This window comes from Actinomyces bowdenii (assembly GCF_017592395.1).
Lineage (GTDB): Bacteria > Actinomycetota > Actinomycetes > Actinomycetales > Actinomycetaceae > Actinomyces > Actinomyces bowdenii.
The window spans coordinates 1-42,672 of record NZ_JAGFOU010000031.1 but is presented as its reverse complement, the minus strand read 5'-3'; the positions used below and the strand labels follow the sequence as shown (position 1 = coordinate 42,672).

Genomic DNA, 42,672 nt, shown 5'->3' with positions numbered 1-42,672 from the left:
CGCCGCTACCTATCCCAGACCTCACTCCAGCAACTAACCCACACCCTGACCCACACCACCCCCGACAACCACCCCCTGATGACCATCACCACCTAACACAAAGAACACCACACCAAGAGACTTGACCGGAGGGCCAGGGGCCGGGAGAGTGGTGGGGCCGCAGGTTGAGCGTCGCTTCGCGACAAGGGCGTCACTTCGCGACTTAGACGGTACTTGTAGGTGTCGCTCTTTCCGCGAAGTGACGCCTCCGTCGCGAAGTGACGCCCAATCGAACCCATCCCACCGCCAGCCCTGGCCCACTGGCCCCGGCCCGCCATCCCGGGGCACGGCGCCTGCCTGGGCACAGGCGCCGCCCACCGGCACAGCCGGCCCAGCCGATCCGGCGCTCCAGGCCGGACCCGGCCCCGGTGAATCGGCCCGGCGCTCCAGGCCCGCACCACGAGCACCCCGTCCCACCGGTGGCGGTAGTCCAGCGCCACGTGCTGGACCGGATCCGAGGGCAGAGGGCCCGGACCACCGGGGGTGGGAGACTTCGTCCATGACTCCGATGCCCCCTGCCGCAGCAGACGCCCCCTCCCCCGCAGCCTTCCCTCCCTCCGGCGCCGTGCGCGCCGTGCTGCTGGATGCCGACGGCGTCCTCCAGCTCATCGGGACCCCCTGGCAGGAGGCCCTGGAGGCCGGGGGCGGTCCGGACTTCGCCGAGGCGCTGCTGTCCGGGGAGGCCGATGCGCTGGAGGGGCGCGAGGACCTGCGCGACCTGCTGGCCCGCCTCATCGAGCGCCTGGGGCTGGAGACCGGCGTCGAGGACCTGCTGGACCTGTGGTGGCGGGCCACACCCGACCCCGCCGCCTGGCAGGTGGTGCGCGACCTGCGCGCCAGCGGCTACCTCACGGTCCTGGCCACCAACCAGCAGCATGAGCGCCGGGACTGGATGCGCACCGTGCTGGGCTATGACGGCCTGTGCGATATCGACGCCTACTCCTGCGAGGTGGGCGCGGCCAAGCCCGATCCCGCCTACTTCCGCGCGGTCCTGGATCTGGCGGGGGTCGGCGCCGGGCAGGCCCTCTTCGTCGACGACAACGCCCAGAACATCGCCGCGGCCCGGGCCCTGGGCATCCGCACCATCCACCACCCGGCCGACTCCGGGGGCCAGGAGCTGCGCCGCGAGCTGGCTGAGGAGCTGGGCCGGGTCTGAGCTGGGCCGGGCCTGAGCCGGGCGGGCTGCCGTGCGCGGCGCGTTGAGGGGGCCCGTCCTCCCCAGGGAGGAGCCGGCGTCGCCGAACTCATCCTGAGGGAGACTTGCCACCGGGACCGGGCGGGAGGAAGACTCGCCCGCAGTGCCCGCCTCGCCCGCGTCGGGCGCCCCGCACCGCCCCTGGTGCCGCGATGGCCGAGGACGCGGGGATGACGCAGGCGGGGGCGGCTCAGGACAGTCCAGGGAACGGAGGCCATATGGCGACCACGACGCACACCGACCCGGTGCCGTTGGAGGGGCTGCGGGTGCAGAGCCAGCAGCCGGGCTCCCCGCGTCGTGCCCCCATGCGCTTCCAGGCCCTCATCCACGCCGTCCACCGCCGCCTGCCCGCAGTGCTGCGCCGCCGCGTGCCGGTGACCTTCATCGGCTACGCGATCATCAACGGCTCGGCCTTCCTGCTGGACATTGCCTTCCTGTGGTTCCTCTACGAGAAGCTGCACTGGTTCTACCCGCTGGCGGTCACCGTGGGCTATGCCATCGCCGGGCTCTACTCCCTGCTGCTCAACCGGTGGCTGAACTTCCAGGCCCATGGCCACCTGGTGGCCCAGGGCTCGCGCTACGTGGTGGGCCTGATCAGCCAGTACGTCATCTTCATCCTGGGGCTGTCCTCCCTGCTGCACTGGCTGGGGATGAACGCCGAGCTGGCGCGGTTCCTATCGGCCTGCTGCGAGGGCGTCTACCTGTACGTGCTCATGAGGCTGTGGGTCTTCCGCGGCGTGCCCGAGCCCGAGCGCGCCTGAGGCGCGGCCCCGTCATGGGCCCGGACGGCGACCGGCGGGATCCCGGCCCTCACCAGTAGGCGCGGGTGGTCAGGGTGGGGCCGTCGAGCTCGGTGTAGCCCGCATCGGTGACGCTGACGGGGCGGCTGGCAGCCTCCCACTGCTCGCGCGAGGGCAGCACGACGCGCACCCGGAACCCGTCGCGCTCCCAGGCCCGGCGCAGCCCCTCCCCCATGGCCGGGCTCTCCCAGGCCAGCTGGGCGGCGTGCGCGCACTGGGCGGCCAGCTTGCCCGAGCTCATCTCATGCCAGGGCGTGACCTCGATGGTCACCAGGGCGCCGACGGCGGCCGACTCCGCCCCCAGGGCGATAACCCCGGCCGCCTGCGCCGGGTCGGCGAGGCCGGCCGTGACGGCCGCGGGCGGGGGCGGCGGCTCCTCACCGCTGGGGAAGTGGGTGCCCTCCACCTGGGTCTTGGCCAGCGCCCCGGGCAGTGGCCGCACAGGGCCGGGCACGAAGGCCCGGGCGGCCGCCGTTCCCCACCCCCGGGGCCCCTCCTGGGCGACGGTGATCCCGGGCAGCTGCCCGATCTCCTCCCACCGCCTGCCGCGGGCGCGGCGCACGAGCTTGCGGATGCGCCCATCGCGCCAGTGGGCGACGTCGTCGTGCCAGGGGCCGCCGGGGGCGGACTCGGGAGCGGCCAGGAGCGAGACGACCGCCCGCGCGGCGGCCTCGGCCACGTCGATGCGGCGGGGCGGGTGGACCTTGTCGTAGCGCACGGCGATCTGCATCCCCCAGGGCACGGGGTGGTCGGCGCCCGGGGTCCCGGGGAGGGGGTCACCAGCCGCCGGGGCGCCGGGAGCAGGAGCCCCGGCGGAGGGCGCAGCGGGCGCGGTGGTGGGGCGCTCAGCCGTGGGGCGCTCGGGGTGCGGGGCGGGCGATGGCGTTGCTGGAGCGGGCACGGTCGCGAGCCTACGGCAGGCATGCCGAGCCCTCTGCGCGCCAGTGCGGGGCCCGGTCTGCGCCCGCACCGCCCCTGAGGGCCGCGGCACTGGCCCGTTGCACATCTTCAACCCGCCGCCACCACCACGCTCCTTGGTATTCCGCGCCTGCCGGAGGCCGGACCCTTCCGAACGCGGCCGAAGATGTGCAGCACGGCCCCCGTTGCACATCTTCACCCCACCGCCGCCACCACGCTCCTTGGTATTCCGCGCCTGCCGGAGGCCGGACCCTTCCGAACGCGGCCGAAGATGTGCAGCACGGCCCGGCTCGGCGGGCCCAGCCCCTGGAGCGACCTCCTCCTGCAGTCGGAGGAGGGGCGGGCGGGGCTCCTCCCCCAGCCGCAGGGCATGGCCGCCGCCGCGCACTAGATTCCCCCCATGACATTCACCCCGACACCGGCGCCCATGACCCCGGGCGCCACCCCGACTCCCGGCCCGTCCTCACCCGCCATCAAGCGGCCCACGCTGTTCAACGGTGCGACCACCCACGGCATGATGGGGATCCGCCAGCTGCGGCACCGCTGCGAGATCCCCCTGGTGATCGCGGACTCCATCGTGGCGGTGCTGCTCTACGCCGCCTGGATCGCGCTGATCGTCTGGCTCATCACCGTCCCCGAGCCGAGCGGAATGGCCGCCGAGGTGCGCGAGACCATCTTGTCGGGCGGGACCGGCTCCGAAGTGCTCCTGGCGCTGCCGGCCCTGCCCCTGATCATCTGGGTGGGTCGCGCCATGCTCTACGCCGGTCTGCGGGCGCATTCGGTGCAGATGAGCCCCACGCAGTTCCCGGAGGGCTACCGGATGGTGGTCGAGGCCGCCCGCGCCTACGGCCTGCGGCGGGTGCCCGACGCCTACGTCGTCCTGGGGCAGGGCCAGATCAACGCCTTCGCATCCGGGCACGGCTTCCGCCGCTTCGTGGCGGTCAACTCCGACCTGTTCGAGGTGGGCGGCAAGACCCGCGACCCCGAGGCACTGCGCTTCGTCATCGGGCACGAGGTGGGGCACCTGGCCGCTGGGCACACCTCCTTCGGGCGCACCCTGCTCATGGTGCTCATCGGCCAGATCCCGCTGCTGGGCCCGGCGCTCTCGCGGGCCCAGGAGTACACGGCGGACAACCACGGCTACTCCCAGGCGCCCCAGGGCGTGGCCGGGGCGATCGGCCTGCTGGGGGCGGGCAAGTACCTGGGCGCCCAGGTCAACCTGCACGCGGTGGCCGACCGCGCCACCCGCGAGAGGGGCTGGTGGCTGCACCTGGCCAACTGGTTGAGCTCCCACCCGGTGCTGACCTGGCGCGCCCACGCCCTGCGCGACCGCAGCCGCCACGGGCGGCTCATGATCCGGCCCCCGGAGTCGACAGCCTGGTTCCCGCCGGTGCGGCGCGCGGGCAGCGAGTTCTCCCACCACTGGCCCACGCCGTCCGAGGTCCTGGCCGAGCTGGACTCCACGGCGCCGCGCCTCCACGCCGAGGAGCAGTTCGGCCGCTACCCGGGCCTGACCTACGACCTCCCCCGTGACGCGCTGCGCCTGAGCGACCCCACGCCGGTGCCCCTCGCCGGGGCCGCGCAGCCGGCTGGTCCCGGGGTGGGCTCCGGGGCGCCCGACGGCGGGGCCGCGGGCGCGCCGACCGGCCCGGGCGCCGCGCCCGGCTCGGGGGCCTCCGCCGCGAGCCCGGCGGGCTACGGCATCACCCCTGCCGGGACGGCGGGCACGACCGGCCACGGCGCGGCGCCCACCGGGGTCGCGGGCTCCGACCGGGCCGGGCAGGCCCCCGACCCGGATCCCGGGCCGCCCTCGGGGCCGGGCTCCGATACGGGGCCTGAGTCCTGAGGCGTGCCCGAGATATGACTGTGGTGCTCCGAGGCCGTCGCAGCGGCCCCGGAGCACCACGGCGTCTCGGCGCAGGAACGGCGCGGAGCAGGCGGGGATCGGCGTCCAGCCGGCCTCTCAGCGCAGCCCGGGGGTGCCGGGGTGCCGGCCGCCCTCAGCTCTCAGTGCGGGGCGAGGGCGGCGGCCGCGGCGGTCAGCCGCTCCAGGTGCTCACGCATGTGGGAGGCGCCCGTGACCACCTCGACGGCGCCGCAGCGGGCGGCGGCCTCATCGAGCTCGGTCAGCCGCTGGCCGACGGACTCCACCACGCCCGAGGCGGCACCGGAGAGCTCGGCCGCAGGCCCGGGCAGGGCCGGGTCGCCGGCGGAGGGCGAGCCGGTCCACAGCATGAGCAGCTGGTGGGGGATGGTCATCATGCGGCTCGCCTCCCCGATGAAGGACTGGGCCTGGTCGGCCAGGGCGCGGTGCGCATGGGCCTGGCTCTCCATCTCGGCCAGCCCCTGGACCAGGGTCTCGATGAGATCGGGGATGGCCTCGGCCGAGTACTGGCGATCCCCGACGCCGTCGATGAGCTCGATGGTGAACAGGGCGGTGATGGTCGCGTGCAGGCGGGCCAGGGCGATGCGGAAGCGCGTGCGGGCGCTGTTGGCGTCGAGCTGGGCGAGCACATCGACCAGCCGGGCCACCAGGGGGCTGACGATCCCCTGCATCTGCCCCCACAGGTCCAGCAGCTCGGCCAGGGGCGCGACCCGCGGGTCGCCGCGGTCCAGGGCCGCGATCCGCTCCGCGCTCAGGCGGGGGTCCTGGAGGGTCTCGGTCAGGCCCCTGCCGGCGGCCTTGAGCGAGGCGGACAGGGCGGCCAGCTCCTCCTGCCTGGCCATCCAGGAGTCGAGCCCGCCGATGATGGCGGTGACGGCCTCCAGCATGGTGCGCAGCTCACCGGTGGCGCCGGGGCGCTGGGGCAGGCCCTCGGAGAGCTCCTCGCGGCGGGCCACCTCGGCGGGCAGCGCCGCATTCTGGAACTCCTCGTAGGAGGACAGCCCCGCTTGGGCGAGCATCTCGGCGATCCGGCCCAGCCCCTCCTGGGAGGCCTCGCGCCGGTTGCGCCCCTGGGCCAGCGCGGCGTCCTCCACGGCCCGGGCGTCGCGGTAGATGTCACATGCGGTGGAGAACAGGTCGGTGCACACCGGGCGGGTGCGCACCGAGAGGTAGCCGCCGTCGGCCAGCGGCGTGACGGTGGCGAAGACGTCGTACTCGCTGCCGTCGGCCGCGAGGTTGCGCACGTAGGCTGCGAAGGGGCTGCCCGTCCGCAGGGTGTCCCACATCGCCTTGAAGGCGCCCCCGGGCATCTCCGGGTGGCGGATGATGTTGTGGGGCGCCCCGGAGAGCTGGTCGCGCCGGTAGCGCGAGAGCTCGATGAAGACGTTGTTGGAGTGCCGGATGACGCCGCGCGCATCCGTGGTGGAGAAGAACAGCTGGTCGACTCCGACCTCGTGGGTGGCTCCGGTGACCTTCACAGCAGGCATGGGACAGAACTCCTTGAGGTGGCTCGTTGGTGGACAGGTGCGGCTGCCGGGATCCGGCCCGGGGCGATCGGGCATCCGACGATCGGGACGGGCCCGGGCGCCGGCTCCGCCGGCCCCACCCGGCAGCGGCGCAGGAGGGGATCGCGACCAGGGCCCGACCAGCACTGTCACGATGTCGGCCGCCTCGGCAGTCACGGAATCATAACGCCGTTGAAGTGGGGACTTCTTCCTGTGTCACCGAAGGCACTCCCCGCGCGGCCCCGGGCCCCGACCGGCGGCACCATTCGTCCCGCCGTGCGCCCGGCCACAGCCTGGGAGAAACTTCCCAGACTGTTCTCAGGCCCAGTGAAGTGCTTCTACAGCAGAGGGGGGTTACATAGTTGTTGCCGCCGGACGGAACCGGTCGAGAGGGTTGGGGAGCCCGATGACCGATCGGCCTCCGAGACACGGAGCGGGTCTATTGGGAGCCCGCACCGTTCGCTCTGGCGAAGGAGGAAGGCCTCCCCGGACTAAGGGAATCCGGGTTGAGGGCCTCCTCAACGACAACGGCCCGCGGGGCCGGGCGAGAGCCCGGACCCGCGGGCCATGTCCTGTCCTGCGGCTACCTGATGAGCCGGGGCAGCACCCGGGTGCAGACCACCATGACCACCAGCTCCACCAGCGTCTGGGCCACCACGGCGATCGCCGCCGGCTCCATGCCCGGGGGCAGGGCCAGGGCCAGGGGCAGGACCACCAGCGAGTTGCGGGTCGTGCCGGAGAAGGCCAGGGCCAGGCGCGAGGCCGCATCCTGCCCCAGGAGCCGGCCGACCCCCTCCCCCACCGCCGGCATGATGAGGGCGTAGAGCAGGTAGATGGGCACCAGGCGCGCCAGCAGCCCCGGGCGGGCGCTGACCGCATCGGTCTGGGAGGCCACCACGGTGGCCAGGGTGGCCATCATGAGCGGCACCATGAGCGCCGTCGCCCCCTCCTGGAGCCGGGCGGCCCGGCGCCAGCGCTCAGAGGCCCACTGGGTGAGGGCGGAGAGCCCCAGCGGGGTGAGGATCATGAGCACGAAGGCCCAGGCGAAGGGCCGCCAGCTGATCGTGGTGCCGCCCGCCAGGGCCGTGAGCCACAGCGGCAGCATGATGATCTGGAGGAGCATGAGGGCCGGCGAGGCGGCCAGGATCCGGCTCCACGCGCCCCCGGCCAGGCGGGTGAAGACCATGACGTAGTCCACGCAGGGCGCCAGCAGCACCAGCAGGGCCCCGACCAGGAGTGCGGGCGCATCGGCCAGTGGGCGCGAGAGGATCAGGACCACCAGTGGGGCGATGAGGAAGTTGACGGCCAGGATCGCGGCCATGAAGCGCCCATCGGCGAAGGCCTCGCGCAGGCGGGCCATGGGCACCCCCAGGAAGGTGGCGTAGAGCAGGGACACGAGCACGGGATTGACCGCGGCCTCGAAGGCCCCGGCGCACTGGGGCAGCGCCAGTCCCACGACGGCGCCCAGGGCCAGGGCCGCCAGGTAGAGGGCCGCCTGGTGGTGCTCCGCCCACAGCACCCACCCCGCCATGGGGAGCCGGGTCCGCTCCTGTGCTCCTGGTGCCGCCGCGCTCACGGGTGAACCGTAGCCCCTCGCCCACCAGATCCGGGCCCGTGCCACCGGGGCGGGCGGGGCGCCTGGGCGCCGGCAGCGCTCCGGCCCGGCCCGGACGCCCCGTCGTGCGGGCCCGGCCCCGGTCGCCTCCTGGCGCGGGCGCCCGGAGCCGGGCGAGCGCCCGGCTACTCGACGGGCTCGCCGGTGACGGGCCCCTGCGTGTTGGGCCGCCAGCCCAGGGCCGGGGCGACGTGCTCGGCGAAGGCCTGGAGGATGTGGAGGTTGAGGTCGACGCCCAGCTGGCTGGGGATGGTGAGCATGAGGGTGTCGGCGGACCGGATGGCCTCGTCCTGGGAGAGCTCCTCGATGAGGACGTCGGGCTCGGCGGCGTAGACGCGCCCGAAGGTCGAGTGCAGGCCGTCGATCATGCCGTAGTGGTCGCGCTCATCCCCCATGCGCAGGCCGAAGAGCTTCCGGTCGGTCTCGGAGACGATGGGGAAGATCGAGCGCGAGACGCTCACCCGCGGGGACCAGTCGTGGCCGGCCTGGCGCCAGGCCTCCCGGTAGCGCTGGATCTGCTCGGCCTGGAGGTCGGAGAAGCTCTTGCCGGTGACCTCGGACAGCAGGGTCGAGCTCATGAGGTTGAGGCCCTGGCGGGCCGTCCACTCAGCGGTCTCGCGGGTGGTCGCGCCCCACCACAGGCGCCGGTCGACCCCGGGCGAGTGCGGCTCGACGCGCAGCCGCAGCGGCTCGCCGGGGATGACGCCGTTGCGCGGGTCGAGCTCGGCCTGGGGGACGCCGCGCACGGCGTCGAGGAACTGGGCGGCGTGGGCCCGGGCGATGTCGGCGCCGCGCGGGTCGGTGCTGCCGGTGTAGCCGAAGGCCTCCCAGCCGCGCTTGGCCTGCTCCGGGGAGCCCCGGGAGATGCCGACGGCGATGCGCTGGTCGGTGAGCAGGTCGAGGGCGGCGACCTCCTCGGCCATGTACAGGGGGTTCTCGTAGCGCATGTCTGAGTTATGGCGTTGGACGGAACACCTATTGCTTGCGGGCACGCGCAGCCCGCAGTCCGTTGGCGATGACGACGACTTCGGCGACCTCGTGCACGAGGACGACCGCTGCCAGGCCGAGCACGCCGGTGATCGCCAGCGGCAGCAGCACAGTGATGATCGCCAAGGACAGCACGATGTTCTGGTTGATGATCCTGCCGCCGCGGCGGGCGTGGCGCAGAGCCTGCGGGATGAGGCCGAGGTCGTGGCCGGTGAAGGCGACGTCGGCGGACTCGATCGCGGCGTCGGAGCCGGTCGCGCCCATCGCGATGCCCACGGTCGCCCCGGCCAGGGCGGGCGCGTCGTTGATGCCGTCGCCGATCATCGCGGTCGGCGACGTCTCCGAGAACCCGGCGACGATGCGAGCCTTGTCCTCGGGACGCAGCTCGGCGTGCACGTCGCCGATCCCGGCCAGCTTCGCCAGCGCAGCAGCGGTGCGGGAGTTGTCGCCAGTGAGCATGCTCACCTCGACGCCCTGGTCGCGCAGGGTCCGCACGACCTCGGGGACCTCGGGGCGCAGCTCGTCGCGGACGCCGATCGCCCCGGCCAGGAAGCCGTCGACGGTGACGAGCACGCAGGTCTGCCCCTCGGCCTCCAGGTCCTCGACCCGGGCCTTGAGCGGACCGGCGTCGATCCAGCGCGGACTGCCCACCGCCACCCTGCGGCCGTCGACCAGGCCACCGATGCCGTGCCCGGCCTCCTCGGCCACGTCCTGCGCGGCGGGGGTTCCCCGGCCCGCGGCGGCGATGGCGGCGGCGAGTGGGTGCGTCGAGTGCTGCTCCACGGCGGCAGCCCAAGCAAGCACCTGCGCATCGTCGAACCCATGGGCGGCGACGATGGCGGTTACCTCGGGCCGGTTGCGGGTCAGAGTGCCGGTCTTGTCCACGGCCAGGTGCCGGATGCCGCCGAGGCGCTCGAAGGCGGCCCCGCTCTTGATGACGACGCCGAACTTGGTCGCCGCGCCGATCGCGGAGACCACGGTGACGGGCACCGCGATCGCCAGCGCGCAGGGGCTGGCCGCGACGAGGACGACCAGGGCGCGGGTGATCCAGGTCTCCGGGTCGCCGAGCAGGGACCCGAGCACGCCGACGAGGACGGCGAGGACCATCACGCCGGGCACCAGCGGGCGGGCGATCCGGTCAGCGATCCGGGCTCGGTCGCCCTTCTCGGCCTGGGCCTGCTCTACCAGCTCCACGATCGTGGTCAGCGAGTTGTCGGTGCCCGCGGCGGTCGCCTCGACCTCCAGCACGCCGGCGCTGTTGATCGCGCCCGCCAACACCGCTTCTCCGGGCGCGACCTCGACCGGGATCGATTCACCGGTGATCGCCGAAGTGTCCAGGCTCGACCGGCCCGAGCGGACCAGCCCATCGGTCGCGACCCGCTCGCCAGGGCGGACCAGCAGCACGTCGCCGACAGCGATCTCCCTGGCCGGGACCGAGGCGGAGGTCCCGTCGCGCAGCACGGTCGCGGTCTCCGGCACGAGCTTCAGCAGCGCGCGCAGCCCGCCGCGGGCGCGGTCCATCGCCTTGTCCTCCAGGGCCTCGGCGATCGAGTAGAGGAACGCCAGCGCGGCCGCCTCCTCGACGTAGCCGAGGATCACCGCGCCCACGGCGCTGATCGTCATCAGCAGCGCGATCCCGAGCTTGCGCTTCACAACGAGATTCCGGATCGCACCGGGCACGAACGTGTACGCGCCCAGCAGCAGGCCCGCCCAGAACGCGACCAGCGCCGCGATGTGCAGCCCCGACCACTCCAGCGCCAGGCCGGTGCCGAACGCGACGCCGGAGAGGATCGGCACGACCAGGCCGGGATCACGCCACCACGGGCGCTCTGCCTCCTCTGCCTCGTCCGCGGGGCTGGTCGTCGGCTCGTCGCAGCCGCAGGCGGCGCTCACGAGGCGTCCCCCGAACTGCTCGCGGCGCAGCAGCCCGGCACCGAGCAGGCCGGGTCGATGCACGGCGCGCTCTCGTCCACGGCGAGGGTCACATCGACCAGTGCCGTCAGCGCCGCGGCCAGGTGCGGGTCGGCGATCTCGTAGCGAGTCTGGCGGCCCTCGGGCTCGGCGACCACGATCCCGCAGTCGCGCAGGCAGGTCAGGTGGTTGGACACGTTCGAGCGGGTCAGCCCCAGCTCGCGCGAGAGCACCGCGGGGTGGCTCGGGCTGTCGAGCAGGGACATCAGGATGCGGGAGCGCGTCGGGTCGGCCATGGCCCGGCCGAGCCGGTTCATGACGTCAAGACGCGAAGCAATGGTCAGCATGCACTGAACTATACAGCAGCCGCTGACCTAATGTCCAGTTGTCGCGGCTGCCGCACGCGCTGCGCGCGCTTGCCCTCGTGAGGCGTGATCACCTCTTGCGCCAGCGGGGCCACTTCGGCATCCCGCGGCCCTTCCAGGTCTCCACGAGACCCGCAACCCAGCTGACGGACGCGAAGAGCCCGTAGCCGGCCCCGGCGAGGCCAGCGCCGACCACGAGCCACCGGCCGATGCCGAGCCACACGCTCCCGTCCACGTCCAGCGCCCACTGAACACCCGTGATGAGCCCGGCGATGCCCATCCAGAGACCGGCGACGACCACGGCCACCGGCAGGAGAACGAGGCACATCGCGGCGGCGGCGGACCAGAGCTGTCGCGCCTCCAGCTTCGCCGTCGCGGCGATGATCCGCTCCGCCCGCGCGTTCGAGGCGTCGAGGCTCGCGGTCATCGTGGCCGAAGCCTCCCCGGCGACCTGCTCGACAGCCTTCTCGACCCGTTCCTCGGTGCGCTTCTCGATCCGCTGGACCGCGCCGCCGACCTGGCTCACGAGCTTCTGGTTCGCTGTGACCTGCGCCTTCAGACCCTCAATCGCCGAGGCCGTAGCCGCGCGATTCTTCTGCGCCTCCGCGACCAAGCTCCGCGAAGCGGCGTTCAAGCTCTCGCCGTTGAGACTCTGCGCGAACTCGCCGAGCGTGCTCGCGATCTCGTTCTGCCTGCTCTCGATACTCGCGATCCTCGCGGACACGTCGCTGGAGGGCGAGGAGGTCGACGCCGGGGCCGTGATCCGCTCCAGCCGCCTCGTTGTCTCCTCGTCCATGACCTTCACGAACCCCGCGAGCTTCTTCTGCTGTTCGGTCAGCGTGGCGATCCTCGTGTTCTGCGCCTCGACGGCGGCGAGGATCGAGGTCAACAGCTCCATCGTCTCCGGACTGCCGAGCTGCTGCTGCGACTGCTCGGGCTCGTTCTGCTGCTTCAGCCTGTCGAGCGCTGCGCTCATGTTCCTTCTCCTTCTGCTGCTGGTGGTAGTCGAAGAACGCCTGCGCGCCCTCCGGGGTGAAGTCCGCCGAGAGGGCGCTCGCGCGCTTGCGGCGCTCGGCGCGGCCGGACTCGCCGCGGCGATCCTCGATGTAGAGCGTCCAGGTCTCTTGCCCGGCGCGCTTGCCCTTCTTGCTGACGGGGCTGTGCAACCGCATCCGCGGCACCCGCTCCCCGTCATCGCCGAGCCGCTGGTTCTGCTCCTCGATCACCGAGACCAGACCGGCCTTGTCCACCGCCCGGGGATCGGCCAGCGCCGCGCTCATCCGGTCGCCCATCTCGCGGTCGAGCGATCCCTCGGCGAAGTCCTCGCGGCGCAGCTCCCAGTCCTTCGGTGCGTGCTCCAGCCGCTTCACGACCGAGAGCCCGTGTTCTCGCATCAGCTGGTCGTTCGCCGACTGGACGCCCCGCTGATTCCCGGCCTTGCGGTCGTGGAACGTGCGATAGTCCGAGAGCGCCTTCCCCGTCCGGTTGTTGTGGTTGATGACCAAGATGTGGTTGTGCGGCTTCTTGCCCCGCCCATCCACATGACTGACTACGAGGCAGTCGGAATCCGGGTGCATCTTCTTCGCGAGCTGATAACCGAGATCGTTCACCCGCTGCACGTCCTCCGGACTCTTCGGGTCGAACTCCTCGTCGCTGAACGACTGGCGGTAATGCACCGCCTCGACCTCGCGCGTCGTGTTCTGCGTGAGCGACCGAGCGCGCGCCGAGAACGCGCCGGGGCCTCCCGGCACATCGCACGTGATCGCGATGCCCCGCTCGTCCTCCTTGCCACGGATATAGCGCTCCGTGTCGGCGGCGCTGGCGCTCGGGCTGTAGTGCGTAGTGCTCATGAGGCCGCCCGATCCCCGAGCAGGGCGCGGACCTCGCGCAGCAACTCGATCAGCTCGGGCACCTCCGCCGACAGCGCCACTGACTCACCAGCCCGCGCCCGGCGGTCGAGGTCGTTGACGTTGATCGCCAGCGGGCGAATCTGCGCGGCCAGCTCGCGAGCATCCGCCGACGCCTGCACCCGCGCCTCGACCCCGAGCAGGTGCGCGGCCACGGCGGCGTCCAACTCCTCGCTCCGAGAGGCGTGGAGGGCATCCCGGACGACGGTCCGCACCCACGTGCTCGGAGCCAGCCCGAGCCGCTTCGCACGAGTGCGAAGCGCCGCGAGCGTCTCCTCTCCGAAGTCGGTATCGAGCTTCGCGCGGCCCCCACGACGACGCTTCGCGCCGCCGTGACTCTGACGCACAGCCTCCGCATCAGCCCGACCGGTGTTCACCTGGGAGTCGGTCTGCTGCTCCACCTGTACGCCAGAGTGGCAAGCAGTAGCCGTGTCGGACATTTCGCTGGCGCTCATGTCCTCCCCGGCTGCTTGCGAGGGGCCTCCGGCCCCCTCGACCCCCTGGAAGAGCGCATCGCGTTCGGTGCTCATGCGGCACCTCCGATCAGCGCCAGCGGCACGTCAGGGCTCCGCACCGCGAGCCCGCCCAGCAGCTCAGCAACCGCGCCCTCAGCGTCATGTTCCGCCGAGGTCTCCGGACCGTAGGTCAGTTCCCGCGACCCGACGTTCTGGTGATACGCGTTGCCGTACATGCCGGGCGTGTGTGCGGCGGTCGGGATGCTGCACTGGTGCCACTCGTAGGGCTCGATCTTCCCAATGTGCTGCACGAGGTAACGATTGATGTCGTCGGCACGATAGACCTTCACGACCGAGGCCAAGCGGCGGATGAACTGGTCCAACGCCTCGTCCACGTTGCCCTTCTGGCGGGCGTAGTAGAAGAACTCGACAGGCTCGATCGTCGCCGTGATGACGATAAGGCGCGGGGCCACCTCGCCCTTGTTCTTGTACCGAGCCTTCGCAGGCGAGGCGTTGTACGGATCAAGCAGCAGCAGCCAGTCGTTCGCATCCATCGCCGAGGCCCGCAGATCGTCCAGCAGCAGCACCTCCTCGCCTCGCCAGTCATCAAGCGGGTTCCCCGTCGCGGCCCGGTAGACCTGCCACCGCTCGCCGTGCGCGTTCGCCGCGTTGATCGCCTCGGTGATGAAGTCCGTGGCGAACCGGGTCTTGCCGATCCCGGCATCCCCATGGACGAACACCACGTGCGTCGAGAACTCACCGGCGCGGAGCTTCGCCGCCGCCCGGTATGCGCGGCGCTGGCCGTAGGCCGACAGCGCGTCGTCGATCTCCCGCTGATGCCGCGAGTAGATGTCGAACAGCTCGTCCGTGAGCATGATCTGATCCCGCGTGAACTCGCCCTGGAGCACGCGCTCGCGCATGTCCTCGAAGTTCTCGGCGACGACCTTCTTCTTCACGTGCGCGCGCCCCTTGAGCCAGGTCTCCCGACGCTGGGCGTCGATCCCGAGGTAGTCAGGCCCACGCACCGTAGCGACCTCCGAAGGCGCGTATTGGTGCTTGTCCGCGTACTTCACGTGCGTCAGATACGACAGCATGTTGTCGTAGGCGTACCGCCCGCGGCCCGGCTTCTCGACGTACTGGGGCTCGACGCCGATGCCGAACGCGAGCCGATCCAGCGGTGCGCTCTTCGCACGGCTGGCGAACTTGATGACCGCGTGCAGGTGATCGGGCTTCGGCTCGATCACCAGAGCCTTCTCCGTGTCGCTCCAGACCTCGCGCTCGTCCTTGTCATGCACGATGCCGTAGGCCTCGACGACCTCGCAGCCGGTGGCCTCGAGCCGCTGCACCACGTAGGCGAGGATCGCTTCGGCTCCCTGCTGGAGCAGCGCGGCCCCGTTCGGGTCCTCGGCAGCCCAGGTCCAGTACGACGGATCGAGGTACTGCGTGAGCCCGATGCTCGTCGGGTTGTTCTCCTGCTTAGCCACGGCGACCACCCCCGCCGCGGACAGCGCGGAGGGCCTCAGAGAGAGTGCGGCGCCCAAATGACCCCCTATTGACCCCCAAATGAGACCCAAAATGATCCCACGAGGCCACGCGACGGAGCGCGGGCGGAACCGACCGCTGACCAGGCACGTTGTTGCAGGACGCGGCAATCGACAAGCCCTTGCCGCGCCCGTAGGAACGAATGAGGCTCCCGAAACTCTTAGAGTGCGAAGCACGGCTGCGGACCGTCATCACGACGACGGGCAGCCCGCCTTCGGCGGGTGCCAGGCCAGGCCCTCCGGGCGGGGTCAGGTCGGCGGGAGCGGTGCTGAGGTTGCGTGCGTCGGCGCGCATCAGCGACCACCGCCCCGGCCGTAGCGCTTGATGACAGCCTGGTGCGTGACGCCGAGGGCGTCGCCGATCTTCGCCCAGGTCACCCCATCGGCGCGGGCGTCGGCGACGGCGATCTCGACGGACTCCTCCAGCACGGAGCGGAGCACGCCGAGGTCGTAGAGACGTGCCTCGGACTCGGCGAGGGAGGGGTCGCCCTGTCGCCAGCGGAAGCCGTTCACGTGGTCGAAGGCGGCGGAGTTGGCGCTCATCAGTGACCACCGCCCATCACGGCGGCGACCGCGGCGCGCTGTCGCGGGGTCAGGGGCGTGCGAGCCAGGCGTTCACCGGCCAGACGACCAGCAGCACGAGCGGCGGCGATGACGGGATCGAGGCCGTCTGCCTGCGGAGAAGGAGTGGAGCCCTGATCGAGGCCAGGGCGGTCGAGCGCGGATGCGCGGGGAACGTCGATAACGACAGACATCGGAAGTCCTCAGACATGAGTATCTTCCGGTTCCCCGCCACGGCAATTGGGCTGTTTGACCGGCTACTCATCCGGGAGCAGAACCCCGCGCTTCTAAGTCGCGGCCCCGGTGGGATCTTCTTGTCTGCAACCATTCTCCCACGAGTCGACTCACCATTGCAATGACGAGTCGACTCATGAGTCAGTCGCGACGCGGCTCTATCCGAATCAGGTCGGGGTCGAATTTCACGTGACCGGGCGTGATGGGCTCGATGGTCACCGTCACCAGCTCGTCCACGAGCATCCGGCGGCGGTCCACATCCAACACCTTCCACTTCGCCTCGACCACCTCGCGGCGCTCCGCGGTGCCGACCGGCTCCTCGACGTCCGCGAGCAGCTTCGCCGCCGCCGACACCGAACGGTCGAGCAGCTCCGCGTCGATCTCGTCGATGCGGGCCTTCACGTCGTTGATCGCTGCCGTTATCTCCAGGACCGGCTGATGGATGTCGCGCAGCAGCGGGCTCAGCTCCTTCACCCGATCGACCAGGGCGTTCCGCTCCGTCAGCAGCTCCTCGCGATCCGGCCCATCGTCCTCCTGTGGCATCACGAGGTCGTGCACGTCCACCGAGGACAGACGCGTGAGCACCGCCTCGGTGACCATCGCATCGACGGGCTCGCGCTGGCGGGTGAGATGGAACTGCTCGCCGCAGCGGTACGTCGGCTGCTTGCGGCTGTTCGTCCCCGAGACGAGCGTCGCGCCGCACTTCCCGCACAGCCCGATCGTGGACAGGAGATACTTCGGCTGGTTCCCCTGCCTCGCCGACCTCCGCACGTTGTCCTCCAGCTTCGCCACCGCGGCCCGCCACGTCTGCTCGTCGACGATGGGCGGGAACGCCTCGCCCTGAACCGGGTACAGCTCGCCCGACGCGTAGTGCTTGATGTAGCCACAGTAAAGCGGGTTCGCGAGCAGGTAGCGCACAGCATCGACGGAGAACTCCGACCCACGCGCGGTGAAGTGACCGGCGCTGTTCAGGTCCTCGCGGATTCGCCGGATCGACAGGGACGGCTCGCCGAGGAACGCATCGAAGGCCCGCCGTACGGCGGCGGCCTCCTCCTCGATCAACTCGCCGTCCCTCGTCCAGCCGAACGCCTTCCAGGCGGACGTGGGGATGCCCTCGGCGCGTCGGCGCTCGTTCGACCTGATTTGTCGCTCGGCCTTGCGTCGTGCCTCGAACCGGGCGAGAGCGGCGAGCATCGTCGCCCGGAACTCCCCGTCCGCCGTCGAGAGGTCGATCTCGCCGTCAACGGTGACGACACGCAGGCCGAGATCGATCAGTGTGTTCAGGTCCTTCGTGCTACGCAGGAGCCGGTCCATGTCCACGGCGACCACCATCGAGAACTTGCCCGCACGGGCGTCCTCCAGCATCTCGGCCCACCGAGTGCCAGCACGGCGCTTCTTCGTCGCGGACACCGCGTTGTCGTCGTAGACCTCGACGACCTTCCAGTCCTTGGCCTCGGCCAGCGCCCTGATCTTTCTCAGCTGGGTCTCGACGGTCCATCGGTCGCCCTTGCGGTCCATCGAGGCGCGGACGTACGCCGCAACCTCGTTCGTCTTCCTCAGCGATACCAGTTCGACCATGCAACCAAGCTTACGTGAACGGGTGTTGCAGCCGCTATATGCGCTAGCGCATGTCGATGACGCCGGTGCCCACCTCGATGCGCGAGGTCCGGGCGCCGGCCGCGGCCAGGAGGGGGAAGGGGGAGGCGGCCTGGCGGGCGAAGTGGTGCACCCGCCAGTAGGCGCCGTTGACGCCGATCTCATCGGCGCCGACGGCGATCTCGACGGCGTCCTTGAGGGCCTGGCCCGCGTCAGGGTCGCCGGGTCCGGTGCCGTGCCCGTAGTGTCCGAAGCTGAGGAATCCGAATGCCTTCATACAGGTTTCAACTATCTGGTGCCGGTCCTCATTCCCCGCTCCTCGCGTACCGCTCATCACAGGAGGGCAGCCGTCCCCATCGTTCTCCCCTCATCCTCCTTCTACAGTAATAGGTGATGGAGGTGCCTCCATGGGCACAGTCCACGAGCACCGATGGAAGGACACTGCAATGACGCACCACCTCACCACACGAGCATCAGCAGCAGTTGCCCTGGCCCTGTCCCTCATGCTGACCGGCTGCCAGGACACCGCCAGCACTGGCGGCTCGGACCCCACTGGAGCCGAGTCACCATCCTCCACCTCCCTGACCCGGGAGGAGGATGGGTCCGGCGGATTGACGGAGCCCGGGAGCCAGACCGACCTGTCCGACCCGGCGGCCCAGACCGATCCGGCTACCCCGACTCCGCAGGCCAGCCCCGCCTGCTCGGGGATGAGCGGCGAGGAGGCCCTCCAGACCTGGGGCGGCCAGGTGGAGGCCGTCAAGGCCGACCCCATGTGGCAGTGGGACCTGGAGGCGGCCGACACCAGCACCTATGACGAGTGCGCGGCCCTGTCCTGGGTGGTCCTGGGGATCCACGGCCCAACGGGCTCCTCGCCCTACCAGATCATGCTCTTCCACCACGGGCAGTACATCGGGGTCACCTCCGACCAGGCGATCGGATTCGCGCCCCAGGTGGTGCGCATCGATGACGGCAGCATCGAGGTGACCTACACCTGGACCCGCGAGGGCGAGAGCACCGCGGATGCCAGCGGCCGCTCCGTGTCCGTGTTCACCTGGGATGAGGCCTCCAGCAGCGTCGTCCACTCCGGGGAGTGGCCCCCTGCCGTCCAGTAGCTCAGCCCTCCCCCGCCCCCTGGTTGCACATCTTCAGCGCCTCGACGCAGGACCGACCCCCGGGATCATGCGGATCGACAAGCCGGGCATCGACGCACAGGCCCCGAAGATGTGCAACACCGGCCTCGTTGCACATCTTCAGCGCCTCGACGCATGACCGTTCCCCGGGATCATGCGGATCGACAAGCCGGACATCGACGCGCAGACTCCGAAGATGTGCAACGGCCGGAGCAGGCCCTGGCAGGGCGGGCGGACGGGGCCCATCGGGGCCGGCCGGGAGCGGGGGGTGAGCCGGGGCTCCGGCGCGACTCACCGATCGAAGCCCCCGGGCAGGCCCACGATATAGCTCTCCACCTCCTGGCCGCCGAAGTCGGAGGCGAAGATGATCCGGCTCAGGTCCCGGGAGGCGCTGGCCTGGGGCTCGGCGAAGTAGGCGCCGTCGGCACTGCCAGCATCCTCACCGCCGCCGGCGGACTGCTGCCCGTCACCCACGCGGGTGTGGGCGACATTGAGCGCCCGGCCGCCGGCCACCAACTCGACCAGCCAGACCTTGCGGTACTCGGCGCGCAGCTCGGGGGCGGGCCGGCGCTGGCCGTGATCGGCGCTGTCGGCGTAGGTGGAGACCACCGCCCAGCCGGGGCGGTCGAAGGCCTGGCCGCTGATGTGCAGGGCGTAGGCCTCCCCCTCGGCGGGGTAGAGGGTGTGCAGGGGCGTGCGCTGCCCGGTGGCCAGGTCGATGGCCACCAGCTCGCCCTGGCCGTAGTCGGCGTGGACCAGGTAGTCCTGGCGCTCGGGACCGAAGGCCAGGTCGGAGTGCTCCGAGCCGGGGGCCAGCTGGCGGGAGGAGGAGAAGTCGCGGGTGAAGGCCACCGTGCCGCCCTGGCCGTCGAGCCAGGAGGCCACCGCGTAGTCGCCGGAGGCCGAGGTGCTCACATGGTCGGGCACCGCACCGGGCACCGGGAAGTCCGCGGCGTCCAGGGTGGAGACCACCGTGCGCTCGATGAGGTCGACGACCACCAAGCCGTAGGCGGTCGTGGTCTGGGCGCCCTCGTCGTAGCGGGTGGCCATGAGGGTGAGGTAGCGGCCGTCGGCGCTGGTGGTGCCCTCCCCCTTGGTCCAGTAGGAGGTGGCCTGGGGCCAGGGGGAGGCGTCCTTGAGGTTGATGACCTCGCTGGTGGTGCGGGCCTCGACGTCGTAGGCGCGCCAGAGGGTGCCGCCGTTGCGGTCGGTGAAGTACAGCAGGGCGGGGTCGGTGGCGTGCCAGATCGGCTCGCAGTCGCCGATGAGCTCGGGGAGCTGCCCCAGGTGGGCGAAGGCGGCACCGTCGTAGAGGTGCCAGGCCCCGGTGCCGTCCTGGGCCAGGTAGCGGGAGGCGTCGGCGTTGAAGGCCTGGCGCCGGCTGTACTCGTGGCGCATGCGCCCGCCGCTGCCGTCCCCGGCGTCGGTGGCCCGGTAGAGGCGCGTGGAGTAGGCGGGGTCGAGAACGGCGTCCTCCAGGCCGGTGGGCCGCGCCGGGGGCTCCAGCGGCTCGATCGGGTCGGCGGACAGCTCGGTGAGGGCGAAGCCATCGGGGTAGAGGCCGTCGAAGGGGTTGGGCGGCAGACCGGCGCCCCCGCTGGCCGGCCGGCCCGGGGACGACGCCGTGCAGGCCGTCAGCGCCAGGGGGCCGACGGCGCCGGAGGCCGCCGCCAGCCAGGGCGCGGCCAGGAGGGATCGGCGGGTCGGGCGGGCGCGGCGAGTCATCGGATCCCTTTCCTCACGGTTCCTCACGGCGCGGTGGGGGCCGGCGGCCGCGGCAGCGGCGGGCGGTACGGGTGCGGACGGGGGCGCCTCCGGGGCGGTCCCATCGCCGCCGGGGCGGGCCGGCCCCGACGGGGCGGAGCCGATCGGGGCGCGGGCAGACCGGCTCCTACGCGCAGTGGCGCTCGCCCGCATCGCGCAGGGCGCCGCTGATCTCATAGCGGCGCTCCACCCCGCGTGTCGCCCTCCCCCACTCGCTGGAGGCGGCGCGCTCCTGGTGGCAGCGGAAGGCGGCGACGTCGGCGAAGACCTCCTCGACCTGCCACACCAGGGAGTCCTGGGTCTGGCGGATGTCGAAGGACACGCACCCGGGCTCGGCATGGGAGGCGGCGATGTGCTCGGGCAGGAGGCGCCGCACGGCGTCGGCCTGATCCTCCTCGGAGCAGATGAGCAGCCCGCGGATCACCACCCGGTTGTGGCCCGGGGCCTCACGGGCGGGCAGGAGCACTGCGCCGTTCCAGTCGGCACCGGCGCCCAGCTCGAACTCCCACTCGCGGCGCACCAGCCCGTCGCGGATCTCGAAGACCTCCAGGGAGCGCTCCCCCGCCCCGTTGACGAGCAGGGCGATCACCGTTGAGCCGTCGGCCGAGTCGATGGACTGGTGGAGGCGGAAGCGAGTGGCGCAGGGGTCGGCGCCGGCGTAGAAGCCCATGAGGGCGGCCAGATAGGCCTCACGGCCGCGCACGACCCGCCCCTCGACGCACCACTCCACCTCGGGATGGAGGCGAGCGGCCAGGGCCTCCCAGTCGCGAGCGTTCTCGGCATCGAAGAGCGCCTCCAGGACCTCCAGCGGCGACGCCGGGGCGGAGGGGGAGGTGGATGCGGGCGGTGCAGTCATGGCTTTTCTCCTGTGAGCGGCGAGGGCCGGTGGGGCGGGTGTGCCCCTTCGGCGCGCGAGCGCCCCGGTCCTGCCCGTCAGCCTACCCATGGGGCCCGCGAGCGCACAGGCGTTCGCGGACCCCTTCTGGGTGGGAGTGGGTGCGAATGGGCATGGGAGGGCTCGCGCCTCCCGGCGGCCTAGGCGCTGACGCCGCGGCGGCGCAGGGTCGCGCGGGCGGAGTCCACCAGCAGCACGAAGCCGGCGCCCATCTGGATGCAGTCCTTGACCACCAGGCGCCCGCGCCCCGACAGGTAGGGGAAGCCCAGGTCGGCGTCGGCCGCGCCCTGGGCGGGGGCCGAGACCCACACCTCGGGGGTGGTGATGAGGAAGGACAGAGTGACCACGGAGAAGCCGATGACGCCCGCCGCGCCGAGCATGCCCAGCTCGGGGCGGATCCAGTGCGCGGCCAGGAGCAGGCCGATGGCCACGATCGTGGCGCCCACGAAGATCGCCACCGGGTAGGTGGAGTTGGCCTCGTGCCAGGCCCGGTTGGCCTCGTTGAGCACGCCCTCGGGGTTCATGTGCGGCTTGTAGCCGGCCGGGTCCCCGATCATCCAGCGCATGAGGGGGGAGTTGGCGATGAAGGGGATGATGCCGTCGGCCTCGTACTTGAACCACTTGAGCCCGCCGATCCACAGGAAGACGACGATGACGCCGAGGCGCAGGAGCGTGAGGGACAGGCGGTCGAGGGCCAGGAGGCGACGGGCCACCGAGACGATGGGGCCACCGGCGGTGTTGCTGGTCATGGAGAAGGGTCTTCCTGTTCGTTGACGGGGCAGTCGGTGCGGTGCCGGGGCCACGGGGTCACGGGGCCACGGGGCCAATTGCGGCCCCATTGACCCGGGCGCGGCCTAGACTAGGGGAATTCTGCTCAGGTCAGCCTTTCCTCAGTATGGGGTGCGCCACTGGCGGCCCCCTCAGCCCCTTCGCTGCACCCCGGCCGTGGAACAGCACCTCATCACGATGGAGAAGCACCGGACCCATCAGGGGCCGCAACCGCTTGGAGAATAGCGCTCGCGCCCGCCTCCACATCCTCCTTTAAAACATCCGAGCCCGCTCGCCGCGCCGGGGAAGAAGCATGTTCAACCGGTCCCTGATGCGCCGCTCCTCATCACTACCATTGGTCGGCAGCTCCAGAACCTCGACACCATAGGCCTTCAGGATCGATCTCTTGATCCTGTCACGCTCCAACTGGGCCGGGTTATTCTCATGGAAAGCCGTACCGTTGACCTCGATGGCCAGCAGGAGCCTGCGGGAGACCTTGTGGTAGACGGCGAAGTCCACTGCGGAGACCGAGCGAACGAACCTTCGCTGCCGGTCATCAAGCAGGGATGTGTCGGGGAGAAGATCGCGCAATCGCACCTGCGGCAGGGCTGCGAGGTGCTCATAGGCGGGATCAGAGAGAATGTCCCCCAGCAGGGTCCATATGATGTTCTCCGAGAGGAACCTGCTCCCACCATCCACCCGGGCGGCGAAGTGCGCGAGCCTCTGCGAGTACTCCCGATAGAGGAGGTCGAAAACAGAGAGGACCTGCCCGTCGACGATCTGATCCGGGTCCTGGAATCGGATATAATCAATAAGGGCCTTGATGTGAGTGCTGCGAGGCACCCCATCATGATTCGTCACGAGGACGAATCGATCCTTGGCCCTGGAGACTGCAACGTTGAGGATTCGGGGGTCATCGACGAAGCGGAGCTTGATATGCCCGAGCCTGGTCTCATCGACAACCGTGCTGAACACCATCTCCCGAACACCGCGCCCTTGGAATTTGTGCACGGTCTGGACACTCCAGTACCGCTCACCGACGTCTCCGAAGCGCTCGCCCAGCGCTTCAGCGACCCTATTCGCTTGAAGACGGTAAGGGGTGCACACTCCAAGATCACGATCGTTCCCAATCATCCTGTCTTGACGGCCAGGATCAATCCCCAAGTCCTCCAGGATTCCATTAAGATACTCCTCAATCTCACTGATCTCGCGGCGATTATCCGTCCCCCTCACCTCCCCTCGATTGAAATACCGCATATGATTTCCTGGAGCAGTCCTGATGACGGCGAGCGGGGCGCCCGCTTTCGCATCATCAGCGGACCGGCAGGGGATGAGTGCGCCGTCGTAGTACATCTGGTTGCAGAACTCAGCAATCGCCGGCACGCACCGGAAGTGCTCCTTGAGCATCGTGCGGGGCAGTGCAGGACCGTAAATGTCAGCCACGGAGGACAGAATTGAGTGCACCTCAACATCATATCCTGGCGCAGGCGGCACAGGAAGCCTCTCCCCCGACCTCATGCTCTTCTTGTCCAGGATAGGCCCGAGCTGCTTGAGGTCCCCGACGATCACGACATTGCGCGCACGGCTCATGGCCACAGCAGCGGCAAGCGGATTGGTCTGGGACGCCTCATCGATGACCACCCAGTCCAGGAGGGTCCCCTCCCTCAGATTCCAACGGATGGAGTGGCATGTGGTCAGCACCACCGGATACTCCGCGATGAACTCAGGGGTCCGCTTGAAGATCGCCCCCTCCCTCTCATCAAAACACGCCCTGGCTCGTCCTGAATAGCGGCGCCTCAACTCTCGGTCCAGCAGTCCGAGCGACAGGGCCTCGTGATTCGCCCTGACAGTATCAGCATCCAGATCCTCCAACTCGCCCTGCAGCAGGATCTCCTCCTCCTTCAACTCCTCGATCCGATTGGCGTAGAATGCTTTTTCCAGTCGCAGGACGGTCGCAGCGTCGGTCGGGTCAAGATCCCCGAGTCGGCCATACCGGAAGTATCTGCGCACCCGGGGAATGAGGCCAGCGATTCCACGAGGGAGATCCGGACGAAGATGCGTCTCGGCGAGATAATCGAGGATGCGCTCAGAGTCCTTGCGCAAGAGCGGCAGTGAGGTAAGATCCGGAAGCTCATCATTTGCGGAGTGACGGTCGAGGTGCGCCGCCTCCAGGGCATAGGCGTCAATGAGGTTGCGCAGGACCGCCAATTCGCGAGTCCCCCTCCAGACGTTCAGGAGCCGCCGCTCCGAGGCCAATACCTGATCGACAAGACTCGCCGCGGGATGCGACGCCCCCTCCTCACCGGCGCCGGCGCCCGCAGTCGGCGCCGGAAGAGGCCGGGGTGGTTGCTCAAGCCATCGCGCCAGCCTGACATTCCGAGCCTCCCTGCCGGTCTCCTGATCCTGACGATCCTGATCTTGAATAAACTTCTTGACCCTCTTGGAGCTTCCCACGCGGGCGGCGACGAAGTCGATTCCCAGATCCTCCAACTTGTCCCTCACGTTGTCGACGGCAGCATTTCCGAAGGACACCACGCCGACGGTCTTTCCGGGTTCCAGGAGGATATTAGCGATGAGATTGAGGATCGTCTCAGTCTTCCCCGTTCCGGGCGGCCCATCAATGACGCTGACCTGGTGGCTCAGAGCCTTGACGACGGCATTGCGTTGATCCTCGTTACTGCGGAAGGGGAGGATGACGGGACCTCCAGGAAAGGAGGTCGTGGAGTTGCGGCCCTCCAAGTAGGCGGCCAGGGCGCTCTCCGGGTGAACGAATCGCATGCGCTCATAGGAGGCGCGCAGCCGGCCAGTACATCTATCATCGCCCCCTGAGCGCCCTGCATTCGCGGAGCCTCTCGGCTCAAGCACCTCAACGGCGCGACGCAAGTAGTCGAGCACATGCGCCGGCTCACCGGCATGGGCACTTGACCGCACCCTGGAGAACTTCTCAATGGGGCAGGTCCTGCTTGCTGGGGCGCGTCCCTTACGATGACGGCTGACGCGAACCATCGAGAACCGATCATCCCACTCGTCCACGAACACCGTGACGGTCAGGGGCGGGGTCCAGTACTCGCCGGAGACGACCGCCACCTCATCGGGAGGGAGCTCGAAGGAGGTGCGGGGCACGAGCCGCCGGGCAGAGGGGTGCCTATAGCCACGCGACCTCCCTTCGGATCCGTTTTTTCGGGCATAGGTCACCATGAGTTGCTTTCTGTCGGCATCAACACGGATGTCGTAGCCTTCCATGTGCAGTCACGGAGTGGGCCGCCCTTGCCCTGAGGAGCCACCACAAGCATCTCGTTCGGGTTGATCACAACACCATCTCCCGGGAAGGTGAATTTATCTAGCCGTTACCAGCCTATTCTCCCGGCGCGAGGCTGTCAGCGGATTCGGCCCAGGATCTGGACGGACTCGTCCGGAGGCGAGTCCTCATCAACCGCCGCGCCCGCACCTAAGCTGCGCGGTAGGCAGTCCGGCCCGGGACGTACGGGCCAGGATGGTGGCCGCCTCCCGGGGCAGCCCGATGGCCGTCAGGGCTTGGAGCCGATGCTCCAGGGACTCGGCGCCCACCTGGGGGCGGCACAGGCAGTCAAGGTACTCGGCATGGAGAGCGCATGTCTCCAGGAGATCCGAGTCGAGATCCCATGCTGCTAGTTCTCCCAGCATGCGGATCATCGGGAAGGCCACCGGCGCCGGCGCTGCTCGCAGGTCCTCCGCCAGAAGCCTTGTCAGGGTCTCTACAGCCGCTTGACTGTCAGGGATCGGGATGCCGCAGCGCTCGATGAGCCGCTCAACGATCGGCGCGGTCTGAGACCGCACGGGCTGGGCGGGCAGGCGAGTTCAACGACCTCCGCGACCTCTGCTGCCCCCTCGTCACGGGCAAGCAGCCAGGTGGCCAGGTCTACCCATGTCCCGGGCTCCATCGCCCGGCAGCGCTCACAGGCCATGGATGCTGCCAGAACGCGGCGCAGTTCGTCCTGTACCACCCGATAACCCTACCCATAGCGCGATCGCTACCCACCTCCGCCCCTCGCACCCGGCTGGAGTTCCCGCGTTTCGCTGGGTGACCCGCATCCTGCTGGCCCACACAGCGCCTCCTGGGCCAGCAGTATGCGGGTGACCCAGCGAGGATCGGATCACCCGGCTGCGCGGGCCTCGACGACCATGATCGCCTGCTCCCCGGTGAAGGGCGCGCACCGCCAGTCGCCCCACACGGCGGTGGTCTCGAACCCGGCGTCGGCCAGCTGGCCCCGCAAAGTCCTCTCATCCCGGAAGGTCAGCAGCTGGTCGTGGTCCAGGCGCTCGCCACTGCCCTCGATGCGCGCGCAGCTGCGCAGCAGGACCCTGCCCGCATCGAGCTCGTCGATCTCGAACCACTCGGTCAGCGCACCATGGGCGGTGCTCCGACGTCTGGGCTCGGCCCGACCCCACCCGATCCAGGCGCGGGCGGCGGGGTTGCGGGTCTCGAAGGCCAGGACGGCGCCGTCCCGGCAGCACCGGCGCAGGTCGTGCAGGGTGCGCTGCCACTCGGGGTCGGGGATGTGCTGGGCGGCGTTGCCGGTGAGGATCATCAGGTCGAAGCGCTCATGCCGCCCGTGTTCCAGGGCTCGGCTGTCACCCTCCACCCAGGTCACTCCGGCTGCTTCGGGCCGCCTGCGGGCGTGGTCGAGCATCGCCGCCGAGGGGTCGACGCCGACGACGCGCCGGCCGGGCGCGGCCAGGGTGACGGTGAGCAGCCCGGTGCCGCATCCCAGGTCGAGGATGTCGCGGGCGGCGACCCGATCCGCTAGGGCTCGGTAGAAGTCGTGGTCGGGGCCGTCGGGGTTGTCCTGGTCGTAGAGGTCGACGACGCGCGGATCGTAGTCCGACGCGCCCGGGCCGTGGGGGCCCCGGAGGGTGCCTGGGGCCGGGGGCATCACTGCGGCGTGCCCGGCGGGAGGGGCAGCGGGCAGGGGCGCAGGAGCAGGCAGGGCAGAGGCCCGCCATAGATGTGCGGGAAGAGCTCGGAGCCGGGATCGGTGGGGTCGCCCGGCTCCTCGCGCACCTCCAGGCCGTGGGAGGCCAGTGCCGCCTCATCGACCTCCAGGAGGACGAGGTCGGGGCGGTCGGGGTAGATGGCGTCCATGACGGCGCGGACCTGCTCGATGGTGGCGCAACCGTGCACGAAGCCCTGTTGGGAGGCGAGCACGCCGCGCGTGGACCACGGGTAGGTGCCGCGACGCTGCGCCTGGGCCCAGTCCTCGGCCAGGGCGATGTGCAGGATCATGCGGCTCATCATAGAGATCCGAGGGGCTGGAGAGCGCGCGATAGGCTCGCCGCCGGGCGGTGGTGGAGCCGTCCGCACGGATCGAGCGATGCCTCAGGGGATGCCATGGGTATGAGGATTCCACCGGCGGTGGTCCTGGCGGCCGCGGCCGCCGGCCAGCGGGTGGTGGCGCGCCGGGGCAGGCGCACGGCGGGCAGTGTGCTGGCATCGGCTGCGATTGCGGGCCTCAGCGGGGCGCTGGCCCTGGAGGGGGTCGCGGAGTTCGCCCGCCACCGCACCACCGTTGATCCTGGCGGCGTGGAGCGCGCCAGCGCCCTGGTGACCACGGGCCCCAGCGCGCTGACCCGCAATCCGATGTATGCGGGGATGCTCGGCCTCCTGGTGGCCCGGGCGGTGTCGCGGCGCAGCGGCGCGGCGCTGCTCCCGGCGCTGGGCTTCTGGTGGGTGATCGACCGCTTCCAGATCCCGGCGGAGGAGGAGGCGCTGGCGGAGCGCTTCGGCCAGGAGTACGCGGACTACTGCGAGCGGGTCCCCCGCTGGCTGTGGCGGGGCGAGGCATACTCGCGCAAGCCCGCGGGGAGTCGCGAAGAGCCTCGATGCTGAGCCGAAGCGTTGGGTAACATTGAAGATGCGCAGAACGATCCCGTCTGCACATCTTCAACGCTCTCCGGACTGGGCCAAGCAGACGTTCCCCGGAATCACGTACCAGGTCACGCAGGCAGTCTCAGTGACGATGCGCAGGAACGGCCAGAGCGCTGCCCAACAGTGCAAGGCGCCTGCGCGTCCACCATAGGGCCAATCCCCCCGACCCGCGACCGGCTGGAACTCCGAGCCCCTACACGTGAAGATCCTTGAAGTACCTGGCCACAGGCCAGCGCTGGAACCCGGCCGCCTCATAGGCCCGGCGCGCGGGCTCGTGCCCAGAGTCCCCACCGGTCTCCACCATGACCATGCGCATCCCGGCCCGGCGCACCCTGTCAAAGGAGCGGTCCATGAGCGCCCGTGCGATCCCTCGCCGCTGGTACCTCGGGTCAACGGCGAGGATGAAGACCTCACCCATATTGTCCTCAGGATGGAGTCGAGTGCACACCCATCCCACTGGCCGCCCCTCCAGGCGCGCGATATCCACATTCTCAGGCTCCCCGTCAAGCACCGTTGCGAGGTCGGCGACCTGCCGCTCCTGCCAACCGCGGGGATAGAAGCACTCGTAGACGAAGCCGGGGACCTCCTGCTGCATTCGCGGGAACACGGGACCCCAGGCCCGCACCGATATCTCCAGGATCTCCTCGCGGTCCTGCGGACCGTAGGCGTCGATCACGAGCAGCGCCCTGCAGCCCTCTGTGGCATCACCGATCATCTCTCTGGTCATCCGGTCCTTCGCCGCCATGCCCTGCCGGAGCGCCCGCATTGTGCTGGGTGACTCGTATCCTGTTGACCAAGGCAGCACCTCCTTGGCCAACAGGATACGAGTCACCCAGCAGCATCCCAGCGTCCCGATCCTGACTCATGTTCCACAAGCCCGCCCCGGACGGGGATCTTCATCGAGCTTTTCTCGTCTCGGCAGGTGGTTGAGACAGCAGGAGGCCCCGTGGCACCGGGAGCACGTGGGAACGAGTCTCGAGTGTTCTCGGCCTCTAGGATCGCTCCAAGTGCGAGTGTCCAGAACGATGACAAAGGCCTGATCGTGGATGACGTTCGAGATCCGTGATCCCCATGATTCCAGGGTTCTGCAGCACAGTTCCAGGCGCGGGAACCACGTTTGTCAGGGATCTGGACATCCTCCTCCCAGATGGCTCCTTCCTCACCGCACCGCGCAAGCCCCTGCCCGAGGCGGAGGCTCAGCACAGTGCTCCCTTCGGCACCACCCTGAGTCTCTTGACCACCGCCATGCAGATCCTCGCGACCGGCTCCTTGAGGGTAGCCCCGCCCCGGGACAGGTGATGCCGCTGCTCTGCACCGATGCCCGCCTCAGGAACTGGCCGTCACTGATCTCGCCGGCCCCTGTCCGTGAGGCTCCTGACACGACTGAGCAGCGGGAGGCCATCCTGTCGTGGTAGCGATGCTCCTCCTGTCGCCAACCGGGGTTCGGAGCCCTGGCCCCTCGTCCCTATGCTGTTGCCACCCACGAGGCTCGTTGGCGGGCATGACGACGAAGGAGGACGACTGTGACCCGGATGCCTGAGGGCACAGACAGCGCAGCAGCAGGCAGCACGACGGCGGGGCCCGGCGCGCCCCTGGGCCGTGAGGCGGTCCTGGAACGGATCGCGCGGAGCCGGCGTCGGGCGGCCCGGGCCGGGCGCGAGGGCGTCTGGGACGACGAGGCCCAGCTGCGGGAGGTGCGCGAGCTGGCCGAGATGCTCAGCGCCGTCGGCCAGCAGGAGGAGTCCCACGCGATCCTGGCTGAGGCCGAGGTGGTGACGGCCCTGGCCGAGGTCATCCGCCAGGCCACCAGGCTGGGCGAGCCGCAGGTGGCGCTGTCGCTCACCGAGGCCGTGGAGGCGGTGGCGGCCGCCCTGGGGGCCGAGCATGCGGACACCCTGACCCTCCGCTTCACCCTGGCGGGCGCCTACCGCCAGGTGGAGCCGGCGGCGGCCGCCGCTCTCTACGAGCAGGTGGTCGAGGGAGCGGTGCAACTGCTGGGAGCCGACCACCCGCAGGTGCTCACGGCCCGCTCCGGCCTGGCCGGGGCCCTCGCCGACGCGGGCCGGCCCGAGCAGGCCGTGGCCCTCTACGAGCAGATGGCGCAGGACGCCGCCCGCCTGCTGGGGCCCTCACACCCCGATGCGCTCTCCGCCCGCAACAACCTGGCCCGGGCCTGGGAGGCGGCCGGCCAGGAGCAGCGCGCACTGGAGATCTACGAAAGCCTGGTGCACGACGCCGAGCGCGCCCTGCACGGCCCCCACCCCTACCTGCTGGTCTTCCGCCGCAACCTGGAGCGCCTCCGCAGCGGCGTCGGGGAGCCCAGCGGCCCCGAGGAGACCCACGGCCCCGGGCAGCCCGGCGTGGCCGCTCACTGACCGGGCTCGGGCTCCCGACGGCGGTGCAGCCAGGGCCCGCCGCACTCACTGTCTCGTGCCTGGCCCCTCCGTCTCAGACGCCCCGGGCGCGGGCCGGCGGGCCTCGGGGCGAGTACCGCGCTGCGGCGAGTGGCCCCGCTGGTCAGTTGTGGTGGTGCTCCCCTTGTGCGCCTGGCGTGATCACTTTGAGTCCTACGGATCTGGAGGCATCGGCGAGGCGATGGTCGTAGGTGAGGACAGCCGCCGCCTCGAGTCGGATGGCCGCTTCGAGGTGGAGTGCGTCGAGGGTCCTGAGATAGGGCATAGGGAGGAGGCCTGCACCGCGGTACACGGCACGGTCGAGGGCGGCGAGTCCGACTCCTTCAAGGATGCGGGTGACGTCGGCTTGGTCGAGATTCTCCCGGATCGCGATTCGGCGCAGCTCTGTCTCAAGCAGATCGCTGGAGACGAGGATGTCTGGAGTCTGGTCGAGCCATGCGATGAGGGCTGGGCTCTCGGGCTGGTCGACGAGCAGTGCGCCGAGGGCCGAGGTGTCAACGTAGACGATCATGGTCGCCGCGAGCAGTGGGGTTCCGCTCCTCACGCAGGTCGTCGAGAGTCTCGTGGAGGCTGCGCGCACTGGTCTTGCGCACGATGCCCAACTCAGCCCATCCTCCTTGGCGAACGGCTGGGCGGGTGATGGTCAGCGCCGGCGAGGGCGTGTCTGGGGAGTCCGGAGGGTTGAGGGGGATGATCCTGCCCACGGGCACCCCATCGTCGGTGAGGAGGAAGGCGCCGCCTTCTCGGACTGCCTGGAGGACCCGAGCGGGCTCGTCGCGCAGCTCGCGCCGCGTGAGTCGCCCGGTCTCCTGCCCAACGTCGGCGACCTGGTGCCCCATCCAGGGGCTGGTTGCGGTCATACATCCAAGATTACTTCGTGGCAGCCATGAGTACTGTGCTCCCGATCACTGAGCCGTGCTCCCGACGGCGATGCAGCCGGCACCCGCCGCCTCCCGCCACCGCCGCACTGGCCGTCCCGTGCCGGGCCCCTCTGCCTCGGCGCCCCGGGCGTGGGCCGGAGGGATGAGCCGCGAGATGACAGGCCTCGTAGCAGCCCGGCGGAAGGTGACGGTATCGTCACGATTTACCTCGACGCGCTGGCCTCGGCCTCGGGCCGCCCGGTCATGGTCCCCGGTCTCAACCGCGCCGACGCCGCAGGATCCTGGGACTTGACCACTCCAGCCCCTCACGCCTTGCCCACGCTGGGCACCTTCCTCCTGCGCCCGGGGCGCTCCTGGGCGAACCTATAATCCCGACCGTGCCTTTCAGTGCCGATTCGTGTGATGCCGCGCCCTCCGGCCCCCTGGGGCGGTGCGCGCCCCACGGCCCATCCACGCCCCCGGCCGACGCCGCTCCCCCCGCCGCTGCGGCCTCATCGGCGCCTCCCCCCGCACTCCCCGCTCCCCCGCCGACGCCGGCCGCGGCTGTGGGCCCGGGCTCTCCGTCCCCGGCCCTTTCCTCCGGCCCCGATGTGGCTCCCGGATCAGTGGTGCGGGTGCGCGATGAGGACTGGCTGGTGACCCAGGTCTCCTCCACCTCCGATGGCCTGCTGGTCACGGTCCAGGGCCTCTCGGAGCTGGTGCGCGATACCACTGCCCAGTTCAGCGCGGGGATCGACCGGATCGAGCCGGTGGACCCCCGCCGCACGCGGGTGATCGCCGATACCTCGACGCGTCATCGCCTGTCGCGCCTGTGGCTGGAGGCGACGCTGCGCAAGACGGCCCTGCCTGCGGCGAGCCCCCACCTGGCGGTGGTGGGCGATGTGCTGGCCGATCCGCTCGCATACCAGTTGCGGGCGGTGCGCCAGGCCCTGGACCCGGATCATCTGCGCCCGCGCATTCTGCTGGCTGATGCCGTGGGCCTGGGCAAGACCCTGGAGATCGGCATGATCCTGTCCGAGCTGGTGCGCCGGGGCCGCGGGGATCGCATGCTCATCGTCACTCCTCGTCATGTGCTGGAGCAGATGCAGCATGAGATGTGGAGCCGCTTCGCCCTGCCCTTCGTGCGACTGGACTCCCAGGGGATCCAGCGGGTGCGCCGCAGGGTCCCGGCCACCCGCAATCCCTTCAGCGTCTACCCCCGGGCGATCATCTCGATCGATACGCTGAAGAATGACCGCTACCTGGCGCATCTGCGCAAGCAGAGCTGGGATGCCGTGGTGATCGACGAGTCCCACAATGTCACGAACAAGGGGACGCTCAACCATCGTCTGGCTGACCTGCTGGCGCGCCAGGCCGATGCGCTGATCCTGGCCTCGGCCACGCCCCACAACGGGGATCCCAGGAGCTTCGCGGAGCTGATCCGCCTTCTTGAGCCCACGGCGGTGCACGCCGATGGCACCCTCGATGAGGAGGCGGTCAGGAGGCTGGTGATCCGCCGCCACCGGCATTCCCAGGAGGTGCGCGATGTGGTGGGCGGGCGCTGGAAGGAGCGCCTGGCCCCGGTCAACCGCCTGGTGGCGCCCTCCCCCGCGGAGGATGCGGTGGCCTCGGAGCTCTCGCGGGCCTGGCTTCATCGCGACGATGAGACGGCCGCTCCCGCCGGGGGCGCCGCCCCCGCCTCCCCTTCCTCCGCCGGGGGCGCGGCGCCCGGAGCGCCCGGCGCGCCTTCGGGGCGCAGGGCCCGCGGGGACGCCCTGTTCTCCTGGACGCTGGCCAAGGCGTTCCTGTCCTCCCCGGCGGCGCTGATCCAGACGATTGATGAGCGCCTGCGTCGGCGCGGGTCGCGGGCAGCGCGGGCCTCGGACCCGCAGGCCGCGCAGGGCCGTGGCGAGCATGGGGCGCTGGTGCGCCTGCGCGAGCTGGCGCAGGCGGCCAGCACCGCGGAGTCGGGCAAGTACCGGGCGCTGCTGGAGGAGCTGGAGCGCATCGGGGTGGGGCCGCACCGTGAGGAGCGGGCGGTGGTCTTCGCCGAGCGGGTGGCGACGCTGACCTGGCTGCGCGAGCGCCTGGAGGAGGATCTGGGCATGCCCTCGGGCGCGGTGAGGGTGCTCCATGGCGGGCTGTCGGATGTGGAGCAGCAGGCGATCGTGGAGGAGTTCCGCCAGGCGCACTCCCCGATCCGGGTGCTGGTGACCGGTGATGTGGCCTCGGAGGGCGTGAATCTGCACAGCCAGTGCCATGAGCTGATCCATTACGACATTCCCTGGTCCTTGATCCGCATCGAGCAGAGGAATGGCCGTATCGATCGCTACGGCCAGGAGGTCTCCCCGCAGATCACGACGCTTCTGCTCAATCCGTCGGATGCGCGTTTCAGTGGGGATGTGCGGGTGCTGGCGCGCTTGATGGAGAAGGAGGATGAGGCGCATCGGGCGCTGGGGGACGCGGCGTCCCTCATGGGCCTGTACTCGGGTGAGAAGGAGGAGGCGGCGATCCGGGAGGCGCTGCAGTCGGGCAGCGATATCGACCAGGTGGTGCCGGGGGTTGAGGAGGCCTTGACCCGTGACCCGATGGCGGCCCTGTTCGCCCGGCTGACTGGGGCTGCGGCCCCCGGCCGGGATCCCGGTCCCGAGGCCGCCGCCCCGCTGGGCCCCACGGCCCCGGCCGGCCCCACTGGGCCCGACGGCGCCGCGGCGCCTCGGTCCGTCATGACCACCCCGGACCCGCTCGCGCCTGCCGCCCCCGCCGCGGGCGATGAGCGGGCACCGGATCGCGCGCCCCTGCCGGCCTCGATCCTCTATGGCTCCCAGGTGGATTTCCTGCGCGAGGCGCTCACCGAGCTCTATGAGCGCCCCCAGGAGCCGGCACTGGCCTCGGGCGGTGGGGGCGTGTCCTGGCGGGAGCACGGCAGTGAGCATGTGGCGGAGCTGGTTCCGCCGCCGGGGCTGCGCGCTCGCCTGGATGTGCTGCCCCAGAGCTATGTGCGGCAGCGGCGCGTCCATGATCTGCTGCGCCTGGCCACCTCTCAGCGCAAGGGGGCGCGCCTGCTGGCGGAGGCCCTGCGCGACCCCAGTAGGTCGTCGTGGCCTGAGGCCCACTACCTGGGCCCGTTGCACCCGGTGCTGGAGTGGGCGGGGGATCGTGTGCTGGCGCGCCTGGGCCGCGGCTCGGTCTTCGCGGTGCGCGGCAGGCCGGGGTCGGTGGAGGCCCCCACGGTGCTGGTACTGGGCACGCTGACGAACCTGGCGGGCCGCACGGTGAGCATGGTGTGCGCCTCGGTGGCCTTCCCCTTCATGGATGCGGCGGCGGCCCTGGCGGATGTGGCGGCGGGGCGGCCTGTGAGGGAGCTGTCCACGGTCAGCGTGCATGATTCGGCCGAGGAGATGCTGCGCGCCGTGGGGGTCGATGAGCCGTTGACCAATGAGGGCCCGGTGCCGCATCTGGATCTGCTGACGGCGCTGGTGGGCCCGGCGGTGGATGCGGCCGCGGCCCAGATGCGGATGACCATGGAGGTGGCGCGCCGGGATGCCCAGGACCGCGTGAAGTCCTGGGGCATGCGGGCCGATGCCTGGGATGATGAGGCGGGTGTGCTGGTTCAGAACCGGCATCTGCGCTCTCATCGCGTCTCGGTGGCCCAGGAGAGGCGGCTGGTGGAGCAGCATCGGCCGGCGCACTCCCTGGTGCGCCCGCTGCTGGTGGTGGTTCCGCAGGACTTCGGCAGGGAAGGGGGCCGCTGATGGCGGTGTCGGATGCGCTGGTGGTGGGCGAGGACTGGATCAGCGAACACTACTTCACCTCTCAGGCGGCCAAGGGCTCGTTTGCCGCGCGGGTGCTGGAGCGGCGCCAGGAGTGGGCGGCGGCCGAGGCCGAGGGGGTGGCCACCTCGCGCTCGCGCTTCCGGGCCCAGCGCTCCCGCCTGGAGTCCCTCCTGGCCGAGCTCCCCGCGCCTGAGGGCGCGCCGGGCCAGGACCCGGGGGCCCTCGGCGCGGCGGGCCTCGGCGCGGCGGGCCTCGGCGCGGCGGGCCTCGGCGCGGCGGGCCTTGGCCCGACGGCGCCGGCGGCGCTGGCCGGTGGGGCACCGGATGGCCCGGGCGAGCGGGCGGCGGAGGAGCTCGATGGGCTGCTGCGTGAGGTTCTGGGCTACTCCACAGGCGAGTTCGGCCTGTGGGAGTGCGGTCCGGTGACGCTGGTGCGCCCGGTGGGGGCGGAGGGGCCGGCGCCGGCGGCGCTGGTGCGGGCGCGCCCCGCGGCCACGGTGGAGGATCTGCTGGTCAAGGATGCGCCGAGCCTGGCGGCGCCGTGGGTACCGGTGGATCTGGCCGATCCGGCCTCGGGCCCCCTGGAGGGCGCTGAGCCGGTGGTCTCGGTCTCGCGGGCGCTGTCGGTGCTGATGACTGATGAGCATGGTCCGGCTTTCGCCCTGGTGCTGGCGGGCCGGTGGGCGCTGGTGGTGGAGCGGGAGCGCTGGCCGGAGGGCCGGTGGCTGGCGGTGGATGTCCAGCTGGTGGCTGAGCGCAGTGAGCTGACCAGGGGCGGGGAGGTGGAGCGGGCGCTGGCCTGCCTGGAGGCGCGCTCGCTGCTGCCGACGGCGCAGGGCGAGACGTGGTGGTCGACCACCTTGGAGGATTCCGCGGCCCACACGGTGGGGGTCTCGAAGGACCTGCGCGAGGGGGTGCGCCTGTCGGTGGAGATCCTTGCCAATGAGGTGGTGCGCCGTCGGGTGGCCCGGGGGCTGGAGCCTCTGGAGCAGGGGCAGGCCCAGCCCTTGGCCTTGCAGTGCCTGCGCTACCTGTACCGGATCATCTTCCTGCTGTATGCGGAGGCGAGCCCGGAGCTGGGCGTGCTGCCGGTGGGGGCCCAGGAGTATGACGCGGGCTATGGGCTGGATCGTCTGCGCGAGCTGGTGCTGCGCGAGCTGCATGAGGAGTCGGCGCGCTCGGGCACGCATGTCTATGAGTCCTTGGAGCTGCTGTTCGCCCTGGTGGACCAGGGCAGGAATGCGGATGCGGGCAGTGCTGGCGGTGCTGGCGGTGCTGGGGGCCCGCGGGGCGCGGCGGCGCCCGCTGCGGATGAGGCGGGTGGGCCGGGGGCCGCGTCGGGGCCCTGGCCCGGGGATGAGGAGGCCGAGCCCTTCTCGGGGCTGGTCTTCCAGCCGATGCGCGCGGACCTGTTCCGCCCCGCCAGCACTGCGCTCATCGATGAGGTGGGCCTGGGCAACGAGGCGATGCTGCGGGTGCTGCGCCATCTGCTGCTGACCCGGGGGGAGTCGGGTGCGGGGCGCGGCTTCATCAGCTATGTGGAGCTGGGCATCAACCAGCTGGGCGCGGTCTACGAGGGGCTGATGAGCTATACGGGCTCCTTCGCCACGGAGCGCCTGTGGGAGGTGGCCCCGGGCGGGGACGCCTCGAAGGGCTCGTGGGTGGTGCCTCGTGAGGTGGCCGAGGGCCTGAGCGATGCGGATATGGTGACGAGGGTCGATGAGGTCACCGGTGAGCGCCGCAGCGTCATCCATGAGCCGGGGACCTTCGTGTTCCGCCTCTCGGGCCGGGATCGGCAGCGCTCGGCGAGCTACTACACCCCGGAGGTGCTCACGCGCTTCACGGTGCAGCAGGCGCTGGCCGAGCTGCTGGATCAGGATGGCCGGGTGACCACGGCCCGGGAGGTGCTGGGCTTGAGCGTGTGCGAGCCGGCGCTGGGCTCGGGGGCCTTCGCGATCGAGGCGGTGCGCCAGCTGGCCGAGCAGTACCTCTCCCGCCGGGAGCGGGAGCTGGGGCGCCGGGTGGATCCGGAGGAGCGGCCCCGGGAGCTGGCGAAGGTCAAGGCCTTCATCGCCCTGCACCGGGTCTATGGGGTGGACCTGAATGCGACGGCGGTGGAGCTGGCGGAGGTGTCCCTGTGGCTGGACACGATGGTGGAGGGGCTCAGCGCCCCGTGGTTCGGCTTGCGGCTGCGGCGCGGCAACTCCCTGGTGGGGGCCAAGCGGGCTCTCTACGATGTGGCGGCGCTGAGGAAGAGGGCGTGGCTCTCGACGGCGCCGGTGCCCGAGCCGCTGTCCCGGGTGGGGAGCGCCCTTGATGCGGCGGGCCCGGATGCGGTGCGCCGCGTGGGCTCGGCGGTGGAGGTCTCGCACCGGATTCATCATTTCCTGCTGCCTGCATCGGGCTGGGGCTCGGCGGTGGAGGTCCCCAAGCAGGTGCGCGACCTGATGGACGCGGCTCATCTCAAGGCTCTCAAGGCCCTCAAGGCCTGGCGCCGCTCGGTGACCAAGGCACCGACGGCGGCGCAGGCCAGGCGCCTGACGGCGCTGGCCGCCCGGGTGGAGGTGCTGTGGGAGATGACGCTGCGGCGCTTGTGGATCGCGGAGGCGGAGGCCTCCCGGCGCATCGAGCTGTGGGGGGCCGAGGAGGAGGCTCCCGCCTCCCGGGTGAGCCGGGAGCAGATCGAGGACTTCCTGGCGGATGAGTCCTCGGCGTACCGGCGCCTGCGGCTGGTGATGGATGCGTGGTGCGCGCTGTGGTTCTGGCCGCTGAACCGGCCCGAGGCGGCGCCCCCGGACCTGGAGGACTGGATCGGGGCCCTGGAAGGGGTCCTGGGCACGGGCGGGAAGGCGAACCGCCTGGTTCCTGCGGGTGCGGCGAGCCTGGCGGATGCGGGCTCCTGGGACGAGCTGGAGGTGGCCGAGCGCACGGAGATCCAGTTCAGTGGGGCGCTGCGCGTGAGCGAGGTGAGGCGGGCCCACCCGTGGCTGGGCGTGGTGGAGGAGGTGGCCGCGCAGCAGGGCTTCTTCCACTGGGAGCTGGACTTCGCCCCGGTCTTCGCCCGTGGGGGCTTTGACCTGCAGGTGGGCAACCCGCCGTGGGTGCGGCCCAATGTGGAGCTCGATCACCTGCTCGCTGAGGGAGACCCGTGGTGGGTATTGACGACGAAGCCATCGGTGACGGAGAAAACTGCGCGGCTCTCCTCGACCTTGAATCGGCCCGGAGTCCGCGATGTGGTTCTGAGCGCCGCGACTGAGACTCAGGTGCTCGGGGAGTTCATCAGTGACACAACCGCATACCCTGTAATGGAGGGACGGCCCGATCTCTACCGGGCCTTCATGTGCGCCGCGTGGGAGCATCAGGCACCGCAGGGCGTCTCGGGACTCATCCATATGGAGAGCCACTTCACTGACGCCAAGACCCCGGGCCTGCGGGCGGCGACCTATCGCAGGCTGCGCCGGCACTGGCAGTTCATCAACGAACTCCAACTCTTCGACATTCACAATCTGGTGAGTTACGGAGTTAACATCTATGGCGTAGAGCATCATCCATCATTCTTGCACGCGACATCGCTCTACCACCCCGATACGGTGCTGCGGTCGCTGGCTCATGATGGGTCGGGGGAGGAGCCCGGTTTCAAGGATCCTCACACAGGTAGGTGGGACTTGCGGCCGCATGCCTCCCGTATCCAGCAGGTGACGAGGGAGACGCTGCAGATCTGGCAGTCGGTAACGCAGGCGGAGGAGTGGCAGTCCACGCCGATGGTCTACACGGTCAATTCCGCGGCCGCCCGCACGCTGGCGACTTTGGCGGAGAGTCCGCGCCTCGCGGGCGTGGGCCTGCAGTTCTCCTCCGGATGGAATGAGACTACAGATTTCACCAAGGGGCGGTTCGTCAAGGACTGGGGTGCGACCTCCTGGGAGGATGCCATCCTGCAGGGCCCGCATCTGCATGTCTCGACTCCGCTGTACAAGCAGCCCAACTCCACGATGCGCAGCAATAAGGACTGGACCTCGGTGGATGTGGAGGCGCTGCCGCCGAGTGCCGAGCCGGTGACGGCCTACAAACCTGCGGGCGACCGTGCCACCTACGACCGCCTCTACACGCATTGGGGCGAGATCTCAGCCCGCAGCCACTACCGCATCGCGTGGCGCACTCAAGTCCCCACAACAGGCGAACGCACTTTGACCCCCGCGATCATCCCTACTGGCTCAGCGCACGTTGATGGACTCTTCGCTACAGGGTTTGATGGCAGTTCATTAGAGCGGCTGTCACTCATCGCAGGCTCACTTTCGTCATTGATCCTTGACTTCTCGGTTCGCTCGCGCGGCTTCAGCCATGTCCGAGGAACAGCGGTCGAATCGCTCGCAATTGCCAGTTTGGACCAGCCGCTCGCTTCGCGAGTGATCCTTCGGGCTTTGCGCCTTAATTGCCTGACGGAGGCGTATGCGGGTTTGTGGGAGTCGTGCTGGCAGGATGGGTTCGCAGAGGATGCTCCGATTCTTCCTCGGTATGATGAGCGTCCGGTGGGGCCGTTGTGGTCTCCTGGGGTGCCGCTGCGCCGGGCGGAGGATCGTCGGAATGCTCAGGTGGAGATCGATGTCATGGTGGCGGTGATGCTGGGTGTTCCGGTGGAGGATCTGTGCACGATCTACCGCACCCAGTTCGCGGTGCTCTACGATTATGATCATGGTCGGGGCCAGGGCGCGTACGTGTATGACGCGAATGGCCGCCAGGTGCCCACGCCCGTTCGTAAGGCATGGGAGAAGCGCGACCGCCCCGCCTCGGATGCGGACATTCCCCTGGAGGAGCGCACCCACACCCACCCGGGCTCGGGCGTCTCCTACGTCTACTCCCTCCCCTTCCGCACCCGCGACCGCGAATCCGACTTCCGCACCATCTTTAGCACTCTAGGCAACCCACCAGATTCCCTTTAGATTAGATCAGAACTCCCCCAGGCAGGAAGCATCATGACAACTCCTCCAACTGCGAAGAAATCAAGTGACGTATTTGGAATTTCAAATACAATTCACATCGATTCATATATCGATAGAGGTAGTCTTGATGAGAAAATGGGGGTATTGCTTGCTCGACCACAGCATATCGCACTCAAGGCCCCCTCCAAGGCGGGTAAAACATGGCTACGCAAGAAAGTCCTTCTTAACCCGATCGAAGTACAGTGTAGGATCGACCAGAAGGTCGACGATATTTACATTTCTGCATTATCCACACTCGGCATCAAACTAACCATCAATCGCACAACACGCAACTCCTTCTCTGGCCATGCAGAGGTCGAAGCTGAGGGGGGATTCAAGTTATTTGCCGCCGCACGAGCAAGGCTATTCGGGAGTGCCGCACACGAAACCACCACAGAGCACCAAGAACTCAAACAATCCATTCAGAACCTTGATTTCATAGCAGAATGCATCAAAGAATCTGGACGCCGCCTGGTGGTTGAGGATTTTCACTATCTTTCACGAGAGCAGAGATCCCTTTTTGCTTTCGAGTTGAAGGCGTTATGGGAACTCGGCGTGTTTGTGATTGTTGTAGGAGTTTGGGAAGAAACAAACTACCTACTCTCATTGAACCATGATCTTTCAGCCAAGGTCGAGGAGGTGCCGGTCACCTGGACGCACGATGATTTGAAAGCAATCCTCACATCAGGGGGTGCAGCCTTGGATGTGAGATTTTCCGATAAGGTGGTCGATGAACTAATAGGTCTAAGCTACGGAAGTGCTGGCATCTTTCAGGCACTTACTTTAAAGACGCTCGACGCTGCAGGAATATTCCACAAACAAGCAGCATTGACTGAGATCACAGATCTCGCTCTGGTTTCTGAAGCGGCAGCAGGCTACGCACAACAGATCCGCTCAATTTACGGGGACTTTGCAAAGAAGGTCACAAACGGAATTCGGCAGCGAAAGAATTCCACCGGAATCTATGCGCATGCCATGAAGGCAATCATGGAATGCTCGGATGATCAACTGATGGCAGGAGTAAGTACTCACAACATATTTAAGGTCGCACACGCGCGCCAGAACAGGATCCAGCTTAATAACTTGCGGAACATTCTTGGAAAACTGGAGACACTCCACACGGACTCAGAAGGTCGAGGGCTTATCATTCAATATAATGCAGACGACGACAAGGTGTCAGTGGTAGATCATCAACTCCTTCTCTATAGGAAGTTCCGAGAAGACCCGTGGCCTTGGGATGAAGTTCTCGCTGAGATGGATTCTCATTCCTCAAACGAAACAGGATACGAGGCTGACACGAGCGAGTGAGCCCGAGTGACGTCTAGTTCATATATCTCAGCCCTATGACCATCCTGTGCCCCAGTCTCCAGGCCGAGCGCATCCGCGCCTCGATCGTCGACTACCTGTCGACGACCTTCGCGCTGACCGATACCGAGTCCCGCAGCGCCCTGGCCGATTTCCTCCAAAGCCCCGAGCGCGGGGTCTTCACCGGGCCCTTCGTGCGCCTGCGCAATCAGGTGGCTAGCGGATGCCGAGCCGTCGGTCCGCTTCACGTGAACGAATACTCCCCTTTCTAGGAGAGCATCACAATCCTCAATTCGACTTTTCCTTGACCTTATCGATATCAGAGCGCGATCGAGGCAGACTCCATCATTCACTTCAGCTAGTTTCTGATTGTACGTCAGTTCGTCATCATACTCTTGTGCCCACGGAATCATCTGCATCTGGTTCGGTCGACTGAAGATCTCTCGAACACGTCCCAGAGCTACTTCAGCGTAGTCGCTTTCAATTGCATACCAACACCCACTGTGCAGGAAGTGTTTCTTTCCGTCAGGATCCGCTTCAAAAGACAACCATTTTTGCGGGAATCTTGCGACTCTTAGCGTCACCATCGATATTTTCGAGCAGCATCACCGACGTGGAGGCAACAATGGTGAGTTAGATCGTTACGATCAGTTTCAGGAGAGTAACTACTTGGACCGCATACGATCGCCTTGGACAAGTCTCTGTGACAACAACCCGCTCGGACTAGGCGGACGCAGAATCTAGAAGGACGCCAGAGGGAGCCTTTGCTGCATCGTCGACGAAGCCGATTTCCACCGTCGCCAGTGACGGTAGATCCTGAGGCGCTGACCGACTGCGAGGACACGAACCAGCGACCTGCGGTCGTATGACCTGACTCGTGACACCTTGGTGGGTTGTGGGTGGGCTGGTGTGAGTTTTCGTTGTTATTGCGGTGTCGGGGGTCTGGTGGTGGGGCACTAAGAGACCATATGGTGCGGTGGTATGAGCCCGTTTCTACGCAGGGTCAGGACCTCCTCGGGGGCCACGGCGGTGCAGATCGCGGTCAAGGAGGACGGCGTGCGCCGGATCGTGGAGCACCTGGGCTCAGCCCATAACAAGACCGAGCTGGCGGCCCTGCCCTGACTCGTGACACCTTGGTGGGTTGTGGGTGGGCTGGTGTGAGTTTTCGTTGTTATTGCGGTGTCGGGGGTCTGGTGGTGGGGCACTAAGAGACCATATGGTGCGGTGGTATGAGCCCGTTTCTACGCAGGGTCAGGATCTCCTCGGGGGCCACGGCGGTGCAGATCGCGGTCAAGGAGGACGGCGTGCGCCGGATCGTGGAGCACCTGGGCTCAGCCCATAACAAGACCGAGCTGGCGGCCCTGC

At 69.3% G+C, this 42,672-nt stretch carries 34 protein-coding genes and 1 pseudogene; 10 read left to right on the top strand and 25 right to left on the bottom strand.

The annotated features are described in order from the left end of the window. Window positions 1–547: 547 nt before the first annotated feature. Window positions 548–1,195, top strand: a complete 648-nt coding sequence (locus J5X07_RS11790; protein WP_243896809.1) for an HAD family hydrolase — start codon at window positions 548–550, stop codon at window positions 1,193–1,195. Between the two features lie 257 nt (window positions 1,196–1,452). After that, window positions 1,453–1,995, top strand: a complete 543-nt coding sequence (locus J5X07_RS11785) for a GtrA family protein (protein WP_208479921.1) — start codon at window positions 1,453–1,455, stop codon at window positions 1,993–1,995. A gap of 49 nt (window positions 1,996–2,044) precedes the next feature. Here J5X07_RS11785 and J5X07_RS11780 read toward each other — a convergent pair whose 3' ends face one another. Then, on the bottom strand, window positions 2,045–2,764 hold the full coding sequence (locus J5X07_RS11780) for an aminoacyl-tRNA hydrolase (RefSeq protein WP_208479927.1): 720 nt from the start codon (window positions 2,762–2,764) through the stop codon (window positions 2,045–2,047). A 588-nt stretch (window positions 2,765–3,352) separates the two neighbouring features. On the opposite strand from J5X07_RS11780, the gene J5X07_RS11775 reads away from it, so the two are divergent. Beyond that, on the top strand, window positions 3,353–4,798 hold the full coding sequence (locus tag J5X07_RS11775; protein ID WP_341769469.1) for a M48 family metallopeptidase: 1,446 nt from the start codon (window positions 3,353–3,355) through the stop codon (window positions 4,796–4,798). A 161-nt stretch (window positions 4,799–4,959) separates the two neighbouring features. Here the strand turns inward: J5X07_RS11775 and J5X07_RS11770 are convergent, their stop codons facing one another. The 13 genes and pseudogenes from J5X07_RS11770 to J5X07_RS11710 all read right to left on the bottom strand — a co-directional run. Beyond that, on the bottom strand, window positions 4,960–6,324 hold the full coding sequence (locus tag J5X07_RS11770) for a PAS domain-containing protein (protein WP_208479920.1): 1,365 nt from the start codon (window positions 6,322–6,324) through the stop codon (window positions 4,960–4,962). 601 nt (window positions 6,325–6,925) lie between these two features. Next, entirely contained in the window at window positions 6,926–7,918 is a 993-nt protein-coding gene (locus J5X07_RS11765; protein WP_341769468.1) for an arsenic resistance protein, read from the bottom strand. Window positions 7,919–8,082: 164 nt separating this feature from the next. Next, window positions 8,083–8,904 (bottom strand): LLM class flavin-dependent oxidoreductase, encoded by an 822-nt coding sequence (locus J5X07_RS11760; RefSeq protein ID WP_208479919.1) that lies wholly within the window; start codon window positions 8,902–8,904, stop codon window positions 8,083–8,085. 28 nt (window positions 8,905–8,932) lie between these two features. Beyond that, window positions 8,933–10,837 carry a heavy metal translocating P-type ATPase gene (locus J5X07_RS11755; RefSeq protein WP_124842572.1) on the bottom strand — a complete coding sequence of 635 codons (1,905 nt, stop codon included), beginning with the start codon at window positions 10,835–10,837 and terminating at the stop codon, window positions 8,933–8,935. Continuing rightward, a complete protein-coding gene (cmtR, locus tag J5X07_RS11750; RefSeq protein ID WP_003780589.1) occupies window positions 10,834–11,202 on the bottom strand; it encodes a Cd(II)/Pb(II)-sensing metalloregulatory transcriptional regulator CmtR in 369 nt (122 codons plus the stop codon). The genes J5X07_RS11755 and cmtR overlap by 4 nt, the downstream gene beginning before the upstream one ends. An 88-nt stretch (window positions 11,203–11,290) precedes the next feature. Then, a complete protein-coding gene (locus J5X07_RS11745) occupies window positions 11,291–11,746 on the bottom strand; it encodes a hypothetical protein (RefSeq protein WP_008731400.1) in 456 nt (151 codons plus the stop codon). A gap of 37 nt (window positions 11,747–11,783) precedes the next feature. Further along, on the bottom strand, window positions 11,784–13,070 hold the full coding sequence (locus J5X07_RS11740) for a relaxase/mobilization nuclease domain-containing protein (protein ID WP_208479918.1): 1,287 nt from the start codon (window positions 13,068–13,070) through the stop codon (window positions 11,784–11,786). Beyond that, a complete protein-coding gene (locus tag J5X07_RS11735; protein ID WP_009212769.1) occupies window positions 13,067–13,657 on the bottom strand; it encodes a hypothetical protein in 591 nt (196 codons plus the stop codon). The genes J5X07_RS11740 and J5X07_RS11735 overlap by 4 nt, the downstream gene beginning before the upstream one ends. Next, a complete protein-coding gene (locus J5X07_RS11730; RefSeq protein ID WP_225792350.1) occupies window positions 13,654–15,066 on the bottom strand; it encodes a Rep family protein in 1,413 nt (470 codons plus the stop codon). The genes J5X07_RS11735 and J5X07_RS11730 overlap by 4 nt, the downstream gene beginning before the upstream one ends. A gap of 351 nt (window positions 15,067–15,417) precedes the next feature. Continuing rightward, the gene (locus J5X07_RS11725; RefSeq protein WP_003780556.1) at window positions 15,418–15,666 is read right to left on the bottom strand and encodes a hypothetical protein; all 249 of its coding nucleotides are present in this window, start codon (window positions 15,664–15,666) and stop codon (window positions 15,418–15,420) included. Continuing rightward, the gene (locus J5X07_RS11720; RefSeq protein WP_003780572.1) at window positions 15,666–15,878 is read right to left on the bottom strand and encodes a hypothetical protein; all 213 of its coding nucleotides are present in this window, start codon (window positions 15,876–15,878) and stop codon (window positions 15,666–15,668) included. The genes J5X07_RS11725 and J5X07_RS11720 overlap by 1 nt, the downstream gene beginning before the upstream one ends. A gap of 181 nt (window positions 15,879–16,059) precedes the next feature. After that, entirely contained in the window at window positions 16,060–17,496 is a 1,437-nt protein-coding gene (locus J5X07_RS11715) for a recombinase family protein (protein ID WP_208479917.1), read from the bottom strand. A 46-nt stretch (window positions 17,497–17,542) separates the two neighbouring features. Then, window positions 17,543–17,791: pseudogene (locus J5X07_RS11710) on the bottom strand (LLM class flavin-dependent oxidoreductase); the annotation flags it as partial. 169 nt (window positions 17,792–17,960) lie between these two features. Between J5X07_RS11710 and J5X07_RS11705 the strand changes: the two are divergent. Continuing rightward, on the top strand, window positions 17,961–18,626 hold the full coding sequence (locus J5X07_RS11705) for an LppP/LprE family lipoprotein (RefSeq protein ID WP_208479916.1): 666 nt from the start codon (window positions 17,961–17,963) through the stop codon (window positions 18,624–18,626). A 309-nt stretch (window positions 18,627–18,935) separates the two neighbouring features. Here the strand turns inward: J5X07_RS11705 and J5X07_RS11700 are convergent, their stop codons facing one another. The 7 genes from J5X07_RS11700 to J5X07_RS11670 all read right to left on the bottom strand — a co-directional run bounded on the left by J5X07_RS11700 (window position 18,936) and on the right by J5X07_RS11670 (window position 27,334). Then, the gene (locus J5X07_RS11700; protein WP_243896803.1) at window positions 18,936–20,369 is read right to left on the bottom strand and encodes a hypothetical protein; all 1,434 of its coding nucleotides are present in this window, start codon (window positions 20,367–20,369) and stop codon (window positions 18,936–18,938) included. Between the two features lie 166 nt (window positions 20,370–20,535). Then, a complete protein-coding gene (locus J5X07_RS11695) occupies window positions 20,536–21,264 on the bottom strand; it encodes a nuclear transport factor 2 family protein (RefSeq protein ID WP_208479915.1) in 729 nt (242 codons plus the stop codon). A 179-nt stretch (window positions 21,265–21,443) separates the two neighbouring features. Next, a complete protein-coding gene (locus tag J5X07_RS11690; protein ID WP_208479914.1) occupies window positions 21,444–22,052 on the bottom strand; it encodes a YkgB family protein in 609 nt (202 codons plus the stop codon). 292 nt (window positions 22,053–22,344) lie between these two features. Next, complete coding sequence (locus J5X07_RS11685) at window positions 22,345–25,314, bottom strand: AAA domain-containing protein (protein ID WP_208479913.1); 2,970 nt, start codon at window positions 25,312–25,314, stop codon at window positions 22,345–22,347. A 186-nt stretch (window positions 25,315–25,500) separates the two neighbouring features. After that, window positions 25,501–25,887: a hypothetical protein gene (locus J5X07_RS11680; RefSeq protein WP_208479912.1), complete on the bottom strand. Its 387-nt coding sequence runs from the start codon at window positions 25,885–25,887 to the stop codon at window positions 25,501–25,503. A gap of 317 nt (window positions 25,888–26,204) precedes the next feature. Continuing rightward, entirely contained in the window at window positions 26,205–26,984 is a 780-nt protein-coding gene (locus J5X07_RS11675; RefSeq protein ID WP_208479911.1) for a class I SAM-dependent methyltransferase, read from the bottom strand. Next, the gene (locus tag J5X07_RS11670) at window positions 26,984–27,334 is read right to left on the bottom strand and encodes a DUF952 domain-containing protein (protein WP_208479910.1); all 351 of its coding nucleotides are present in this window, start codon (window positions 27,332–27,334) and stop codon (window positions 26,984–26,986) included. The genes J5X07_RS11675 and J5X07_RS11670 overlap by 1 nt, the downstream gene beginning before the upstream one ends. Window positions 27,335–27,445: 111 nt before the next feature. Between J5X07_RS11670 and J5X07_RS11665 the strand changes: the two genes are divergently transcribed. Continuing rightward, the gene (locus J5X07_RS11665) at window positions 27,446–27,937 is read left to right on the top strand and encodes a methyltransferase family protein (protein ID WP_243896802.1); all 492 of its coding nucleotides are present in this window, start codon (window positions 27,446–27,448) and stop codon (window positions 27,935–27,937) included. Window positions 27,938–28,169: 232 nt separating this feature from the next. Here the strand turns inward: J5X07_RS11665 and J5X07_RS13445 are convergent, their stop codons facing one another. After that, entirely contained in the window at window positions 28,170–28,808 is a 639-nt protein-coding gene (locus J5X07_RS13445; protein ID WP_322783189.1) for a GNAT family N-acetyltransferase, read from the bottom strand. Between the two features lie 700 nt (window positions 28,809–29,508). Between J5X07_RS13445 and J5X07_RS11655 the strand changes: the two genes are divergently transcribed. Then, a complete protein-coding gene (locus J5X07_RS11655; protein ID WP_243896806.1) occupies window positions 29,509–30,351 on the top strand; it encodes a tetratricopeptide repeat protein in 843 nt (280 codons plus the stop codon). A gap of 142 nt (window positions 30,352–30,493) precedes the next feature. On the opposite strand, the gene J5X07_RS11650 is transcribed toward J5X07_RS11655, so the two are convergent. Then, the gene (locus J5X07_RS11650; protein WP_124934832.1) at window positions 30,494–30,901 is read right to left on the bottom strand and encodes a type II toxin-antitoxin system VapC family toxin; all 408 of its coding nucleotides are present in this window, start codon (window positions 30,899–30,901) and stop codon (window positions 30,494–30,496) included. Next, on the bottom strand, window positions 30,885–31,250 hold the full coding sequence (locus tag J5X07_RS11645) for a hypothetical protein (protein ID WP_208479907.1): 366 nt from the start codon (window positions 31,248–31,250) through the stop codon (window positions 30,885–30,887). The genes J5X07_RS11650 and J5X07_RS11645 overlap by 17 nt, the downstream gene beginning before the upstream one ends. 611 nt (window positions 31,251–31,861) lie before the next feature. Here J5X07_RS11645 and J5X07_RS11640 point away from each other — a divergent pair. The 3 genes from J5X07_RS11640 to J5X07_RS11630 are packed head-to-tail and all read left to right on the top strand — an operon-like array spanning window position 31,862 to window position 41,310. Further along, window positions 31,862–35,005: a helicase-related protein gene (locus J5X07_RS11640; RefSeq protein WP_341769465.1), complete on the top strand. Its 3,144-nt coding sequence runs from the start codon at window positions 31,862–31,864 to the stop codon at window positions 35,003–35,005. Further along, on the top strand, window positions 35,005–39,963 hold the full coding sequence (locus J5X07_RS11635) for an Eco57I restriction-modification methylase domain-containing protein (protein WP_243896801.1): 4,959 nt from the start codon (window positions 35,005–35,007) through the stop codon (window positions 39,961–39,963). The genes J5X07_RS11640 and J5X07_RS11635 overlap by 1 nt, the downstream gene beginning before the upstream one ends. A gap of 33 nt (window positions 39,964–39,996) precedes the next feature. After that, on the top strand, window positions 39,997–41,310 hold the full coding sequence (locus J5X07_RS11630) for a hypothetical protein (RefSeq protein WP_208479906.1): 1,314 nt from the start codon (window positions 39,997–39,999) through the stop codon (window positions 41,308–41,310). On the opposite strand, the gene J5X07_RS13510 is transcribed toward J5X07_RS11630, so the two are convergent. Beyond that, window positions 41,265–41,894: a DUF6119 family protein gene (locus tag J5X07_RS13510; RefSeq protein WP_424924137.1), complete on the bottom strand. Its 630-nt coding sequence runs from the start codon at window positions 41,892–41,894 to the stop codon at window positions 41,265–41,267. The two genes, J5X07_RS11630 and J5X07_RS13510, sit on opposite strands and share 46 nt — an antisense overlap. Window positions 41,895–42,288: 394 nt before the next feature. Here J5X07_RS13510 and J5X07_RS11620 point away from each other — a divergent pair, with 394 nt between their 5' ends. Next, window positions 42,289–42,429 (top strand): hypothetical protein, encoded by a 141-nt coding sequence (locus J5X07_RS11620; RefSeq protein ID WP_208479928.1) that lies wholly within the window; start codon window positions 42,289–42,291, stop codon window positions 42,427–42,429. The last annotated feature ends 243 nt before the right edge of the window (window positions 42,430–42,672 follow it).

What these genes read in the sequence shown, in the direction of transcription:
- J5X07_RS11790 (WP_243896809.1), top strand. Translation starts at nt 548, where the DNA reads ATGCCCCCTGCCGCAGCAGACGCCCCCTCCCCCGCAGCCTTCCCTCCC.
- J5X07_RS11715 (WP_208479917.1), bottom strand. Translation starts at nt 17,496, where the DNA reads ATGGTCGAACTGGTATCGCTGAGGAAGACGAACGAGGTTGCGGCGTAC.
- J5X07_RS11685 (WP_208479913.1), bottom strand. Translation starts at nt 25,314, where the DNA reads ATGGAAGGCTACGACATCCGTGTTGATGCCGACAGAAAGCAACTCATG.
- J5X07_RS11645 (WP_208479907.1), bottom strand. Translation starts at nt 31,250, where the DNA reads ATGACCGCAACCAGCCCCTGGATGGGGCACCAGGTCGCCGACGTTGGG.
- J5X07_RS11675 (WP_208479911.1), bottom strand. Translation starts at nt 26,984, where the DNA reads ATGCCCCCGGCCCCAGGCACCCTCCGGGGCCCCCACGGCCCGGGCGCG.
- J5X07_RS11775 (WP_341769469.1), top strand. Translation starts at nt 3,353, where the DNA reads ATGACATTCACCCCGACACCGGCGCCCATGACCCCGGGCGCCACCCCG.
- J5X07_RS11725 (WP_003780556.1), bottom strand. Translation starts at nt 15,666, where the DNA reads ATGAGCGCCAACTCCGCCGCCTTCGACCACGTGAACGGCTTCCGCTGG.
- J5X07_RS11655 (WP_243896806.1), top strand. Translation starts at nt 29,509, where the DNA reads ATGCCTGAGGGCACAGACAGCGCAGCAGCAGGCAGCACGACGGCGGGG.
- J5X07_RS11735 (WP_009212769.1), bottom strand. Translation starts at nt 13,657, where the DNA reads ATGAGCACCGAACGCGATGCGCTCTTCCAGGGGGTCGAGGGGGCCGGA.
- J5X07_RS11635 (WP_243896801.1), top strand. Translation starts at nt 35,005, where the DNA reads ATGGCGGTGTCGGATGCGCTGGTGGTGGGCGAGGACTGGATCAGCGAA.
- J5X07_RS11740 (WP_208479918.1), bottom strand. Translation starts at nt 13,070, where the DNA reads ATGAGCACTACGCACTACAGCCCGAGCGCCAGCGCCGCCGACACGGAG.
- cmtR (WP_003780589.1), bottom strand. Translation starts at nt 11,202, where the DNA reads ATGCTGACCATTGCTTCGCGTCTTGACGTCATGAACCGGCTCGGCCGG.
- J5X07_RS11780 (WP_208479927.1), bottom strand. Translation starts at nt 2,764, where the DNA reads ATGCAGATCGCCGTGCGCTACGACAAGGTCCACCCGCCCCGCCGCATC.
- J5X07_RS11695 (WP_208479915.1), bottom strand. Translation starts at nt 21,264, where the DNA reads ATGACTGCACCGCCCGCATCCACCTCCCCCTCCGCCCCGGCGTCGCCG.
- J5X07_RS11770 (WP_208479920.1), bottom strand. Translation starts at nt 6,324, where the DNA reads ATGCCTGCTGTGAAGGTCACCGGAGCCACCCACGAGGTCGGAGTCGAC.
- J5X07_RS11665 (WP_243896802.1), top strand. Translation starts at nt 27,446, where the DNA reads ATGAGGATTCCACCGGCGGTGGTCCTGGCGGCCGCGGCCGCCGGCCAG.
- J5X07_RS11700 (WP_243896803.1), bottom strand. Translation starts at nt 20,369, where the DNA reads ATGACTCGCCGCGCCCGCCCGACCCGCCGATCCCTCCTGGCCGCGCCC.
- J5X07_RS11670 (WP_208479910.1), bottom strand. Translation starts at nt 27,334, where the DNA reads ATGATCCTGCACATCGCCCTGGCCGAGGACTGGGCCCAGGCGCAGCGT.
- J5X07_RS11650 (WP_124934832.1), bottom strand. Translation starts at nt 30,901, where the DNA reads ATGATCGTCTACGTTGACACCTCGGCCCTCGGCGCACTGCTCGTCGAC.
- J5X07_RS11705 (WP_208479916.1), top strand. Translation starts at nt 17,961, where the DNA reads ATGACGCACCACCTCACCACACGAGCATCAGCAGCAGTTGCCCTGGCC.
- J5X07_RS11690 (WP_208479914.1), bottom strand. Translation starts at nt 22,052, where the DNA reads ATGACCAGCAACACCGCCGGTGGCCCCATCGTCTCGGTGGCCCGTCGC.
- J5X07_RS11620 (WP_208479928.1), top strand. Translation starts at nt 42,289, where the DNA reads ATGAGCCCGTTTCTACGCAGGGTCAGGACCTCCTCGGGGGCCACGGCG.
- J5X07_RS13510 (WP_424924137.1), bottom strand. Translation starts at nt 41,894, where the DNA reads ATGGTGACGCTAAGAGTCGCAAGATTCCCGCAAAAATGGTTGTCTTTT.
- J5X07_RS11630 (WP_208479906.1), top strand. Translation starts at nt 39,997, where the DNA reads ATGACAACTCCTCCAACTGCGAAGAAATCAAGTGACGTATTTGGAATT.
- J5X07_RS11720 (WP_003780572.1), bottom strand. Translation starts at nt 15,878, where the DNA reads ATGTCTGTCGTTATCGACGTTCCCCGCGCATCCGCGCTCGACCGCCCT.
- J5X07_RS11785 (WP_208479921.1), top strand. Translation starts at nt 1,453, where the DNA reads ATGGCGACCACGACGCACACCGACCCGGTGCCGTTGGAGGGGCTGCGG.
- J5X07_RS11760 (WP_208479919.1), bottom strand. Translation starts at nt 8,904, where the DNA reads ATGCGCTACGAGAACCCCCTGTACATGGCCGAGGAGGTCGCCGCCCTC.